General features: G+C 69.7%; 48 protein-coding genes (2 of these 48 only partly in view). 16 read left to right on the forward strand and 32 right to left on the reverse strand.

The annotated features are described in order from the left end of the window. Positions 1-288: the start of a M16 family metallopeptidase gene (locus FK267_RS03455; RefSeq protein WP_141406362.1), read on the reverse strand. The gene continues 1,119 nt to the left of window position 1, outside the view; the window shows 288 of its 1,407 coding nt (coding positions 1-288); its start codon is at positions 286-288; its stop codon lies off the left edge, out of view. Positions 289-472: 184 nt separating this feature from the next. Continuing rightward, positions 473-2,830 carry a polyribonucleotide nucleotidyltransferase gene (locus FK267_RS03460; RefSeq protein WP_141406318.1) on the reverse strand — a complete coding sequence of 786 codons (2,358 nt, stop codon included), beginning with the start codon at positions 2,828-2,830 and terminating at the stop codon, positions 473-475. Positions 2,831-3,258: 428 nt separating this feature from the next. Here FK267_RS03460 and fucO point away from each other — a divergent pair, with 428 nt between their 5' ends. Beyond that, entirely contained in the window at positions 3,259-4,410 is a 1,152-nt protein-coding gene (fucO, locus tag FK267_RS03465) for a lactaldehyde reductase (protein WP_141406319.1), read from the forward strand. A gap of 85 nt (positions 4,411-4,495) precedes the next feature. Here fucO and rpsO read toward each other — a convergent pair whose 3' ends face one another. Beyond that, complete coding sequence (rpsO, locus tag FK267_RS03470; protein ID WP_003786006.1) at positions 4,496-4,765, reverse strand: 30S ribosomal protein S15; 270 nt, start codon at positions 4,763-4,765, stop codon at positions 4,496-4,498. A 220-nt stretch (positions 4,766-4,985) separates the two neighbouring features. Then, the gene (locus FK267_RS03475; protein ID WP_141406363.1) at positions 4,986-6,011 is read right to left on the reverse strand and encodes a bifunctional riboflavin kinase/FAD synthetase; all 1,026 of its coding nucleotides are present in this window, start codon (positions 6,009-6,011) and stop codon (positions 4,986-4,988) included. Between the two features lie 302 nt (positions 6,012-6,313). On the opposite strand from FK267_RS03475, the gene FK267_RS03480 reads away from it, so the two are divergent. Both FK267_RS03480 and FK267_RS03485 read left to right on the forward strand, forming a co-directional pair. After that, a complete protein-coding gene (locus tag FK267_RS03480) occupies positions 6,314-8,644 on the forward strand; it encodes an FtsX-like permease family protein (protein WP_141406320.1) in 2,331 nt (776 codons plus the stop codon). Between the two features lie 11 nt (positions 8,645-8,655). Then, positions 8,656-9,477, forward strand: coding sequence for an ABC transporter ATP-binding protein (locus tag FK267_RS03485; protein WP_141406321.1), 822 nt, complete (start codon positions 8,656-8,658; stop codon positions 9,475-9,477). A 10-nt stretch (positions 9,478-9,487) separates the two neighbouring features. Here FK267_RS03485 and FK267_RS03490 read toward each other — a convergent pair whose 3' ends face one another. The 3 genes from FK267_RS03490 to rbfA form a co-directional block, all read right to left on the reverse strand. Continuing rightward, positions 9,488-9,784: a hypothetical protein gene (locus FK267_RS03490; RefSeq protein ID WP_075378338.1), complete on the reverse strand. Its 297-nt coding sequence runs from the start codon at positions 9,782-9,784 to the stop codon at positions 9,488-9,490. Between the two features lie 71 nt (positions 9,785-9,855). After that, positions 9,856-10,950 carry a tRNA pseudouridine(55) synthase TruB gene (truB, locus tag FK267_RS03495; RefSeq protein ID WP_075378339.1) on the reverse strand — a complete coding sequence of 365 codons (1,095 nt, stop codon included), beginning with the start codon at positions 10,948-10,950 and terminating at the stop codon, positions 9,856-9,858. Continuing rightward, positions 10,947-11,444, reverse strand: a complete 498-nt coding sequence (gene rbfA / locus FK267_RS03500) for a 30S ribosome-binding factor RbfA (protein ID WP_075378340.1) — start codon at positions 11,442-11,444, stop codon at positions 10,947-10,949. Before rbfA ends, truB begins: the two co-directional genes overlap by 4 nt. Positions 11,445-11,641: 197 nt before the next feature. Between rbfA and rarD the strand changes: the two genes are divergently transcribed. Further along, positions 11,642-12,634 (forward strand): EamA family transporter RarD, encoded by a 993-nt coding sequence (rarD, locus tag FK267_RS03505; RefSeq protein ID WP_141406322.1) that lies wholly within the window; start codon positions 11,642-11,644, stop codon positions 12,632-12,634. Here rarD and FK267_RS03510 read toward each other — a convergent pair. From FK267_RS03510 to FK267_RS03520, 3 genes are read right to left on the reverse strand one after another with little or no spacing between them, the layout of a single operon-like run. Continuing rightward, positions 12,585-13,409 carry a slipin family protein gene (locus tag FK267_RS03510; protein WP_141406323.1) on the reverse strand — a complete coding sequence of 275 codons (825 nt, stop codon included), beginning with the start codon at positions 13,407-13,409 and terminating at the stop codon, positions 12,585-12,587. The genes rarD and FK267_RS03510 overlap by 50 nt on opposite strands. A gap of 50 nt (positions 13,410-13,459) precedes the next feature. Further along, positions 13,460-14,389, reverse strand: coding sequence for a hypothetical protein (locus tag FK267_RS03515; RefSeq protein ID WP_075374511.1), 930 nt, complete (start codon positions 14,387-14,389; stop codon positions 13,460-13,462). Beyond that, entirely contained in the window at positions 14,389-16,731 is a 2,343-nt protein-coding gene (locus FK267_RS03520) for a nitric-oxide reductase large subunit (RefSeq protein ID WP_141406324.1), read from the reverse strand. Before FK267_RS03520 ends, FK267_RS03515 begins: the two co-directional genes overlap by 1 nt. A gap of 364 nt (positions 16,732-17,095) precedes the next feature. Here FK267_RS03520 and FK267_RS03525 point away from each other — a divergent pair, with 364 nt between their 5' ends. Beyond that, on the forward strand, positions 17,096-18,667 hold the full coding sequence (locus FK267_RS03525; RefSeq protein ID WP_141406325.1) for a molybdopterin-dependent oxidoreductase: 1,572 nt from the start codon (positions 17,096-17,098) through the stop codon (positions 18,665-18,667). Positions 18,668-18,786: 119 nt separating this feature from the next. Here FK267_RS03525 and infB read toward each other — a convergent pair whose 3' ends face one another. From infB to FK267_RS03545, 4 genes are all read right to left on the reverse strand, one after another. Further along, the gene (infB, locus tag FK267_RS03530) at positions 18,787-21,783 is read right to left on the reverse strand and encodes a translation initiation factor IF-2 (protein WP_141406326.1); all 2,997 of its coding nucleotides are present in this window, start codon (positions 21,781-21,783) and stop codon (positions 18,787-18,789) included. Between the two features lie 91 nt (positions 21,784-21,874). Continuing rightward, on the reverse strand, positions 21,875-22,207 hold the full coding sequence (locus FK267_RS03535; RefSeq protein ID WP_141406327.1) for a YlxR family protein: 333 nt from the start codon (positions 22,205-22,207) through the stop codon (positions 21,875-21,877). A 118-nt stretch (positions 22,208-22,325) separates the two neighbouring features. Continuing rightward, positions 22,326-23,366: a transcription termination factor NusA gene (nusA, locus tag FK267_RS03540; protein WP_141406328.1), complete on the reverse strand. Its 1,041-nt coding sequence runs from the start codon at positions 23,364-23,366 to the stop codon at positions 22,326-22,328. A 193-nt stretch (positions 23,367-23,559) separates the two neighbouring features. Beyond that, positions 23,560-24,078: a ribosome maturation factor RimP gene (locus tag FK267_RS03545; RefSeq protein ID WP_075378347.1), complete on the reverse strand. Its 519-nt coding sequence runs from the start codon at positions 24,076-24,078 to the stop codon at positions 23,560-23,562. Between the two features lie 124 nt (positions 24,079-24,202). Here FK267_RS03545 and FK267_RS03550 point away from each other — a divergent pair, with 124 nt between their 5' ends. The 3 genes from FK267_RS03550 to FK267_RS03560 are packed head-to-tail and all read left to right on the forward strand — an operon-like array spanning position 24,203 to position 28,520. Beyond that, a complete protein-coding gene (locus FK267_RS03550; RefSeq protein ID WP_141406329.1) occupies positions 24,203-25,252 on the forward strand; it encodes a Tat pathway signal protein in 1,050 nt (349 codons plus the stop codon). Position 25,253: 1 nt separating this feature from the next. Further along, positions 25,254-25,490 carry a hypothetical protein gene (locus FK267_RS03555; protein WP_141406330.1) on the forward strand — a complete coding sequence of 79 codons (237 nt, stop codon included), beginning with the start codon at positions 25,254-25,256 and terminating at the stop codon, positions 25,488-25,490. Between the two features lie 3 nt (positions 25,491-25,493). Further along, entirely contained in the window at positions 25,494-28,520 is a 3,027-nt protein-coding gene (locus FK267_RS03560; protein ID WP_141406331.1) for a DEAD/DEAH box helicase family protein, read from the forward strand. Between the two features lie 13 nt (positions 28,521-28,533). Here the strand turns inward: FK267_RS03560 and FK267_RS03565 are convergent, their stop codons facing one another. Next, complete coding sequence (locus FK267_RS03565; RefSeq protein ID WP_075378351.1) at positions 28,534-30,366, reverse strand: proline--tRNA ligase; 1,833 nt, start codon at positions 30,364-30,366, stop codon at positions 28,534-28,536. Positions 30,367-30,624: 258 nt separating this feature from the next. Between FK267_RS03565 and mvk the strand changes: the two genes are divergently transcribed. Genes mvk through fni form a run of 4 tightly spaced genes read left to right on the forward strand, consistent with a single transcriptional unit; the run spans position 30,625 to position 34,875 of the window. Further along, on the forward strand, positions 30,625-31,587 hold the full coding sequence (mvk, locus tag FK267_RS03570; protein ID WP_141406332.1) for a mevalonate kinase: 963 nt from the start codon (positions 30,625-30,627) through the stop codon (positions 31,585-31,587). Then, entirely contained in the window at positions 31,584-32,612 is a 1,029-nt protein-coding gene (gene mvaD / locus FK267_RS03575; RefSeq protein WP_141406333.1) for a diphosphomevalonate decarboxylase, read from the forward strand. Before mvk ends, mvaD begins: the two co-directional genes overlap by 4 nt. Next, positions 32,603-33,790: a phosphomevalonate kinase gene (locus FK267_RS03580; RefSeq protein WP_141406334.1), complete on the forward strand. Its 1,188-nt coding sequence runs from the start codon at positions 32,603-32,605 to the stop codon at positions 33,788-33,790. Before mvaD ends, FK267_RS03580 begins: the two co-directional genes overlap by 10 nt. Then, a complete protein-coding gene (fni, locus tag FK267_RS03585; RefSeq protein WP_141406335.1) occupies positions 33,787-34,875 on the forward strand; it encodes a type 2 isopentenyl-diphosphate Delta-isomerase in 1,089 nt (362 codons plus the stop codon). The genes FK267_RS03580 and fni overlap by 4 nt, the downstream gene beginning before the upstream one ends. Positions 34,876-35,044: 169 nt before the next feature. Here fni and FK267_RS03590 read toward each other — a convergent pair whose 3' ends face one another. The 13 genes from FK267_RS03590 to rpsB form a co-directional block, all read right to left on the reverse strand. Further along, positions 35,045-36,421: a tripartite tricarboxylate transporter permease gene (locus tag FK267_RS03590; RefSeq protein WP_070511125.1), complete on the reverse strand. Its 1,377-nt coding sequence runs from the start codon at positions 36,419-36,421 to the stop codon at positions 35,045-35,047. Then, a complete protein-coding gene (locus FK267_RS03595) occupies positions 36,418-36,708 on the reverse strand; it encodes a hypothetical protein (protein WP_141406336.1) in 291 nt (96 codons plus the stop codon). Before FK267_RS03595 ends, FK267_RS03590 begins: the two co-directional genes overlap by 4 nt. A 110-nt stretch (positions 36,709-36,818) precedes the next feature. Beyond that, positions 36,819-37,808, reverse strand: a complete 990-nt coding sequence (locus FK267_RS03600) for a GNAT family N-acetyltransferase (protein ID WP_141406337.1) — start codon at positions 37,806-37,808, stop codon at positions 36,819-36,821. Positions 37,809-37,857: 49 nt separating this feature from the next. Beyond that, positions 37,858-39,039 (reverse strand): flavodoxin-dependent (E)-4-hydroxy-3-methylbut-2-enyl-diphosphate synthase, encoded by a 1,182-nt coding sequence (gene ispG, locus FK267_RS03605; protein WP_003786387.1) that lies wholly within the window; start codon positions 39,037-39,039, stop codon positions 37,858-37,860. Between the two features lie 102 nt (positions 39,040-39,141). Then, positions 39,142-40,476: a M50 family metallopeptidase gene (locus FK267_RS03610; protein WP_141406338.1), complete on the reverse strand. Its 1,335-nt coding sequence runs from the start codon at positions 40,474-40,476 to the stop codon at positions 39,142-39,144. Then, positions 40,473-41,765: a 1-deoxy-D-xylulose-5-phosphate reductoisomerase gene (gene dxr, locus FK267_RS03615; RefSeq protein ID WP_141406339.1), complete on the reverse strand. Its 1,293-nt coding sequence runs from the start codon at positions 41,763-41,765 to the stop codon at positions 40,473-40,475. Before dxr ends, FK267_RS03610 begins: the two co-directional genes overlap by 4 nt. Before the next feature lie 41 nt (positions 41,766-41,806). Next, complete coding sequence (locus FK267_RS03620; protein ID WP_003786395.1) at positions 41,807-42,352, reverse strand: DivIVA domain-containing protein; 546 nt, start codon at positions 42,350-42,352, stop codon at positions 41,807-41,809. Next, positions 42,349-43,611 carry a dual-specificity RNA methyltransferase RlmN gene (gene rlmN / locus FK267_RS03625; protein ID WP_141406340.1) on the reverse strand — a complete coding sequence of 421 codons (1,263 nt, stop codon included), beginning with the start codon at positions 43,609-43,611 and terminating at the stop codon, positions 42,349-42,351. The genes FK267_RS03620 and rlmN overlap by 4 nt, the downstream gene beginning before the upstream one ends. 71 nt (positions 43,612-43,682) lie before the next feature. Next, complete coding sequence (locus tag FK267_RS03630; RefSeq protein WP_009407305.1) at positions 43,683-44,612, reverse strand: phosphatidate cytidylyltransferase; 930 nt, start codon at positions 44,610-44,612, stop codon at positions 43,683-43,685. A gap of 72 nt (positions 44,613-44,684) precedes the next feature. Then, a complete protein-coding gene (gene frr / locus FK267_RS03635) occupies positions 44,685-45,242 on the reverse strand; it encodes a ribosome recycling factor (protein WP_003786400.1) in 558 nt (185 codons plus the stop codon). Positions 45,243-45,397: 155 nt separating this feature from the next. Then, complete coding sequence (gene pyrH / locus FK267_RS03640; protein WP_003786403.1) at positions 45,398-46,150, reverse strand: UMP kinase; 753 nt, start codon at positions 46,148-46,150, stop codon at positions 45,398-45,400. Positions 46,151-46,421: 271 nt separating this feature from the next. Continuing rightward, positions 46,422-47,261 carry a translation elongation factor Ts gene (tsf, locus tag FK267_RS03645; RefSeq protein WP_003786404.1) on the reverse strand — a complete coding sequence of 280 codons (840 nt, stop codon included), beginning with the start codon at positions 47,259-47,261 and terminating at the stop codon, positions 46,422-46,424. 115 nt (positions 47,262-47,376) lie between these two features. Further along, positions 47,377-48,234 (reverse strand): 30S ribosomal protein S2, encoded by an 858-nt coding sequence (rpsB, locus tag FK267_RS03650; RefSeq protein WP_003786406.1) that lies wholly within the window; start codon positions 48,232-48,234, stop codon positions 47,377-47,379. Between the two features lie 804 nt (positions 48,235-49,038). Between rpsB and FK267_RS03655 the strand changes: the two genes are divergently transcribed. Beyond that, on the forward strand, positions 49,039-49,545 hold the full coding sequence (locus FK267_RS03655; protein ID WP_232211290.1) for a M23 family metallopeptidase: 507 nt from the start codon (positions 49,039-49,041) through the stop codon (positions 49,543-49,545). 25 nt (positions 49,546-49,570) lie between these two features. Here FK267_RS03655 and FK267_RS03660 read toward each other — a convergent pair whose 3' ends face one another. Next, positions 49,571-50,494 (reverse strand): tyrosine recombinase XerC, encoded by a 924-nt coding sequence (locus tag FK267_RS03660; protein WP_141406341.1) that lies wholly within the window; start codon positions 50,492-50,494, stop codon positions 49,571-49,573. Positions 50,495-50,949: 455 nt separating this feature from the next. Between FK267_RS03660 and FK267_RS03665 the strand changes: the two genes are divergently transcribed. The 3 genes from FK267_RS03665 to FK267_RS03675 are packed head-to-tail and all read left to right on the forward strand — an operon-like array spanning position 50,950 to position 54,205. Continuing rightward, positions 50,950-51,315, forward strand: a complete 366-nt coding sequence (locus FK267_RS03665; RefSeq protein WP_003786411.1) for a hypothetical protein — start codon at positions 50,950-50,952, stop codon at positions 51,313-51,315. After that, positions 51,312-52,940, forward strand: a complete 1,629-nt coding sequence (locus FK267_RS03670) for an FHA domain-containing protein (protein WP_141406342.1) — start codon at positions 51,312-51,314, stop codon at positions 52,938-52,940. Before FK267_RS03665 ends, FK267_RS03670 begins: the two co-directional genes overlap by 4 nt. Next, a complete protein-coding gene (locus FK267_RS03675) occupies positions 52,940-54,205 on the forward strand; it encodes a serine/threonine-protein kinase (RefSeq protein WP_232622560.1) in 1,266 nt (421 codons plus the stop codon). The genes FK267_RS03670 and FK267_RS03675 overlap by 1 nt, the downstream gene beginning before the upstream one ends. Positions 54,206-54,341: 136 nt before the next feature. On the opposite strand, the gene FK267_RS03680 is transcribed toward FK267_RS03675, so the two are convergent. The 3 genes in view from FK267_RS03680 to FK267_RS03690 are tightly spaced (each overlapping or abutting the next) and all read right to left on the reverse strand, a layout consistent with a single transcriptional unit that may run on beyond the window. Then, a complete protein-coding gene (locus FK267_RS03680) occupies positions 54,342-55,721 on the reverse strand; it encodes a DNA-processing protein DprA (protein ID WP_232622559.1) in 1,380 nt (459 codons plus the stop codon). Then, positions 55,718-57,289, reverse strand: a complete 1,572-nt coding sequence (locus FK267_RS03685; RefSeq protein ID WP_075378368.1) for a YifB family Mg chelatase-like AAA ATPase — start codon at positions 57,287-57,289, stop codon at positions 55,718-55,720. The genes FK267_RS03680 and FK267_RS03685 overlap by 4 nt, the downstream gene beginning before the upstream one ends. Next, positions 57,280-57,671: the 3' portion of a YraN family protein gene (locus FK267_RS03690; RefSeq protein ID WP_075378443.1), read on the reverse strand. 169 nt of this gene lie beyond the right edge of the window; 392 of the gene's 561 nt are visible here — the last part of the coding sequence; the start codon falls outside the window, past its right edge; its stop codon occupies positions 57,280-57,282. The genes FK267_RS03685 and FK267_RS03690 overlap by 10 nt, the downstream gene beginning before the upstream one ends.

A 57,671-nucleotide genomic window follows, 5' to 3' on the forward strand; every position in this document is an offset into this window, starting at 1 on the left:
GGAGCCCTCCTGGCCGGGCACCTCGTCGCGGCTGCCGACGCCGAACCACATGCCGATCGAGGCCGAGCGCAGCCCTGGCACGGACTCGGTGATGACGCGCACCCCACCGGGCAGGACCGAGCGGCGGGTGAGAGCCCCATCGTCGTGCAGGGTCAGCTCGGTGCCGTCACGGCCGGGCCGCCCACGCCCGAGCTCCACCTCGGCGTAGTCAGTCGGGCTCGAGGACTGCCCGGTCGCGGGGGTCGTGGAGGGCTGAGAGGCCGCCGGCCGGGCTAATCCGGCGCGCATGTCTGGGTTGGTCACCCGCGAAGACTAGCGGGCTGGCGGGCCCGGTGTCGTTCCCGCACCCGGCCGCGTGCTGCCGCGGGCAGCGAACACACTGCCCGATGACGGCGGTGTCCCCGCCCGGCCCAGAGGACCGGACGGGGACACCGGAGAGATACGTCAGTCGGCTAGGGCCGCTGAACGGGCCTCACTCCTCCTCGGAGGACTCGGCGCTGCGCATGCGGCGACGGCGCGGACGGCGCTCGCGGCGCGGCTGCTCGCCGTCCTCGTCCTTGGTCTCGCGGCGCGAGCCGCCCTCACGGGAGGCCTTGCGGGAGGCCTCACCCTCGGCCTCGGCGGCGAGCTGCTCGTCGGTGAGGACCGCGTGCAGGCTCAGCTTGCCGCGCTGGTCGATCTCGGCCAGCTCGACCTGGACCTTGTCCCCGACGTTGAGGACGTCCTCGACGTTCTCCACTCGCTTGCCGCCGACGAGCCGGCGGATCTGGGAGATGTGGAGCAGGCCGTCCTTGCCGGGGGTCAGCGAGACGAAGGCGCCGAAGGTGGTGGTCTTGACCACGGTGCCCACGAAGCGCTCACCGATCTCAGGCATCTGCGGGTTGGCGATGGCGTTGACGGCGTCGCGGGCCGCCTCGGCCGAGGGGCCGTCGGAGGCGCCGATGTAGACGGTGCCGTCGTCCTCGACCGTCAGGTCCGCGCCGGTGTCCTCCTGGATCTGGTTAATCATCTTGCCCTTGGGGCCGATGACCTCACCGATCTTGTCCACCGGGATGCGCACGGCCAGGACACGCGGGGCCGTGGGAGCCATCTCGTCGGGGGCGTCGATGGCCTGGGCCAGGACGTCGAGGATGAACAGGCGGGCGTCACGGGCCTGGCCGAGCGCGCCGGCCAGCACCTCGGAGGGCAGGCCGTCGAGCTTGGTGTCCAGCTGGAGGGCCGTGATGAAGTCACGGGTTCCGGCGACCTTGAAGTCCATGTCCCCGAAGGCGTCCTCGGAGCCGAGGATGTCGGTGAGGGTGGCCCACTTGGTCTCGCCGTCGATGACCTCGTGCATGAGGCCCATGGCGATACCGGCCACGGGCGCGCGCAGCGGCACACCGGCGTTGAGCAGCGACAGGGTGGAGGCGCACACCGAGCCCATGGAGGTCGAGCCGTTGGAGCCCAGGGCCTCGGAGACCTGGCGGATCGCGTAGGGGAAGTCCTCGCGGGTGGGCAGGACCGGCACCAGGGCCCGCTCGGCCAGGTTGCCGTGGCCGATCTCGCGGCGCTTGGGGGCGCCCACGCGACCGGTCTCACCGGTGGAGAAGGGCGGGAAGTTGTAGTTGTGCATGTAGCGCTTGTGGGTGACCGGGGAGAGGTCGTCCACCTGCTGCTCCATGCGCAGCATGTTGAGGGTGGTCACGCCCAGGATCTGGGTCTCGCCGCGCTCGAAGATGGCCGAGCCGTGCACGCGGGGCAGGACCTCGACCTCGGCGGCCAGGGTGCGGATGTCCTTCAGGCCGCGCCCGTCCATGCGCACGCCCTCGGTGAGGGTGCGGTGGCGCACGATCTTCTTGGTCACGGAGCGGAAGGCCGCCTTGAGGGCCTTGGTGTCCTCCTCGGTGGGGAAAGACTCGGCGAGCTCGGCCAGGACCTCGTCACGCACGGCGTCGGTGGCCAGGTCGCGGGCCTGCTTGCCCTCGGTGGCGATGGCGGCGGCCAGGCCGTGGGCCTCGGCGGCCTTCTCCACGGCGTCGTACTGCTCGTCGGAGTAGTCCAGGTAGAGGGGGAACTCGGCGGTGGGCTTCGAGGCGTGCTGGGCGACCTCGAGCTGGGCCTCGCACAGGGCCTTGATGTGGGGCTTGGCGGCCTCCAGGCCCTCGGCGACGACGGCCTCGGTGGGGGCGACGGCCCCGGCGTTGATGAGCTCCCAGGCGTGCTCGGTGGCGCCGGCCTCGACCATCATGATGGCGACGTCGCCGGACTCCAGGACGCGGCCGGCCACCACCATCTGGAAGGTGGCGCGCTGCTGCTCGGAGTAGCGGGGGAAGGCCACCCAGTGCCCGTCGATGAGAGCCAGGCGGGTACCGGCCACGGGCCCGGAGAAGGGCAGGCCGGCGATCTGGGTGGACATCGAGGCGGCGTTGATGGCCAGGACGTCGTAGTCGTCGTCGGGGTGGATGGCCAGGACGGTCTCAACGACCTGGACCTCGTTGCGCAGGCCCTTGACGAAGGAGGGGCGCAGCGGACGGTCGATGAGGCGGCAGGCCAGGATGGCGGCGGTTCCGGCGCGGCCCTCGCGGCGGAAGAAGGAGCCGGGGATGCGGCCGGCGGCGTACTGGCGCTCCTCGACGTCCACGGTCAGGGGGAAGAAGTCGAACTGGTCCTTGGGGTGCTTGCCCACGGTGGTGGCGGACAGGACGGCGGTCTCACCGTCGAGGTAGGCCATGGCGCTTCCAGCGGCCTGCTTGGCCAGGCGGCCCGTCTCGAAGCGCACCACGCGCTTGCCGAAGGAGCCGTTGTCGATCACTGCCTCGGCGGCGGTGACCTCGGGGTCGTCAATGAACATGAAGTCTCTTTCTCGTGATCGTCGTGCCGGGTCCGTGGCCTTCGATCGAGGCCCACGGAGCCAAGTGCTGCCACACGCGGATATCCTTGATCCGACGGCGCGAGCACGGTTCCGGAGGCCACCACCGAAAACCGACGGGGCCGGCCGCTCCCCGGGTCTCTTCCCGAGGGCGGACTGCGACTCCTCCTTACTCCTGGCCGGCTCGCACGCTGGGAGAGCATCGATGAGCCGGCGAGTACACGAGGGTACAGCCGCGCAGATTCTATCGTGCGCGGCCACATGATGCCGATCAGCGCCACCGGATGCCACGTGAGATGGGACGCGCGGAACCGATGACTTCCTGGACTGAGCTCGCCTGATCGCGACAAAGTGGTGACCAACGTCAGGACAAAGCAGTCCTGTCCCCTCTCATCTCAGAAGCGTCAACGATGACCCACCGCATGATCTTCAACCAGACCGGCTACTTCGGCAGAGGCGCGATTGCCCATATCGCCCCCGAGATCGCCCGCCGGGGCCTGACCAAGGCATTCATCATCACCGACCCGGTCCTGGCCGACAACGGCACCGCCGCCCGCATCACCGACCTGCTCGACGAGGCCGGCATCGGCTGGGAGATCTTCTCCGACGTCGTCCCCAACCCGCCGATCGAGAAGGTCCAGGCCGGCCTGGCCGCCTTCCGGGCCTCGGGCGCCGACGTGCTCATCGGCCTGGGCGGGGGCTCGCCCCAGGACACGTGCAAGGCGATCTCGGTGATCGCCACCAACCCCGACTTCGAGGACGTGCTGAGCCTGGAGGGCCTGTCCCCCACGACCCGCCCGGGCGTGCCGATCATCGGCGTGCCCACCACCGCGGGCACGGCCAGCGAGACCACCATCAACTACGTCATCACCGACACCTCCAAGCAGCGCAAGTTCGTGTGCGTCGACCCCCACGACATCCCGGTCCTGGCCATCGTGGACCCCGACCTCATGGACGGCATGCCCCGCTCCCTGAAGGTCGCCACCGGCCTGGACGCCCTGACCCACGCCATCGAGGGCTACATCACGCCGGGCGCTTGGGATCTCTCCGACGCCCTGTGCCTGCGCTCCATCCAGATGATCGCGGCGAACCTGCGCGCCGCTGCTGACGGGGACGCCGACGCCGTGGAGCAGATGGGACTGGCCGCCTACATCAACGGCATGGCCTACTCCAACGTCGGGCTCGGCCTGGTCCACGGCATGGCCCACCCGCTGGGCGGGCGCTACAACGCCCCGCACGGGGTCGCCAACGGGATCCTCCTGGCCCCGGTCATGGCCTTCAACGCCGAGCACACCGGGGAGAAGTACCGCGACATCGCCGAGGCCTTCGGGGTTGAGGAAGCCCGGACCATGCCGCTGGAGGAGGCGCGCGCCGCAGCCGTGGAGGCCGTGGCCCAGCTGACGCGGGACCTGGGCAACCCCACCCGAATCTCCGAGGTCGGGGTGGAGGCCGACGGCATCGAGGCCCTGGCCGATGACGCCTTCGCCGACGTGTGCACGCCGGGCAACCCGCGCCCCGCGACCCGTGAGGACATCAAGGCGCTCTACACCTCACTGCTCTGACGACGGGCGAAGCGCCCCCTTGAACGCGATGCGGCCCGGCTCCCCTCCAGGGGCCGGGCCGCACGGCTCGAGGCTGTCAGCTCGCTCAGCGGCGGATGCCGAGGCGGGCGATAAGAGCACGGTAGCGCTCGATGTCCTCCTTCATGAGGTAGTCGAGCAGGCGACGGCGCTTACCGATGAGCAGGTAGAGGCCGCGACGCGAGTGGTGGTCGTGGGTGTGGCCCTTGAAGTGCTCGGTGAGGTTGGAGATGCGCTCGGTGAGGATGGCGACCTGGACCTCCGGGGAGCCCGTGTCACCCTCGTGGGTGGCGTACTCGGCGATGATCTCTTGCTTGCGCTCTGCGGTAACCGACATGCGGACTCCTTCGGGTCTCGTTGCACGGAGCGCCGGGGCAGGTTCTCCCGGGCATGAGGTATCCGTGGCCGATCGACGGCCCGCCAACCTTACCAGCGCCGCTTCCCTCCGATCACGCCAGAGGCTGTGCGAACCGGCACAGTTCCGGGGCGGAAGCGGGATGCGACGGTCAGGCTCCGACGGCGACGACCCCCGCGATGGCCTTGCCCCGCCACCGGAGCTACTGCGCAGTGACATCCTCGGGACGGATCGGCTCGGGGACCGGGACTCCCAGAATCCGGGCGGTGTCCTCGATATCGGCGCGCATCTGCACCAGGAGCGCATCGAGCCCATCGAAGGCGAGCATGGGGCGCAGGCGCTCGACGAGCTCGACCCCCACCTCCTCGCCATAGAGATTGAGGTCGGCTCGCCCCAGGACATGAGCCTCGACCGTGCGCTGGGGGACGTCGTCGAAGGTGGGATTGGTGCCGATCGAGATGGCGGCGGGCAGCCGCTGGACATCGCCTTCGTCTGCGCAGCCGCGAATCAGCCAGCCGGCGTAGACCCCGTCGGGCGGCACGACACCGGCGGTGGCGGCCTCCAGGTTGGCGGTGGGGAACCCGAGCTCGCGGCCGCGGCGCAGACCTCGCACGACGACGCCGCGCAGCCGGTGGGGACGGCCCAGGACCCGGCTGACCTGCCGCATGTTCCCATCCTTAAGGCACTGGCGGATCCACGTCGAGGACCAGCGACGCCCCTCGTCGGAGCAGATGGTGGAGACGATCTCCACCTCGAAGCCGTCCTGGCGACCGATCTGCTCCAGGGTGGCGGCGTCCCCGGAGTTGCGCCAACCGAAGCGGACGTCGTCGCCGACGACGACCGCGCGGGCCCCGAGCAGCTCCTCCAGCCAGGTGCGCACGAAGTCCTGCGGGCTCTGGGCAGCGAAGTTGAGGGTGTAGGTGATGACCAGGACCGCGTCGAGACCGAGGTCCCCCAGGGAGGCCAGGCGGTCGGTCAGGGAGGCGATGAGGGGCAGGTCGGCCTCGGGCTGGTGGACGCTACGGGGGTGGGGGTCGAAGGTGACCGCGACAGCCAGGGGCCGCCGGTCGTCGTGGGCGAGCTCATGGGAGAGCTCGACGACGCGTCCCAGGACCGCCTGATGCCCGCGGTGGACGCCGTCGAAGATGCCCATCGTGACCACGGCGCCCGGCCCTCCCGGAGCGCTCAGGCTCGCTGGCACCTGCTCGGCGCCGTACCAGACCTCCACTGTCGCTGTTCCTGCTCTCATCGGCCCGTGGGCGCACCGCGCCCCTGTCTTCATCCGCATCCGCACGCCCCCGCCCACCCCACCGGGTCGGGAGAGGTGCGTACGCGGGACAACCCTGCCACGGGGGCGCAGCCAGATGCGAACCAGCCGCCCTCGACACGCCTTGACGCGTTTCGACCGTCAGTCTATTCTCGATATCGACTGTCAGTCGATTAGTGTCGAGAACCGTTCCCTCACCTGGGAATCCCTCATCCGGGAAAGAGCCCGCAAGACCGAGGACAGACTCCAAGGAGGCTGCTGTCATGCTGATGCGACTTCTCAAGGCGGACCTGGCGCGCGGCGCCGTCGTGGCCGCCACCCTGACCGCCCTCATCGCCCTGGCGGCCACACTGATGTCGGCCGGGACGTCCCTGGTGGTGGACAGCCTGTCGGCCACGCACCGGCTCTCGCAGCGGGCCAAGCTGCCGGACCTGGTGCAGATGCACTCCGGCCGTATTGACGACCGCGACCGGCAGGCGATCGAGACGTGGGTGCAGGCGCGCAGCGACGTCACCGACCACGAGGTCATCAAGACCCTTCCGGTAGCGCACCAGGAGCTGTCCATCAACGGCGTCAACCAGTCCGAGTCCTACAACGAGCCCGCCTTCGTCACCTCTCCCAAGCACCTCGACCTCCTGCTCGACGACGACGGCGAACCCGCCAGCCCGGGGCCGGGAGAGGTGGTGCTGCCGATCCACTACCGGGCGATCAACAGCGCCGATGTCGGCGACACCGTGACCGTCAGCAGCGCCGGCAGGACCACGACCCTGACCGTCGTGGGATTCGCCCGCGACGCTCAGATGAATGCCGCCATGATCCCCTCCAAGCGCCTGGTGGTCTCGCCCGAGGACTTCTCCGCCCTGGAGCAGCAGATCACCGAGCCCGAGTACCTCATTGAGATGAGCCTGACCGACTCCGCCCGCCCCGACGGCGTCATCGACGCCTACAAGGAGGCGGGTCTGCCCAGTAACGGCATCAACGTCAGCGCCTCGATGATCCAGCTCATGAACTCACTCAACGCCATGCTCATCGTGGCAGTGGCCCTGGTGGTGGCTGTCATTCTGGCGGTTGTCGCCGTCCTCGCCCTGCGCTACACCGTGCTGGCGGCCGTCGAGACGGACCTGGCCCAGATCGCCGTGCTCAAGGCCATCGGGGCGCCACTGAGGCGGATACGCCGCCTTTACGTGGCCAAGTACCTGGCTCTGTCAGCGCTGGGGGCGGCCCTGGGCTACGTGGCCGGCCAGCCCCTGGCCACCGCCCTGGAGGCCCCGACGACCCTCTACCTGGGCCGGCCCGCGACCACCCTGTGGAGCGTGGGGCTGCCGATCCTCACGGTTCTGGTTCTGGCGCTCGGAGTCATCGGCTTCACCTGGTTGGCTCTGCGGCGCATCGGCCGCATCTCGGCCATCGAGGCTCTGCGCAGCGGCACCAGCGCCTCCCTGCGCCCACGCCGGCAGCGCTGGAGACTGACCACCCTTCGCCGCCTTCCGGTTCAGGTGTGGCTCGGGGCGCGCGAGGCACTGCGCCCCTCCAACGCCCTGATGCTCGGTGTTCTGGCGCTGTGCACCTTCACCATGGTGCTGCCGACGAATGTCTCCTCGACTCTGAGCGACCCACGTGTGGCCACCTACCTGGGGGCCGGTCGGGCCGACCTGCGTATCGACGTACGCACCGGGGTCCAGAACCTGGCCGCCGTGGAGAAGGCCGTCGACTCCGACCCCCGCGTCACCCGGCACACCACGATGCTGCGCCGCAGCTACAAGATGTCCACTGCCGCCGGCGGCTGGCAGACGGCGCTCATTGATATCGGGGACCATGAGGCCTTCCCCATGGAGTACCTCTCCGGGCGTGCCCCCACCACCGACGACGAGATCGCCCTGTCCTTCAGCCAGGCCCAGGACACGGGGGCCAAGGAGGGCGCCACGGTCACCGTCCGGACCGCCGACGGTGACAAGGACCTGACGGTCACGGGTGTCTACCAGGACATCACCAACAACGGGCATACCGCCAAGGCCACCTTCGACGACGGTGCCCCCGCACTGTGGCAGATCGTCTACGTCGACGCCGGCTCCACTCAGCAGGCCAGCGCCCTCGCCAAGCAGCTGAGCGGCGAGTACCCGGGGATCCAGGCGGTCAGCATGAATCAGTATGCCGCCCAGTTCTTCGGGGCCACCGGCTCCCAGGTCCGCGTCGTCACCACGCTGGCCTGCGCCATCGCGCTGGGGCTGTCCTTCCTCATCACGGTGCTGTTCACCGTCCTCATCGTCTCGCGGGAGCGACCTCAGATCGGCGTCCTGATGGCGCTGGGGTGCACCAGACGAGCAGTTGCGGGGCAGTACCTCATCCGTTTCGGCCTCCTGGCGCTGCTGGGGACTGCCCTAGGGCTCCTGGGGGCCTCCACTCTGGGCAGCCCCGCGATCGGGGCGGTCATGGCCTCGCGCGGAGCCCCCGACCTTCAGCTCCTCCCCAACTGGTGGCTGGTGGGGCTCGTCCTACCAGGGGCACTGCTGGCCACCGTCGTCGGTGCTGTCGCCCTGGCACTCAGACGCCTACGCACCATGCCCCTGACCATGACCCTGAGCACCGGCGAGTAAGGAGAGACAGAATGCGTGCCTCCACCCCATCGCGTTCCCCGTGGCGCACCGGATCAGCAGCCGCGGGACCGGCTGTCCCCGTGGGAGCCGGGCAACCGGTTCTGCGGGCCCAGCACCTGTCCAAGAGTTACCACTCCCCCGTCCTGCGAGACCTCGACCTGGATGTCGAGCAGGGGCAGTTCGTCGCCATCATGGGGCCCTCCGGGTCCGGGAAGTCCACCCTTCTGCACTGCCTGAGCGGTATGGACCGGCCCGACGCCGGCTCGGTACTCCTGGGCGGCCAGGAGATCACGAGCCTGAGTGAGAAGGAGCTGGCGGCGCTGCGACTGACGCGTTTCGGATTCGTCTTCCAACAGGCGCACCTCATGACCACCCTGTGCCTGCTGGACAACATCGTCCTGCCCGGGTTCCTGGCGGGTCTGCGTCCGCGCTCCGAGGTCACGGCGCGTGGAGAGGAGCTCATGGAGCGCATGGGGATCGCCGAGCTGGCCACCAGCGGCGTCACCGAGGTCTCCGGCGGCCAGCTGCAGCGCGCAGGCATCTGCCGGGCCCTCATCAACGACCCCGGGATCGTCTTCGCCGACGAACCCACAGGAGCGCTCAACTCCGCTACCGCGCTGCAGATTCTCGACCTGCTCGGGGAGATTCACGCCTCGGGGACGACTCTGGTCATGGTCACCCACGACTCCAAGGTGGCGGCCCGGGCCGACCGTGTCCTGGTGCTCGTGGACGGGCAGATCACGGAGGACCTGCTCCTGGGACGATACGAGGAGGCTGACGGCCCCGCACGCCTGACGACGGTCACCGAGGCCCTCCAGCGCCACAGCGTGTGACGGGGCCGGGTCAGTGGCCTCCGCAGCCGCAACCGCCACCGCCCGAGGCAGAGACATCACGCAGGCCCAGCAGGTTACCGGCCTTGTGCCCGGGGGTGACGCCCTGCGGCGCTCCCGCTCCCAGGGCCGTCGTCACCGCTGAGGCGATGGCGACGGCGTCGACGACCTCCGGGGAGGTCTGCGCGGGCTCGGGCCGGTATCCCTCACCCACCGGCTGGGCGACTGCGGGCGCGGCGGCCCGCTCGTCCTGCTCGTTGCGCTTGCCGTGCCCGCCGCATCCGCAGCGGCATCCTCCGGTCTGGCTCATCATGTCTCCTCACGCAAAGGTGCTCATCGGGTGTGCTTTCGCCGGACGGGCCGGCGGCCCGGGTGCGCGTCTCAGGCCGGGTCCAGGACCAGTACCGGGCGCGCACGTGGGCCCTGGTGCCTCAACAGTGCCACGAGGCGCCCACCGGGGGCGAATCCGGCGACGACGCACTGCTCGGCCGTCTTCGCAGAGGCCTGCAGCCGCCGGCCCTCGGGTGCCTCGCCCCTCTCCAGGACCTCGGCGTCAAGGGGCTGGCCGTAGCGCAGTGCGCGCGCCTCGTCCTCGGTCAGGCTCAGGCGCTCGAAGCAGCGCCGGGCGACCTCCTCCAGCGGTAGCGTGGTGACCCCGTGAGGCTCTGGGTTGGAGGCATCGGTCTCGACCTGGGCGGACAGGTCCGCCAGGGTGTGGGCCTCGTCGATGTCGAAGGGGCCCACTGCGGTGCGCCGCAGCGCGGTCAGATGAGCCCCGCAGCCCAGCGCCCGGCCCAGGTCCCGGGCCAGGGCGCGCACGTAGGTGCCCGACGAGCAGGAGACGAGGATGTCGATGTCGACGGCCTCCGCTGCGTCCGGGCCGTCGCTGAAGGCGCCGTCGGCTTCGACGATCGCCTTCCGGGGCTCTGCGGTCAGGCGCAGCTCGTGGATGGTGACGGGCCTGGCCTGCAGGTCGACGTCCTGCCCGTCACGGACGCGTTGGTAGGCTCGCACGCCGTCGACCTTGATGGCGGAGACCGCACTGGGCACCTGCTGGATCGGTCCGGTCAGGGCTGTGAGCGCCTCCTGGAGGCGGCCCTCGGGCAGGTCCGAGGGCCGGCAGCCGCGGGCTGCGACGATCTGCCCGTCAGCGTCCTCCGTCGTGGTCTCCACCCCGAGGCGAACGGTGGCCTCGTAGGTCTTGTCGGCTCCCACCAGGTAGGTAAGGAAGCGGGTGGCGCGCCCGATGCCCAGCAGCAGCAGGCCGGTGGCCATGGGGTCGAGGGTGCCGGCGTGCCCCACCTTGCGGGTAGCGGCCAGGCGGCGGGTGGCGCCGACGACGTCGTGGCTGGTCAGCCTTTGGGGCTTGTCCACCAGGAGGATCCCGTCGGCCGCCGTGACCGCGCCGCGGGGGACGTCGGGGCGACGACGTGCGCCGGTCCGCTCCACGGGCTCGGCCCGCTCAGAGGCCTTCACAGGTCCTCGGCATCCGTTGCAGGCTCGTGGTCGCTCTCCTCAGCCTCCGGCTCGCCGTCCTCGGCCTCCTCATCCTCCTCATCGTGGCGGTAGGGGTCGGCGTCACCGGCGTAGGTGGCTCCCTCGGCGACCTTGGCGATCTGGGCGTCACGCACCCTGGCCTGGGCCAGGGCGTCCTCGAGGGTCTTAGCGGTGGTGGGCAGGGCATCGAGCTGGAAGGACAGTGAAGGAGTCAGGCGGATGCCGAGGGCCTTACCAACCTCGGAGCGGATGAGTCCCTTGGCTGAGCGCAGCGCCTTGGCCGTCTCCTCCCGCTCCTCATCGCTGCCGTAGACGGTGTAGAACACGGTGGCCTGCTGGAGGTCGCCGGTGACACGGACGTCGGTGACGGTGACGAAGCCCAGGCGCGGGTCCTTGATTCGCCCTTGAAGGAGGCGGGCGACGGTCTCATGAATGCGGTCGGCGACCTTGCGGGCGCGGGCGGCGTCGGCCATGGCGGGGCTCCTTCACGTGCGGGGTCCGGGCCTGTCAGGCCCGGGGCTGAGCGATCGGGACCGATCGGCGCGCCGTCCTCACCCGCGAAAGAGCGGAGCCTTCCGAGGCGGTCCAGTGCGCCTCACTATGCTACGCGGAGCGGCGACACGGTCACCGCAGCCATCCCCGAGCGCGAACGGATCAGGAACAGATCACAATGAGCTCCTCCCCCGGTGCATCCTCCTCGAAAGACGGCCCCACCGCTACGCCACCGGCCCTTCCTGAGGCCGCGGCGACCTCGGCGTCAGGGACGCTCGATAGCACTGGGATGGCTCTGGTCATCGGCTGCTACACCCTGTGGGGCGTCTTCCCCTTCTACTTCCACCTCCTCTCGGCCGCCGGCAGTGTGGAGATCATCGGTCACCGGATCCTCTGGACGCTCGTCTCCTGCCTGATGCTCATCGCCCTGCGGCGCCGCTGGGCGCAGCTGGTTCACGTGGTGCGCTCACCGCGCCTGCTGGGGATGCTGGCCGTCTGCGGGCTGCTGGTCTCAGTCAACTGGCTCGTCTACGTCTACGGCGTCAACAGCGCGCGCACGGCCGACGCCGCCCTGGGCTACTTCATCAACCCGCTGGTGACGGTGGCCCTGGCCTCGCTGGTGCTGCATGAGCAGTTGCGCCCCGCTCACCGGGTCTCGATCGCGCTGGCGAGCGCTGGAGTGGCCCTCCTCGTGGTGCTGCAGGGCTCGCTGCCGTGGATCTCCCTGGCGCTGGCCTTCTCCTTCGCCTTGTACGGGCTGGTCAAGAAGCAGCTCGGGCCCGACGTGGACGCGCTGACCGGGCTGACGGTGGAGAGCGCCGTCGTGACTCCCGTCGCGCTCGCCTACCTGGGCCACCTGGCCTGGCAGGGGCAATCGGCCTGGCAGGCCCCCGATCAAGGGTGGTGGATCCTGGCACTGCTCGTGGTGGCCGGCCCGGTCACGGCCGTGCCCCTGTTGCTCTTCGCCGCCGGGACCAGGCGCGTGCCGTTGTCCGTGGTCGGGATGGGACAGTACATCGCCCCAACCATCCAGTTCCTGCTGGCCTGGGGCGCCTTCCACGAGCGGATCCCGACGGCCCGATGGGCGGCCATGATCCTGGTGTGGGCGGCGGTCGCAGTCTTCATCGGTGACGCGGTGCGCCAGCTCCTTCGCCGCCCTTGCCCTCGTTAGCCTCCGGCAGGCCACCCTGGGGACCGAAGCGCTCCAGGAGCGGTCCGATGATGTCCATCGGCAGGGGGAAGACGACCGTGGAGTTCTGGTCGGCGCCGAGCTCCAGGAGGGTCTGCAGGTAGCGCAGCTGGAGGGAGGCCGGTGACTTCGAGAGTGTGTCGGCCGCCTGACGCAGCTCCTCGGAGGCCTGGAGCTCACCACGGGCGTTGATGATCTTGGCGCGGCGCTCACGCTCGGCCTCAGCCCCACGAGCCATGGCCCGCTGCATCTGCTCGGGAATCTCAACGTCCTTGATCTCGACGACACTGACCTCCACGCCCCAGGGCTCGGTGAGCTTCTCGATGATGTCGCGCAGGTCGGCGTTCAAGGCGCTTCGGTGGGCGAGCACGGTGTCCAGGTCAACCCGGCCGAGGACGGACCTCAACGTGGTCTGCGCGATCTGGGAGGTGGCGATCGCGTAGTTCTCCACCGCCATGACGGCCTTGACCGGGTCGGTGACGTTGAACAGGACGACGGCGTTGACGCGCGCCGGCACGTTGTCCTCCGTGATGACCTCCTGGGGCGGGATGGTCAGGGTGACCACGCGGGTGTCGACCCGCACCAGGCGCTCGAGGAAGGGGACGACCAGGTGCAGGCCGGGGTCGTAGACAGGTCGCAGGCGCCCCAACCTGAACACGATGCCCCGCTCGTACTGGGTGATGATCTTGAGCGAGAGGGTCAGGACGAGCAGGACGAGGACGGCCAGGGCCGCAATGGCGGTGGTGGTGGTAGTCATGAAGGGTCCTTCGGGAAGGTAAGTCGACGTGGCTCAGGGCTGGGCCCGAATCATCTGCGTGTGGTGTCGGTGGCCTCGTTCCACGCCGAGGACCATGAGCGCCGGGCCCCGCCGCGGGTTCCATCCGCCTCGTTCTCGGCGCCAGTGGTCGGGACGCGCTTGCGGGTGCGCAGGGCGGTGACGCGACGCAGCTCGGGCTCCACGGAGGCAGCGGAGGCGACAGTCCCGCCGTCCGCCTTCCCGGTGCCGTCAGCCCCGGAGAGGAAGGAGACATGCACGGTGCGCCCCGTTGCGGCCGCACGGGCCTGAGCGGTGGCGATCGCCTCGGCCGCCTCACGCACTGAGCGGTATCCCGAGGGGCGTGCACTGATCGACACCGGGACGGGCCCGGTGCCCGATGAGCGACGAGCCTCCTCCGCCTCCTGGTACTCCTGCGAGCCGACGTGGGGCAGGTGGGCCGGCGCGTTGTCGGGGGTGCTCCACAGGTGACGGGCCAGCGGCAGGACTCCGGCCACGATGACGACGACGGTCGTCGTGCCCAGGACGATGAGGTCGCCGGCGGCGTGAAAGGCCACCATGAGCAGCACCGGGATGAAGACACCGACGCAGGCGATGACCAGACCCACACCGCGGTGGAAGCGTCCGGCGTCGGAGTAGGGCCACGGGTCGACGGGCCGGGTGATCTCCCGTGGGCCGGGGGTGGGCGAGCAGCTGTCCTTGGATGGGCAGCGCCCGCAGATCGCATGGGCGCCTTCATAGCGGATGACGCGCTTGTCCGGGTCGAAGGCGGTGGGCCACAGCCACTGGTCCTCGTGGCACCTCCAGCCGTCGACGTCGTCGTGGTACATGAAGTCCGAGTGCCGCCAGGACATGGAGTGCCGGGCGCTGCGTGAGCCGAGGACGTCCACGGCCCACGCAGCGGCCAGCATGATGAGCGCGTAGGCGGCGATGAGCCACACGCTCAGGTCGGGTGAGTCCATCAGTCGTTCAGCTCCGCGCGCTCACCGCGCCAGGCCTTGCGCCCACCCTGGATCTCCTCGTAGAGGGCGTCCTCGGCGAAGGTGTCCACCGTCCGCCCTCGACGCCAGTTCCTCAGTCCCAGGTAGGCGATGTAGAGGTAGGGCAGGACTCCGCCGAGGATGAAGATGAGGTCTCCGGGCATCCGCCCCCACTCAATGATCGTGTTGACCGAGTTGGTGACGTAGGTGAGCTGGCGGGCCTCGAAGTAGCCCGTGCTCACCGAGTAGCGCAGCTGGAGGATGCCCAGCGGCAGCAGGGTGGCGAAGCACATCCAGGCCAGACCGATGTTGAGGCTCCAGAAGGAGGTCTTGGCGAGCTTCTCGGGCCACTTGTCGGCCGGCACCAGGTAGCGCAGGGCGAACATCCCCAGCGCCAGCGCCATGAAGCCGTACACGCCCATCATGGAGGCGTGAGCGTGGTTGGCCGTCAGCGCGGTCCCGATCTCGTAGTAGGACACGATGGGCAGGTTGACCAGGAAGCCGAAGACACCGGCCCCCAGGAAGTTCCAGAAGCCGACAGCCATGAGGAACATAACGGCCCAGCGGTGCGGGAAGGGACCGGCCTCCTTGCCGTGGCGGTTGGCTCCCAGCTGCATGAAGGCCCAGGCCTCCACCGTCAGGAAGGTCAGGGGGATCACCTCGGCGGCTGAGAAGAAGGCGCCCAGGGCCATGTGCTCCACCGGCGTGCCGGAGAAGTACAGGTGGTGCATGGTGCCGATGACGCCGCCGGCGGAGTACAGGATGATGTCCATGAAGATGATGCCCAGTGCGATCCTCTCGCGGACAACGCCCAGCAGGACGAAGACGTAGGCGACCATGACGGTGGTGAACAGCTCGAGGAAGTCCTCGACCCACAGGTGCACCACCCAGAAGCGCCAGAACTCGGCGACGGTCACGTGGGTTCCGGTGCGCGCCATCATCCCCACGGCGTAGAAGGCGGGGATCGCCAGGGCCGCGAACATGAACAGCCAGGGCATGTTGGCCACGTGCTCGTTGCTCAGGCGCGAGCGCATGGCGCGCCAGATGATGAACACCCAGACGAACAGGGCCAGGGTCAACAGCACCTGGAAGACGAAGGGCAGGTCGAGGTACTCCCACTGCTGGGCGAACAGCGGTCCCTTGGCCCAGCTCAGGCCGTGCTGGCTGGCCCCCTCCGCCAGGCAGGACAGGACGACGACCACCGTGGCGGCGATGAACAGGGTCCACACCAGCACGTGCTGCTTCTTCGGCTCGCGCCTGGCGATGAACGGGGTCAGGAACAGGCCGGCCGCGAGCAGCCCGATGGCGGTCCAGAACAAGGAGAGCTGGACGTGCCAGGTGCGGGCCAGGGAGAAGGGCAGGAGCCGGCCCAGGTCGAAGCCGAAGAAGGACAGCACGTCGGCCCGGTAGTGCTCGGCCAGGGCTCCCAGGAGCGTCTGGACGAGGAAGAGGGCGGCGATGGTGAAGACGTACCAGGCCACCACCCGCTGCGACTTGGTCAGTCCGACCTCCTCGGGCTGCCGGAAGGACAGGGCCGGGGCCTCCTCGGAGTGCCAGCCGATCTTCTGGCTCCAGCGGCCGTAGATGGCGAACATGACGCCGGTTCCACCGATGAGGACGATCAGCGACAGGACCGACCAGATCATGAGGTCACCGGTGGGCGCGTTGCCGACCAAGGACTCGGCGGGCCAGTTGTTCGTGTACGAGTAGTCATGACCGGGGCGCTGCGCTGACGAGCCCCAGGCGGTCCAGCCGAAGAAGGCCGTCACCTGCTTGACCTGGACGGGGTCGGTGATGAGATCCGGCTTGAGGCCGTGGCTGTGGGCGTCGGGCCCGAACATCGTGGTGTAGTGGCTGACGGCCTCGTTGTAGGCCTTGACCTGCTCATCGGTCCACACCAGGGTTCCCGTGGAGGGGTCGTAGCGGTTGGTCCGCATCATCTCCTTGGTGGCGGCCGCCGGGTCGGCGACCCCCTGGGCGGCGAGCTGCTTCTTGACGCTCGTGGCCTCCATGCGAAGGTACTCGGCGGTGAAGTCCGGACCGAGGTAGCCGCCGTGCCCCAGGATGGAGCCGTACTCCATGAGCCCCCTGGCCTGGAAGAGCTTCTGCCCCTCGGTGATGTCCTGCGTCGTGAAGAGGGTCTCACCGCTCTCGGTGACCACCTTCTGCGGCTGAGGCATGGAATTGGTGTAGGTGCGGTAGGCCAGCAGGCCCATGACAGTGAATCCGAAGAGCATGACCAGGGCGACCCCCTGGATCCACCCCTTGCCGATGAGGCGAGCGCGTCGGGAGGACGCCCCCTCAGTCGTGGCAGCGGATGACATGAGATTACCTCCGTGTATCTCAGGAGACGGCGGATGTCTTCCGCATCGTCACAGCCACCGTACAAGCCTTGCAGAGCATTGTGGGGGAACGATCCGGGAGTTCTCCGTCGATATAACGTCTAATCGCTCCTATTTCCTCAGATTCTCTCCGTCGATATTCAACACGTGGAACGACACCACGACCAGAACCCCACCCATTTTAGCTAGCCTCATGTTCCTTATTTAAGAAAGGGTGACTTAACTTTCTCTCGGACGCATCGACACCTGATCGCGACACCTTGTCATCACCCCCTGTATAGAACCGACACACAGCAGTACAATGATCTATACGGAATGTTTGTCACCCCGTTTGTAAGGCACGATGATGTCCCTTTTGCCCCTAGCCGCACAGACCGCCAACGACGTCGCCCAGCAGTGCGCGGACACTGAGATCTTCCCGCTCTGGCTGCGCGTCACCCATTTCATCAACTTCCTCCTCATGGGCGTGCTCATCCGCTCCGGGATTGAGGTCATCGCCTCGCACCCGCGCTTCTACTTCAAGGACCAGTGCGAGCCCGGCTCCGAGTGGATCCGGTTCACCAAGGACAAGGTGCCCCTCGAGGAGGGGGCTTTCACCGCCAGAGACGATCAGCGCGACCTCTCTCCCCTCCTGTCCCTGCCCGGCCGGGCCAAGATCGGGCTGGGGCGCGCCTGGCACGGGGTGGCCACCAGCTTCTGGCTGCTCAACGGCGTCATCTACGTCGCCTTCCTCGTGGGCACCGGGGCGTGGCACCGCCTGGTTCCCACCACGTGGCAGATCCTGCCCGACGCCTGGGACTCCCTGCTGACCTACGCGCACCTGCGCACCCCGTCCTTGTGCGACTTCACCCCCTACGACAGCCTCCAGCAGCTGGGGTACTTCTTCATCGTCTTCATCGCCGCTCCTCTGATGATCGTCACGGGACCGGTCATGTCCCCCGCCGTCGTGGGACGCTTCCCCTGGTACGCCAAGATGTTCGGCGGACGCCAGGCCGCCCGCTCCCTGCACCTGATCGGCATGTTCATCTACCTGGGCTTCGCCATCGTTCACGTGGGCCTGGTGTTCATCGTGCACGCTCCCCACAACCTCACCCACATCGTCTTCGGCTACTACGACCCGAATCGGGTGGGTCAGGCCTACGTCACCGTGATCGGGACGATCCTCGTCGTGGTGGCGTTGTGGATCGCCATGTCCTACTGGACGCTGACGGACACCCGTCGCAGCCAGCGGATCCTGTGGGACGCCACGCGGGGGATCCGCCACCTCACGGTGGACCGCTTCAGCTCGCAGCAGGCCACTAAGAAGCCGTGGACGGAGAAGGACATCTCCAAGTTCCACTGGGTCAACACCCGCACCCCCTCACGGGAGGAGTCCCCGGAGTACCAGGAGCTGGCGGCGAACGACTTCGCCGACTTCCGCCTCGAGGTGGGTGGCATGGTCTCGGCGCCGGCGTCCTTCTCCCTGGCGGAGCTCAAGGCGATCTCCAGCCAGTCCCAGATCACCATGCACACCTGCATGCAGGGCTGGACGGGGATCGCCAAGTGGACGGGGATCCGTGTACGGGACCTGCTCGCGCAGGTCGGTCAGATCGATCCCGAGGCCGGCTGGGTGATGTTCGAGTCCTTCGGCATGGCCCAGAGCATGCACGATGGGCGTCCGGTTGAGCCGTACTACACGTGCCTGCCTCTGGACATGGCCCTCGAGGATGACACGATCCTGGCCTGGGGTCGCAATGACGCGCCGCTGTCGGGCATGTTCGGTGCTCCGCTGCGCCTGCGTTGCGAGACGAGCCACGGCTACAAGATGATTAAGTGGGTGCGGTCGGTGACGTTGATCCGTCACTACAGCGAGGTCGGTGACGGCATGGGCGGGACCCGCGAGGACTCCGGGTACCAGGACGTCAACGCGCGCATCTGACGCTCATCGCCCCACCCGCACTTTCTCTCTCGCGGGCGAGGCGATGCGGGTCCGTCTGACACGGTGGCCGGCCACCCCAGTGCGGGGTGGCCGGCCACCGTTGATGGACGTGGTCGTTCTCAGTCGCGAGGCTTCTCGCGCATCTCCCAGGTCTCGATGACATCGCCCTCGGCGAGGTCCTTGAAGCCCAGGTTGATACCGCACTCGTAGCCCTCGCGGACCTCGGTGACGTCGTCCTTCTCGCGGCGCAGCGTCTCGATGGACAGGTCGCCGTTGATGACGACGCCGTCGCGCACCAGGCGGGCCTTGGTGCCCCGCTTGATGATGCCCGAGCGGACGATGGAGCCGGCGATGGAGCCGAACTTCGAGGAGCGGAAGATCTGCCGGATCTCGGCGGTACCGAGCTCGACCTCCTCGTAGACGGGCTTGAGCATGCCCTTCATGGCGGCCTCGACGTCCTCGATCGCGTTGTAGATGACCGAGTAGAACTTCATGTCGACGCCCTCGCGGTCGGCGATCTCCGAGACTCGCTCGGCGGGCCGGACGTTGAAGCCGATGATGACGGCGGAGTCCACCGTGGCCAGGTTGACGTCGTTCTGCGTGATGGCACCCACGCCGCGGTGGATGACGCGCAGCGCGACCTCCTCGCCGACGTCGATCTTGAGCAGGGAGTCCTCGAGGGCCTCGACCGCACCCGAGCTGTCGCCCTTGAGGATGAGGTTGAGGGTGTCGACCTTGCCCTCCTTGAGGACATCGGTGAGGTTCTCCAGAGAGACCCGCTTGCGGCGCTTGGCCAGCAGGGCGGCGCGCTCGGCGGCCTCACGCTTGTCGGCGATCTGGCGGGCCGTGCGGTCATCGGGGGCGACGATGAAGGAGTCACCGGCGCTGGGCACGTTCGTCAGACCCAGGACCAGGGCCGGGCGGGCGGGGCCGGCCTCGGTGAGGTTCTCCCCGTGCTCGTTGAACATGGCGCGCACACGCCCGTAGGCGCTTCCGGCCACGATCGGGTCACCGACCCGCAGCGTGCCGCGCTCGACCAGGATGGTGCTCACGGCGCCGCGGCCCTTGTCGAGCTTGGCCTCGATGGTCACGCCGCGAGCCTCGGTGTCCGGGTTGGCCCGCAGGTCCAGGGCGGCGTCCGCGGTCAGCAGGACGGCCTCGAGGAGCTCGTCGATGTGAAGACGCTGCTTGGCGGAGATGTTCACGAACATCGTGTCGCCGCCGTACTCCTCGGGGACCAGACCGTACTCGGTGAGCTGGCCACGGATCTTGTCCGGGTTGGCGCCCTCCTTGTCGATCTTGTTGACCGCCACGACGATCGGCACGTTGGCCGCCTGGGCGTGGTTGAGGGCCTCGACGGTCTGAGGCATGACGCCGTCGTCGGCGGCCACGACGAGGATGGCGATGTCGGTCACCTCGGCGCCGCGGGCACGCATGGCCGTGAAGGCCTCGTGACCGGGGGTGTCGATGAAGGTGATCGGACGCTCCTCGTCGTTCAGGTTGACGCGCACCTGGTAGGCACCGATGGACTGGGTGATGCCCCCGGCCTCACCGGCGACGACGTCGGTGGAGCGGATGGCGTCCAGCAGCTTGGTCTTACCGTGGTCGACGTGACCCATGACCGTGACCACCGGGGGCCGGGGCACGAGGTTGGCGTCGTCCTCGTCGGGCTCGAGGTCGATGTCGAAGGACTCCAGGAGCTCGCGGTCCTCGTCCTCGGGCGAGACGATCTGGACGTTGTAGCCCAGCTCGGCGCCCAGGAGGGCGAAGGTGTCCTCGTCGAGGGACTGGGTGGCCGTGGCCATCTCGCCGAGGTGGAACAGGACGGTCACCAGCGCCGCGGGGTTGGCGTTGATCTTCTCGGCCAGGTCCGTGAGCGTGGCCCCCTGGCGCACGCGCACCGGGGTGGAGCCGTCACCGCGCGGGACGATGACACCGCCGATCGACGGCGCGCTCTGCTGCTCGAACTCCTGGCGCTTGGCCCGCTTGGACTTGCGTCCCCGCGGGGCGCCGCCGCCGCGCCCGAAGGCGCCCTGGGTGGAACCGCGACCGCCGCGGCCACCGCGGGGTCCGCCGAAGCCGCCGCCCGGACGACCGCCGCCACCGGGACGACCGCCGCCACCGGGACGACCGCCGCCACCGGGACGCGAGCCGCGGCCACCGCCGCCAGCGCCGCCACGCGCCGGAGCGCCGGGACGGCCGATGGAGGACTGGCCGGGCATCATGCCCGGGTTGGGACGCGGACCGCCCGGACGCGGGGCACCGGAGCGTCCGGCTCCCTGCGGCCGTGCACCGCCCTGCGGCCGTGCGCCGCCCTGAGGACGGGGGCCACCGGGGCGCGGACCGCCCTGGGGACGGGGGCCACCGGAGCCACCCGGTCGGGGCATGCCCTGGGAGGTGGCGAAGGGGTTGTTGCCAGGGCGCGGCGCGCCAGAGCGCGGCGCGCCAGAGCGCGACTGGCCTGAGCGCTGGCCTCCTCGGCCTGTCTGACCACCCTGGCGGGGCATGCCCTGGGAGGTGGCGAAGGGGTTGTTGCCGGGGCGCGGCGCGCTGGGGCGGGGCCCCGGGGTCGGGGCGTTGCGGCGCGCGCCGGGCGTCGGGGCGCCAGAGGCGGCCGCAGGCTTGGGTGCGCCGGCTCCGGGCTTGGGGGCCTTGGGTGCCTCAGCAGCAGCACTCGGCTGGGGCGCCGGCTTGGCGGTGGTCACCGGGGCCGGGGTGGGGTCACTCGGCTTGGCGGCCTGAGCCCCTGGCTTGGGTGCGCCGGCTCCCGGCTTGGGGGCGGCCGGCTTGGCGGCGGGGCTCGGAGCCTGGTCCTGAGCACCGGCGGCTCCCGGCTTGGCGCCCTGTGTGCCCGGCTTGGGGGCGCTCTTGGAGGGCTTGGGGGCCTGAGAGTCGGTCTTGGCCGGCTTGTCGGCCTGGGTGTCCGCCGGTGCTTCCTGCACCTGGGCGGCGAAGTGCTCGCGAACCCGGCGAGCGACGGGGGGCTCAACGGCTGAGGAGGCCGCCTTGACGAACTCTCCCTGGTCCTTGAGCCAGGCCAGGATCACCTTCGAGGTGACCTTCTTGCCAGTGGGGTCGAGCTCCTTGGCGAGCTCATGAACGCGTGGTTTAGCCACTTTTCTCCTGTCCGGTTTCCCACCCCGGACAGGGGTGGGTGCTTCTAGAGGCAGCTCATCGCTGGGTACTCATCGGGTGCCCATCGGCTTCCTACCCGCCTTCGCTATCGGTGGTCCGCTCACCCGGTCGGGCAGCGGGGACCTCGCGGTCGTTGACCATCCTCCGCTCCAGGAACCCGCGCACCCGGGCCACATCCAGTGGTCCGCCGGTGCGCAGAGCGCGTGGAGCGGCGCGTCGTCGCTCAGCGAGGTCGAGGCACGCCGGATCCGGGTGGATCCAGGCGCCGCGCCCGGGTCTGACGGCCCGGGCATCGACGTCGAGCTCACCGCTCGGCGTCAGGACGAGACGCAGCAGCTGCGTCCGCGGGGCCTTTTGTCGACAGCCGATACAGGTGCGCTCGGGCACGTGGGGGATGGTGACCACCGTCCGTCGGCGTCCTTCCGCTGCTCTGCAACCGCTGACGCGGGTACCGCAACCGGGGAATCCCGGCGCAGGACCCGCAAAGGTCCGCCGGAAAGTCTACATCGCCCCGCAGGGCGGTTCAGTCGCCCAGCTCTGAGGGACCTGTCACGTCGTCGGACTGGGAGCCCTGGCCGGGCGTGATCTCACCGGACTCGGCGTCGGCGTGGATGTCGATCTTCCACCCGGTCAGACGCGCGGCCAGACGGGCGTTCTGCCCCTCCTTACCGATGGCCAGGGAGAGCTGGAAGTCGGGGACGATGGCGCGTGCGGTGCGTTCCTCGGCGTCGATGACGCCCACGGCGGCCACGCGGGCCGGGGACAGGGCGTTGGCGATGAAGCGCGCCGGATCCTCGGAGTAGTCCACGATATCGATCTTCTCTCCACCGAGCTCGGTCATGACCGCGCGCACCCGCTGTCCCATGGGGCCGATGCAGGCTCCCTTGGCGTTGACGCCGCGTACCTTGGAGCGCACGGCCATCTTGGTGCGGTGGCCGGCCTCCCGGGCGACGGAGACGATCTCGACGTCGCCCGAGGAGAGCTCGGGAACCTCGCGCTCGAAGAGCTTGCGGACGAGACCGGGGTGGGTGCGCGACAGGATGATCTGAGCTCCTCGGGTGCCGCGCGAGACGTCGGTAACGTAGGCGCGCACGCGGTCTCCGTGGCGGTAGCGCTCACCGGGCACCTGCTCATGGGGCGGCATGATGCCCTCGTGCTCCTCATCCAGGCGCACGTAGACGATACGGGGGTCGCGCCCCTGCTCCACGGTGCCGGAGATCAGCTCGCCGGTCTTGTCCTTGAAGGCGCCCAGGACCTCGAAGTCGCGGCGGTCCTGGATGCGCTGGACGATGACGCTACGGGCCGTGGCCTGGGCGATGCGGCCGAAGTCGTCGGGGGTGTCATCGAAGTACTCCCCCGTGGGCTGGTCCTCCTCGTCGACCTCCGGGGCCAGGATGCTCATGTGCCCGGTGCGACGGTCGATCTCGACGTGGGCGCCACGGATGGCCCCGGGAACCTTGGAGTAGGCCCCCAGGATGGCGTCCTCGATAGCGGGCAGCAGGTTGTCCAGGTCAATACCGAGCTCGTCGGCAGCGCCTCGCAGCTCCGGCATATTGATGTCCATGGGTCCTTGGGTCCTCTCTGCTCCGCTGAGCGGGTGTGCACTGGGTTCCCGTCGACGGTAGCCCGTGACGGGTCGGATGGTCCATCACGTCTGTCCGGGCCGGTCCGTCAACCTATCAGTTATCAGGGCACACATTATTCCCGGTCACTATCCGCGGGGAGCATCTTATGAATCTTCGGCCTGTTGCCCGGCTCTAGAGCCCGGCCACCACCATCCGCGCCTCGGTGATGTCCCCCAGCGCGATGCGGTGCTCGACGCCGTCGACCTCAATCCCGACCATGCCGCCGTTGTGCTCGTCGGCCTCGTCGTCCGCATCGGCCGCGGTGACGACGCCGGTGAGCTCGTCATCGGCCGTGCGCACCCGGGCACTATGACCAACGGCACGTCGGAAGTGACGCAGGGTGGTCAGCTCCCGCTCGGCTCCGGGGGTGGAGACCTCGAGGGTGTACTGACCCTTGACGGGGTCGGCCTCGTCAAGGGCCTGGGAGATGGCCGCGGTCACGGGCCCCAGGGCGTCGAGATCGAGGTCTCCGGGACCATCGACCAGATCCACGAAGACGCGCACGACCGAGTACTTGCCCGCCCGAGTAGTCTCCACGCTCTCGAGATGGAGCCCGGCGTCGTTGACGATCGGAACGAGCAGATCGGTGAGACTGCGGGCCAGAGCGTCAGCGCGCTGGCGCGGATCCTTGCGCGGCTCATGGGCTGCCATGGTCGTTCTTCCTCCCGTACTTGCCCGAGCCGAGGGCTCGGACGGACGCGGTCAACATAGTCAACATGGTCGAGGTGGTCGAGGTCGGGATCATGCTACCTGCCGTCTGTGGGAGGATTCCCCGGTGAACACTCGCCGCGCTCCCCTCCCCGCCCAGTCGAACGGCTCTCAGCCGCCCTCCAGTGACCGGGTCGGCGCCAGGCCCCGCAGCAGTGGCGACACCGGTGCGGCGGGCCACGGCTTGACGCGCCGCGCCATGGTGCTCGCGGTAGGAACGGCTGTGACCGCGGCGCTGAGCGGTTGCGGGCTGCGCCTGGGGAAGGGCTCCCCGGCGTCTCTGCCGTCGGCCTCGGCGGCAGAGACTGCTCGTGATGGACTGGCCAGGCAGGCTGCGCTCATCTCCTCCACCGCCGGCGTGGTCGCGCAGGCCGGCGGCGGGGGTACCACGACGACGGGCCTGGCCGAGGGGGTCAAGCAGACGGCCGATGCCCAGCTCGAGACCCTGGGCGGGGTGTGGCAGCCCTGGCCCTCTCAGGTGCCCTCCGCCTACCCCACGGTGGCTCCCGTGCCATCGGCCTCAACGGGTGCCTCCGCACAGGACCTGGCCACGGCCCTGGCCGATGGATCGACGCTGGCTCGCCGCGCGGCGATCGCCGCCACCTCGGAGCAGGATGCCCGGCTCTTCACCTCGCTGACGGTGGCCTGGAGTCTCCAGCATGATCTCTTCCAGCCGCCGAGCTCGGCGGACAAGCCGCGGGTGGAGGTGGCGCAGGGCTCCAAGATCAGCTCCGGTCTGCTGACCTCCTATGACGCGGCCCGCTACGCCATGGAGGAGCTTGCCGCGCGCAGCGACGACTCCCAGCGCACTCGGGCGATCGCCGACGCCAAGGCCGCCACCTCCGTGGTCAACGCCGCGGTGGCCGCGGGCTCTGAGGACAAGCGGATGAGCGCCTACGCCCCTCCGAGTGAGTCGACCGATCCCAATGTGAGCACCCAGGTGCTCTGGGCCCGGCAGGTGTGGTCCGCCATCGTGTCGTCGGAGGTGCAGGAGGCCGGTTCCGCCAAGGCCTCCAGCCCGGCCCGCGAGGCGGCCGTCACCGGTGCGGTCGACGCCGCCCGGCGCGCCACCGCCTGGGGTGCGGACTTCTCCTCCCTGCCCGGCTACGCCGCCTGACATGCGTCTTCTCGTGACGGCTGTAGCCGCCATCGCCGCCCTGGCGGCCGTGGACCAGCTCTTCTTGTGGATGGAGCGCCGTGGCTGGATCTACTGGCGGCGCCGCAAGCGCGATCCACGTGGCGCCCTGCTGGGTCCCATCGACAATGTCTTCAACCCGGCCCACGAGCAGGTGGTTGAGCAGCAGGAGACCCAGGAGCGCCTGGCCGATATCCAGGGCGAGGCAGCCCCGAGGTGAGACATGACGAGCGCAGCCGCCCCCACCACGCAACGCCCGCTGCGCCGGTGGACACGTCGAGTGCCGTTACGCGACTACCAGCAGAGTCTCCTTGACCGGTGCCATCCCGACGACGGATCCACGCTTCACCTGCTCGCACCACCCGGAGCGGGGAAGACCCTCATGGGGCTGGAGCTGGCCGTGCGCAACGGCCGTCGTGCGCTCGTCCTCGTACCCACCACGGTCATCGGGGCCCAGTGGATCCATCAAGCGCGAAAGCTCTTCATCTCTCCCGCCGTCGGTTCCCCGTCGGTCACTGGTTCCGTCGGCACCGACCTGCCGAGCGCACGTCCAGATCAGGCTGCAGAAGCCGCGGACCTGACGGTGCTGACCTATCAGTCCCTGGCCGCCGTCGACTCCTCTCCTGCCTGGAGCGACGCAGCCCGCTCGCACTGGCTCACTGAGCTCACGGCCGACGGACGAGACGCCGGGAGCGCCGAGGCGTGGCTGAAGCGCCTGGAGGCCGATAATCCCCGGGCATACAACCGTGGACTCCGTGCACGCGCTACCACCATCCGCCGTCAGGTCGATGAGCTCGACGACGATGCCATCGACTCGATTCTGGGTCTCGGCGCCCGGGCACGCCTGGACGCACTCGTCACCGCGGGAGTCGCCACCATCGTCCTCGATGAGTGCCATCACCTGAAGGCCCACTGGGCCATCGTCGTCCACTACCTCGTACGGCGTCTGAAACGAGCGGGCCTGTCCCCCACGCTCATCGGTCTGACGGCCACTGAACCCTCGGGTGAGGACCGGTCAGCCCGACGTTATCGGGCGCTCCTGGGCGACGTCGACGCTGAGGTACCGGTTCCGGCCGTCATCCGCTCCGGTCACCTCGCACCCTGCCGTCAACTGGCCTGGTTCACGCTCCCGTCCCCGGAGGAGACAACGTTCCTGGCCACCGCCGGAGAGGAGCTCCATCACCGGGTGGGCGAGCTGCTGCTGAGTCCCGACGGCATCGACTACCTGCTTGAGGTTGTCGCCCCGCCCATGTCGTCCACGGCTCCCGGTGGCGGGAGCGGGTCGGGGCCGTTGCCTAGCACTGGTGGGGCGGATGACGACCATGCCCCTACGACAGCGAGGCCTCACGAGGAGGACGAGCTGGTGCGTCGGATCGTTGCGGGTTTCGACGCCGACCCGCTGCTGGCCGCGTCCGCAGCAGCACTGCTGTGCAAAACAGGCAGCTACCGGGGCACGGCTCTGAGTACTCGAGTTGTTCCGCTCCTGCCCGAGCTCGACCTGCTTGATCTTGACGATGAGCTCCGACTCCTGGGGCGGTACGCTCATGACCGGCTTCTGGCGGCGCCGGAGCGCCGGCGGGACTGGGAGTCCACACGCGAGCTGCTGAGAGGTTTCGGGCTGTACCTGACCGATTCCGGTATCCGGGCGGGACGATCCCCGGTGGATACCATCACTGCCGTCTCCAGGGCCAAGGACACGGCCGTCGTCGACATCCTGCGTCACGAGCTCGACTCCATTGGCGAACGGCTGCGGGCAGTGGTTGTCACCGATGCGGCCGAGCACTCAGCTCCTCACCGAGCGCTCGAGGTCCTGGGCCCGGCGTCACGCCCCGGCCCTGCGGGAGGCGCGGCGCGCTGCATGAGTACGCTGCTCAGTGATGCGGATCTGCGCTCCTTGCACCCGGTGCTGCTGACCAGTTCCCGCCTGAGCCTGGCCAGTGGTGACACCTCACTGCTGGATCGGCTGCGTCGGAGCACCGGTCTCGCACTCCCCGCCACCGATGACGGCTGGATGCTCTCAGTCACCGGGCAGGGAGTTGGCAGTGCCGGGCTCGTCCTGGCCGTCAGTGAGCTGGTCACTGCCGGGGAGGTACGGCTCGTCGTGGGCACCCGGGGGCTTCTCGGAGAGGGCTGGGACTGCCCTGCCGTCAACACGCTCATCGATCTCACGGCGGCGACGACCTCGGCCTCAACGCAGCAGCTGCGCGGTCGCACGATGCGTCTGGACCCTGGCTGGGTCGACAAGGTCGCTCACAACTGGTCCGTCACCTGCCTCCTGCCAAGCCATCCCCGACTGCGCTCCAACCCGGACCTGAACCGGCTGCGTCGCAAGGCCGAGCACCTGTGGTCACTGGTGCGGATCGATGATCCCGCGAGCGCCCCGGTGTCGGCCTCCGGCGAGCCTGGTGGCGCTCCTGTTGTCGAGACAGGGCTCGACGCCATGCTGCCACCGGTCCAGCGCCGCCTTCTCGACAAACTGGGCGACGGCGCCGCCCCAGAGGATATTGATGCCCTCAACTCCGCCACCCTGGCAGGCCTCGATCGTCAGGTCGAGTCGCGGCGATGGCTCGCTCAAGCACCCGCGGCGGACCGGGTGTCACGACGCGGCCGTGGCCGCGTGCTGGAGGCGGTCGAGATCACGAGTGCCCCGGCCCTGCTGCGCCGGGGATCGCCCACGGCCTTCTGGAGTGCAGCGGCTCGCGCCGTTCTCGATGTTGCCCTGTCGCGATACGACCTCACTGCGGACGGGGACTCCGCTGACGGGCCCCGCCCCGACCTCGTGGTTCGCGAGAGTCCCACCGATTCGGTCGGCGAATCTCGTCCGCGGGTGCTGATCGGCCTGGACGGGGTGGGGACCCGTCAGAGCGCTCAGTTCGCCGACATCCTCACCGAGCTCCTGAGCTCCCCGGGGCGCCGTCCCCGTTTCATCCTCGAGGCCGCTACCGCAACATTGGCGCAGGGCACGGCCGAGCAGCCCCTGAACGGGCTGCGGCGTCTCCTGGGAAGGCTGCTGGCGTTGGGGGCATGGAACCACGATGACAGTGTTCACCTTGCGGTTCCGACGGCCCTGGCCCGCTCCCGAGCCGATATGGAGGCCTTCGTCCGTTCCTGGTCCACACGAGTGGGTCCGTGCCGGCTTCACCTGGTTGCCGATGCCGATGACGCGGCAGCGCTCCTGTCCTGCCTCGGCAGCGGTGGTCCCACCGGGCGAGTCGAGCTGCGTCGTACCAGGCGCTGGCTGGAGGACTGAGCGGCCGTGCCGTTCAGTGACGGGCGGCCCCCAGGGCGGCGCGGACGGTGGTGCTGAGCTCGGCCGCTGCGGCGTCGGCGGGCACGGAGCGGCGCTCGCCGGTGCGGCGGTCACGGATCTCCACGGTTCCCTCCTTGGCCAGGTCCCGGCCGACGACCAGCGTGTAGGGCAGGCCGAGGAGCTCGGCGTCGGCGAACTTCACGCCGGCGGAGACCTTGCGGCGGTCGTCGTAGAGGACCTCGACGCCGTCGGCGTCCAGGGATGAGGCGATCTGCTCGGCGACGTCGAAGACGGCCTGGTCCTTGCCGGTGGCCAGGACCTGCACGTGGTAGGGGGCGATCTGGGCGGGCCAGGTCAGTCCCTTGTCGTCGTGGTTGGCCTCGGCCAGGGCGGCCATGACGCGGCTGACGCCGATGCCGTAGGAGCCCATGGTGACCACGCGGGCCTTGCCGTTCTCGTCCAGGACGGTCAGTCCCAGGGCCTGGGAGTACTTGCGTCCCAGCTCGAAGATGTGGCCGATCTCGATGCCGCGGGCCAGGTGGAGGGGACCGGAGCCGTCGGGGGCGGGGTCGCCCTCACGGACCTCGGCGGCCTCGATGGTGCCGTCGGCGGTGAAGTCGCGGCCCATGACCAGGTCCAGGACGTGCTTCTTGTCGCTGTTGGCACCGGTGACCCAGCTGGTTCCCTCCACGATCCGGGGGTCGACGAGGTAGCGCACGGAGCCGGTGAGGACCTCGGTGCCGTCCTCGCGCTTCTCCACGCGCCGCAGCGGGGAGTTGGGGCCGATGGCGCTGGGGCCGATGTAGCCGCGCACGAGCTCGGGGTGGGTCTCGAAGTCGGTGTCGCCGGCCATCTCGACCTCGGCGGGGGCAACGGCGGCCTCCAGGCGCTTCATGTCGACGTCGCGGTCCCCGGGCACGCCGACGACCAGCAGCTCGCGCTCGCCGCCGGGGTGGATGAGGGTGACGACGACGTTCTTGAGGGTGTCGGCGGCCGTCCAGGCCCGCCCGTCGGAGCGCGGGTAGGCCCGGTTGCACAGCTCGACCAGGGAGTCGATGGTGGGGGTGTCGGGAGTGTCGACCACGCGCGCCGGGCCGATCCCGGAGGCGTCCACGGCCTCCGGGACCACGGTGGTGACGGCCTCGGCGTTGGCCGCGTAGCCGCTTGAGGAGCGCACGAAGGTGTCCTCACCGATCTCGCAGGGGTGGAGGAACTCCTCGGAGTGGGATCCGCCCATGGCGCCGGCCATGGCGTTGACGATGACGTAGTCCAGGCCCAGGCGGGTGAAGATCCGCTCATAGGTGTCGCGGTGGGCCTGGTAGGCGGCGGCCAGGCCGGCGTCGTCGATGTCGAAGGAGTAGGAGTCCTTCATGACGAACTCGCGGCCGCGGATGATGCCGGCGCGGGGGCGGGCCTCGTCGCGGTACTTGGTCTGGATCTGGTAGATGACGGCCGGCAGGTCCTTGTAGGAGGAGTAGAGGTCCTTGACCGCGAGGGTGAACATCTCCTCGTGGGTGGGGGCCAGCAGGTAGTCCCCGTCCTTGCGGTCACGGAGCTTAAACAGGGTGGGGCCGTAGTCGTCCCAGCGTCCGGTGGCCTGGTAGGGCTCGGCCGGCAGGAGGGCCGGGAAGTGGACCTCCTGGCCGCCCATGGCGTCCATCTCCTGGCGCACGATGTCCTCGATCTTGCGCAGCGTCCGCAGCCCCAGCGGCAGCCAGGTGTAGACCCCGGGGGCGGCCCGGCGGACGTAGCAGGCGCGCACGAGCAGGCGGTGGCTGGCGACCTCGGCGTCGGCCGGGTCCTCGCGCAGGGTTCGGATGAAGGAGGTGGAGAGTCTGTGCAGCACAGGGCGATCCTACGGGGTCTGACACCATGGCCCCAACGGGGCCCGCTCGGCCCTGCGAAATCACGGGAGCAAAGGGTCACAGCGCATCTGTGTCCACGGCTGCGCGCGAACCGTCTCGATGCTGGTCAGGTAGGACTTGCAGCCCTCGAGAAGCGCCCGATACGCTCGATCCCATCAAAGGGTTCGTCAAGCCCTCTTATCCCTGAACCCGGCCCGCATCACGGTTTCCCGACGCGTGGGCCACAGGCAAGGAAACATATGGACAGGCACTCCTCCATCCGTGAGGGACACGGCCAGACGTGGGCGAAGGCCATTCTCCTGGGTGAGCACTCGGTCGTCTACGGGCACCCCGCTGTGGCCGTACCGTTGCAGGACCTGCGGATGCGAGCCACGGCGAGCCCGACCTCGGGTCCCTCCACGCTGAGCAGCCTGGACTACTCGGGGCCCCTGGACCAGGCCGGGTCCCGGTTCGCCAGTGTCGCACGGGCCTTCGAGGTGGCCCGCGAGTTCTCCGGGGGCCTGGTCCAGGCCTTCGATATCACCACCGTGAGCGACTTCCCCCATGAGCGCGGGCTCGGCTCGTCGGCGGCGGCGGCCGGCGCGATCATTCGCGCTGTCCTAGACGCCTGCGGGCGCGAGGCCAGCTCCGATGAGCTGTTCGCGCTGACGCAGATGGCTGAGCAGATCGCGCACGGCAAGCCCTCGGGGCTGGACGCCGCCGCCACCTGCTCCCCATGCCCCATCCGGTTCCAGGGAGGACAGATGCGGCCCCTGAGCCAGCGCATCGACAACGCCTTCCTGGTCATCGCCGACTCCGGGATCCACGGCTCCACCCGAGAGGCCGTCAGTGGCCTGCGCCGGCGCTACGAGAACGATCCGGAAAACATCGGGCCGCGCATCAACCACCTGGGGACGCTCACCCAGATCGCGATCATGGCCCTGGACCAGGCCGACGCCCCGACCCTCGGGGCCGTCATGAATGAGGCGCACACGCTGCTCACCGAGCTCAGCCTGAGTCTGCCGATCCTCGACGACCTCGCCGACGCCGCCCGAAGAGCCGGGGCTCTGGGCGCCAAGCTCACCGGCGGGGGGCTTGGTGGCTGCGTCATCGCCCTGGTGGCCGGACAGCCGGCCACGCGCCGGGTTCGCGCCGCTCTGGAGAGGGCCGGCGCCACGGCGACGTGGAGCTACCGGATGCGTCTGAGCCAGGTGGGCGAGTGAGCACCGCCTCCCCAGCCACCGCGGGCTTCTCCCCGGCCGCTGCCCCGACGGCGACAGCCAGCGCCAACACCAACATCGCGCTCATCAAGTACTGGGGCAAGGTCGATGAGGCACAGGCGATCCCCGCCACGTCGAGCCTGTCCCTCACCCTAGGCGGCACCCGGACGACGACGACGGTCTCCTTCGACGGCGGGGACGGCGCCGCAGACTCGGTGACGATCAACGGGGCCTCCCCCAGCGCCGTGGAGCTGGGGCGAGTGACCCGGTTCCTCGACCTGGTGCGCGCCCACTCAGGCGTCACCGCCCCGGCAACCATCACCTCCCGGGCCTCAGTCCCGCTGGCGGCCGGCCTAGCGAGCTCAGCGGCGGGCTTCGCGGCGCTTGCGGCAGCCGCCTCCCGGGCCGCCGGTATGGATCTCGATGGCCGGGAGCTCTCCAGACTGGCCCGACGCGGCTCGGGCTCGGCGACCCGCTCCGTCTTCGGCGGGCTGGTCCTGTGGAACGCGGGCCACGACGACGCCTCCTCCTACGCTGAGCCGGTCGCCTGCGAGATGGACCTGGCAATGGTCGTCGTCGTGCTCTCGCAGCGTTACAAACCCATCAGCTCGACCCGGGCCATGCGGGCCACCATGTCGTCCTCCCCTCTCTTCCCCGCCTGGGTCGAGGCCAGCGGGAGGGACCTTCAGGTGGCGCTGGAAGCGGTCCGGGCGGGCAACCTGGCACGGCTCGGGGAGATCGTCGAGGGCAACGCCCTGGGCATGCACGCCACGATGATCGCAGCCCGCCCGGGCATCATCTACTGGCTACCGCAGACCGTGGCGGCACTGCACGCGATCCGCGCCATGCGCGAGGAGGGGCTGCCCGTCTGGGCAACGATCGATGCCGGACCCAACGTCAAGGTCCTCACCGAGGGCGCCCGCGCCGAGGAGGTCGCCGCCGCGCTGCGGGACCGTCTGACCGGCACCACCGTCTCGGTCAGGCGTCCCGGCGGCGGGGTGCGTATCGAGGAGGGCCCATGCCCCTGACCTCTCACGGCGGCGATATCGTCTCCAGGGCGCCGGGCAAGCTCTACATCGCCGGAGAGTACGCCGTCGTCGAGCCCGGCCACCGAGCAGTCCTGGTCGCCGTCGACCGATTCATCACCGTACGCATCACGCCCTGCTCCCCCGCCGGCGAGTACGCGGGCACGATCAGCTCACGGCTCTACGCCAACGGCTCCAGGTCCTGGCGCCGCCGACCGCAGGACGGCCAGGCCGAGGCAGTCGGAGGAGAGGACGACTACATCATCTCGGCGATCCGAGTCGTTGAGGCGCTGGTGACCCAGGGTGGCGGCCGGCCACGCTCCTTCGACCTGAGCGTCTCCAGCGAGCTGGAGGAGAACGACGGACGCAAGCTGGGACTGGGCTCATCATCAGCGGTGACCGTGGCGACGGTGCGTGCCGTCGCGACGTTCTACGGCATGGCCGCCGACGATCTGACCGTCTACAAGCTGGCGATGCTGGCCAGTGACACGGTCCAGCCGATCGGCTCAGGAGGAGACATCGCCGCGAGCGCCATGACCGGGTGGGTGGCCTACACCTCCCCCGACCGCTCATGGCTGCGCCGGGCCCGGCAGCGAGCCGGGGCCGGTGGCATGAGCGATCTCGCGGAGGCGGACTGGCCAGGTCTGAGCATCCGCCGCCTGCCGTCTCCCTCATTGCGGCTTCAGGTGGGCTGGACCGGTACGCCCGCCTCCACCCCGGCCCTGGTCGCCGACGTCCAGACCCGATCCCACGGGGCCGATGACTACACCGTCTTCCTGCGCGACAGCCAGGACTGCCTGGCTCGTCTCATCACCGCGATCGAGGATGATAACGTTGCCCGGATCATGCGCCAGATCGCGCGCAACAGGGCTCTTCTGGCCGGGCTCAGCCGGATCGGCGGCCGGACCATCGAGACCACTGAGCTGTCGAGACTGGTCGAGATCGCGCTCGACCACGGGGCCACGGCTAAGAGCTCGGGCGCCGGGGGCGGGGACTGCGGAATCGCCCTGTGCCCACCGGCCACGGACCTGGTTGCACTGCGAACCGCGTGGGAGACGGCCGGGATACGCCCTCTGGACCTGTCGGTCTACAGCCGGGACTCATCCGCTGTCTGCGCAGCCGACCCCGCTGAGGCACGTGCTGATTCCTCGACCGCCTCCCCCGATAAGGTCACCCCATGAGCCACGAGCCCATCACCTCGCAACGGGCCTCCCGTAAGGACGAGCACCTGGAGCTGGCGATGCGTCTGCACGGTCAGGACCGCGCCGGCGCCTTCGACGACGTCTCCTTCATCCATCACAGCCTGCCGAGGGTCAGCACCGAGCAGGTCGATATCGGCACCACCGTCCTGGGCTGCCGCTGGGAGGTCCCGTTCTACATCAACGCCATGACCGGCGGAACGCAGACAACAGCGGCTATCAATGCCGGTCTGGCCGAGGCGGCCGCTGAGGCGGGAGTCGCGATCGCCTGCGGTTCCCAGCACGTGGCCCTGCGTGACCCCGAGCGAGCGGACGGCTTCCACGTCATCCGACACCGGGCCCCGGGCGCCTTCGTCCTGGCCAATGTCGGACCGACCGTCAGCCCTCAGGAGGCACTGCAGGCCGTGGAGATGCTGGAGGCCAACGCCCTGCAGATCCACCTCAACGCGGCCCAGGAGCTGGTCATGCCCGAGGGCGACCGCGACTTCACCAGCTGGAGCGAAGCGATCGCCGGCATCGTTGCGACCGTGCCCGTCCCGGTGGTGGTCAAGGAGGTGGGATTCGGGCTCTCACGCCGAACGATCGAGGCCCTGGCGCGCACCGGCGTCGCAGCCGTCGACGTGGCTGGGGCCGGAGGCACGGACTTCATCGCCATTGAGAACGAGCGCCGACCGCAGCGCGACCTGTCCTACCTGGTCGGCTGGGGCCAGTCGACAGCGCTGTGCCTGCTGGAGTCGCTGAGCGGCTCGGAGCCGGTCAACCTGCCGGTACTGGCCTCCGGCGGCGTGCGCAACCCACTCGACGTCGTCCGGTCGCTGGCCCTGGGAGCCTGTGCCGTCGGCGCCTCCGGGCACATCCTGCGCACCCTGGTCAAGGAGGGCCCCGAGGCCCTGCACCAAGAGCTGCACACCTGGAGCGAGCACGTACGCACGCTCATGACCCTGCTGGGAGCGGCCGACGTCTCTCAGCTGCGTCGCACCGATGTTCTCGTCACCGGGAGCACCGCTGAGCGGGCCCGTCTGCTCGGCGTCGATCTGACCGGTCTGGCACACCGCAGCGATAGCTGACCGTCACCAGGTGCTTCCGTCAACGGAGATCGTCCCCTCTGCCCCAAACTCCGACTGACTCATCGAGTGCTGGTATGAGGACTCAGCATCGGAGTCTTGCGTGGCCGATCGCAACAGACGTGCGGCGGAGGCCGGTCCCCAACCTCCGCCGCATCCCGCGAGAAGGAGATCAGGCCAGAGCGGCCAGGGCCTTGACGATGCCGGGGGCCGCGTAGAGGGACATGAACTGGACGCCGTAGGAGACCCCCAGTCGATTGAGCGACCCGCACGCAATGCCCACAAGCAGGACCCCGAAGACATTGGCCAGGCCTGCCTTCTGGTCGGCGTCGATGTATGCCAGCAGGAGGACGAAGGCGACGAACAGCGCCAGCACCGCCTCGTGGGGAATGCGACGCATGACGAAGTAGGTGATCTGCGAGGACCAGCGCACGGCGATGACGTACGTGATCGTAACCGCGGCAAGAGCCCCGATGGTCACGGTGATGATGAATCCGGGCAGGTCCAGCAGGTGGTGCAGGTTGTGCTGCTTGGTGTAGACCGAGCCCGCATTGAACAGCGGACCGGCGGGGCCGACGGACACACCGGAGATCGGGACCCCGAGTGCCACCAGTGGAATGATGACGCCGGCCAGGTAGGTCGAGTGGGTCAGGGCGCTCATGACAGTCACTGCACGTTGCGCGCGGGGCACCCGGTCCTCCTTCTGGCGGGCCACGGAGGCCTCGCCCAGCAGGAAGGTCAGGCCCACCGGGCTGAGAATGAACAGCGGGGTGGAGACGGCGGCCATGGCGGCACTCCACCAGCCCTCGGACCTCGTGATGAGCCGCCCCGGCCACAACGCCTGTCGCTCGAAACCGGATCGCAGCAGCTCGGCCTTGGTGCGATTGCCGTGCGGCAGTGCCTCCCGGCGCTTGGCATTGAGCAGCTCCAGGAGGGTCAGGAGCATGGGCCCCACGGTGATACCGAGGAAGAAGGAGGTATTGACACTGGCCTTCTCAGGGATAATTCCCGCCCCTCGGTAGAGCGCCGGAAGCGCCTGGAACAGAAGTGCCATGGGAAGAATCGATACCAGGGAGAGAATTCGGTTCTTTCCGAGCAGTGCCAGAATCACGGCTCCGACAGCCAGGACGATATCGGAGTTGGACTTGATCCAGTCGGCCATGGGCAGCAGCAGACCGGCGAGGAGGAAGCTCAGGGGAATGGAGATAAGGGTTCCGATAGCCGACCCCACCGCCATCTTCCGGATCGTGTCTGAGGCCAGGCCCTTGTTGCGCAGCACCATGGCGTGATCCATGAGCGGAGCGGACATGACTCCGCCGGGCAGTCCCACCAGCGCCGTCGGGATCCCGTTCATGAGGTTGAGCGTGACCACGGCGGAGATGAAGAAGGCGAGCACTACGTGCGGTGGTGCCCCAGCCAGGATGATCGCCAGAGTGACGGGGGCCAGCACCCCGGTCTCATCGGTCCCGGGGATAAAACCGATGAAGGTGTAGAGGACCACGGCAGCCAGGATGGCAGCCGCCATCATGAGGAGAAGGCTCACAGTCACTGGTCTCCCCTTTCACTCGCCCCGACGTTCAGCTCATCGACAATGGTGACCTCACGTTTAGGAGTCACAAGGAAGCAGCAGGCGATAAAACCGATAGTGGAGGCCCCCAGCCCCCAGAACAGCGGCTTGCCTCCGAGATAAACGGAGAACAGCACCGCCGCGACGACGCATGTCACCGATATCAGGAGACAGACAATCAAGTCTGTGGGTGATACGAGGTCATTCCATACCTCGATGTTGTTCTGACGCTCCGTGTTCTCGGAGTCGACGTCATCCGTACTGCGCACGATTGGTGATCGTAGGCGAGCCGCCCAAGACGCTCCATATGTTGTTCACCATGACTTTGCAGGCGCCGTGTAACAAAACCGCATCGTCCTTGCGGTCCCACCGGGAACACTCACAGGAGCACGGTGGCGAACAGACTCACCTGCTCAAAGCCCAGGGAGCGGTAGAGCGCCAGAGCGGGGGCGTTGTAGTCGTTGACGTAGAGGCTCACGACGCCGTCGGCGCCGACATGGTCCCGGCGCACGGCGTCCACCACCCCGGCCAGTGCCGCCGCCCCGACTCCCCGCCCACGCAGGTCGGGGCGGGTCCACACGCCGGTCAGTTGGGCGACGCCGCCTGTCGGGGAGTGCCACAGGGCCCCGACGTCGGCCTTGAAGGCCACCGCCCGGGGCGTTCCGGGCTGGACAGGACCTCCTGCGCCGTCGTCGAGGACGACGTAGCTGCGCCCCTGCTCGATGAGCCAGCCGACGTGACGTCGGTATCCGGAACCATCGGTGGTGGGGTCGTAACCGAGCTCACCGATGAACATGTCCACCGAGGCCGGAAGGACCATCTCCGTCTCACTTGGCTGCGCCCGGCGGACCGCCTGCCCCACCCAGGACAGGGAGGGGTGACGGGGCCGGTGCCCGACGCTCAGCCCCGCGGCCGGGCGAGGTGCGGCCAGGACCGGCTGCTTCCAGCGCTCCTGGCGGGAACGCACTCCCTGCTCGCTGAGCGCTCCCCAGATCGCCGCAACGTCCCGGGCCGGCCCGCAGACCGAGCCGTGCCTGGACAGGCGGGGTCGGCAGTGCTCGGCCAGTGCCCGGATCTCGCCGGCATCGGCCGCCCGCAGACCGTGCTCGGGGCGTCCGGCCAGGCCGAAGGGCATGAGGGAGCCGACCGACCAGGCGGCGGCGACGGGCTGTGCCAGTCCACCCAGGGCGACGACGTCTCCGCGTCCCCAACGGGTCCAGCGCTGCATCTGCTGGACCAGGCTCACGGCACAGACCGGATCCAGAGCACACAGCGACATGACTCCCGACACCTGATCGGAGGGAACCGGTGTCAGGCGGTCGGCGTGACGCTGAGCGCGTCTCGTGTCGCGGTGCCGCAGGAAGCTCATACCCGTCAGGCCCGGGCCGGCGCTGGAGGCGCCCGGCCCTCACCGGTCCTCAGCCGGCTGCCGAGACCATGGGGCTGGTGCCGGCCAGGGCCTCCTCCCCGAGCTCCTCGGCCATCTCTGCGGCCATGGCCTCGGCGTGCTTGAGGAGGGTCTCGACGACCTGATCCTCCGGGACGGTCTCAACGACCTGGCCGCGCACGAAGATCTGGCCCTTACCATTGCCCGAGGCGCAGCCCAGATCCGCCTCGCGGGCCTCGCCGGGGCCGTTGACGACGCAGCCCATGACGGCCACGCGCAGCGGAGCGGTGACCTTCTTGAGTCCCGCCTCCACCTCCTCGGCAAGGGTCCACACGTCCACCTGGGCCCGACCGCAGGAGGGACAGGAGACGATCTCGAGCTGGCGCTCGCGCAGCCCCATGAACTCCAGCAGCTTGGTGCCCACCTTGACCTCCTCGACCGGAGGGGCGGACAGCGAGACCCGGATGGTGTCGCCGATGCCCTCGGCCAGCAGGGTGCCGAAGGCGGCGCAGGACTTGATCGTGCCCTGGAACGCCGGGCCGGCCTCGGTCACGCCCAGGTGCAGGGGCCACTGGCCGGCCTCCGACAGGAGCCGGTAGGCCTGCACCATGGTGACGACGTCGTGGTGCTTGACGGAGATCTTGAAGTCGTGGAAGTCGTTCTCCTCGAAGAGCCCGGCCTCCCAGGTGGCCGACTCCACGAGCGCCTCGGGGGTGGCCTTCCCGTACTTCTTGAGCAGGCGCTTGTCCAGGGAACCGGCGTTGACGCCGATGCGCAGGGAGACGCCGGCGTCGGAGGCGGCTTTGCAGATGTCGGCGACCTGGTCGTCGAACTTGCGGATGTTGCCGGGATTGACGCGCACCGCGCCGCAGCCCGCCTCGATGGCGGCGAAGACGTACTTGGGGTTGAAGTGGATGTCCGCGATGACGGGGATGCGGGACTGCTTGGCGATGATCGGCAGTGCCTCGGCGTCCTTGTCGGTGGGGCAGGCCACGCGCACAATGTCGCAGCCCGCGGCCGTCAGCTCAGCGATCTGCTGCAGAGTGGCACCGATGTCGTGGGTCTTCGTGGTGGTCATCGACTGCACGGTGATGGGTGCGTCTCCACCGACGTTGAGGCTGCCGACCCGGATCTTGCGGGTGGGTCGGCGCGCTGCCAGGACCGGGGCCTGGGCACGCATCGTAGGGATGCCAAGAGCGATCGCTTCAGTCACCCGTCCAGTATGTCACCCGCCCTGCCAGGCCCTGCACCTCAGGTGTGTGGCATCGCTCCCGCCGGTACCGATTTGCTCACGCCCTGCCAGACCCTGCGGGCCTCACAGCGGCGCGGCGATATCCACCCACACCAGGACCAGGGCCATGGCGATCAGCAGACCGAAGACGACCTGACCGACGGGCAGCATCCTGGCCGTGTCCACCGGGCCCGGATCGGGCTTACCCTGCGCCTTGGCGATCGAGCGCCGGATGCCCTCCCAGCAGGCTCCGAGCACGTGCCCGCCGTCCAGTGGCAGCAGGGGCACCAGGTTGAAGGCGAACAGCGCCAGGTTGAGGCTGCCCAGCAGCATGAGCATGGTGCTCACCCGCATCGACAGGGGGACTGCGCCGCCTCCGGCCACACCGCCGCTGGTGGCGTTTCCGGCCATGCGTCCCATGCCCACCAGGCCCACAACGCCGCTGTCAGCGCTGCGCTGCTCAACGCCCAGCGCCGCCTGGACGGCGTGATAGAGGCCCACCGGCAGGGTGGCGATGGCCTTGACCGTCCCACCGATGGCCTGCCCGATGATGCCGGGGATCTTGGTGGGGCTCAGGGGAATGGTTCCCAGCGACGGGGAGATGCCGACATAGGGGCGGGCCTGGGTGCGCACGGCTCCGGAGGCGTCCTTGACCGGGGCGCCCTGCGCGTCGCGAACGGTGCGCTGGGCCTCGACCGCAGTGACTCTCACGGTGCGCTCGACTCCGTCGCGCTCGATGACGACCTCGGTGGGGCTGGTGCCTTGGGCGGCGATCCGGGCCTGCAGCTCCTCCCAGGTGGAGACCTTCACCCCGCCCCAGGAGACGATCCTGTCGCCGACCCGTATGCCGGCGGCGCTGGCGGGGCCGACTGGGTCGGAGTCCTGGCAGGGGGCGCCCGCGTCGATGTTCGACGACACGCAGGGCGCCACGGTCGACAGCGTCGTCGTGCGTCCGGGGATGCCGACCACGCCGACGGCCACGGCCAGCAGCACGATCCCCAGGACCAGGTTGGTGAGGATTCCCCCGGCCATGACGATGAGCTTCTTGGGGACGCTGAGGTGGTAGAAGGCCCGGTGCTCCTCGCCGGGCTGGATCTCCTCCAGGGCCTCGGCGCGTGCCTCGCCCACCATGCCCAGGCTTCCGTCCTTGCGTCGGCGGTCCGGCCTGCCGGGCCTGGCCGGTGGCAGCATGCCGACGAGCTTGACGTAGCCGCCCAGCCAGATGGCCTTGACGCCGTACTCGGTCTCCCCGCGCTTGAACGACCAGATCTTCGGGCCGAAGCCGATGAAGTACTCGGGTACCTTCACGCCGAACTTCTTGGCGGGGATCATGTGCCCGAGCTCGTGAAGGGCCACTGAGACACCGATCCCGATGACGAGGATGACGATGCCCAGGATGTAGGCCAGGGTGGTGCTCACGAGTGCGTTCCTCCGTTTCGTGCCGCGATGAGCTCGTCGGCGCGGGCGCGTGCCCAGGTCTCCACGGCCAGGACGTCGTCGAGGCCCGGGCCGGTCAGGCCCTCGTGCTCGCCGACGACGGCCGCATCGATCTCGACGATGTCGAGCCACTCCAGGCCGCCGGCGAGGAAGGCGGCGACGGCCTGCTCGTTGGCCGCGTTGAGGACGGCCGGGTGGGTGTCGGAGGCCGCCACGGCGCTGCGGGCCAGGTCGACGGCGGGGAAGGCGGCACCGTCCAGCGGCTCGAAGGTCCAGCTGACCGGTTCGCGCCAGTCGTTGGGAGTCACCAGGCCCGACAGGTCGGGGCGCTCGGGCCAGGTCAGGCCCAGGGCGATGGGCAGGCGCATGTCGGGTGGGGAGGCCTGGGCGATGGTGGCGCCGTCGGTGAACTCCACCATGGAGTGGATGACGGACTGGGGGTGAACGACGACGTCGATCCGCTCGGGTGCCACGTCGAACAGGAGGTGGGCCTCGATGAGCTCGAGCCCCTTGTTGATGAGGGTCGAGGAGTTGATGGTCACCACCGGCCCCATGTCCCAGGTGGGGTGCTTGAGGGCGGCGGCGGCACTGATCCCGGTGAGCTCGGCGCGGCTGCGCCCGCGGAAGGGGCCGCCGGAGGCGGTCAGGACCAGCCGCCGCACCTCGCTGCGTCCGCTGAGGACGGGACTGGTCAGTCCTTTCTCGTGGCAGCCGCTGGCCAGGGCCTGGGCGATGGCGGAGTGCTCGGAGTCCACGGGGACGATCTGGCCAGGTCGCGTGAGCGCCTGGCGGACCAGGGCGCCCCCGACGACGAGGGACTCCTTGTTGGCCAGGGCCAGGCGGGCGCCACTGGCCAGGGCGGCCAGCGTGGGCAGCAGTCCCACCGAGCCGGTGATGCCGTTGACGACCGTGTCGCCGGCCCCGAGCTCGGCGGCCTGGACCGCCGTGGTGGCGGCGTCGGGGCCGGTGAGAATGGTGGTGACCGGGTCGGGGCGGCCGGCCTGGGCGGCTGCGGCTCTCAGGGCCTGGCGCAGGCGCTCGGCGAGATCCTCTCCCCCGCCGGTGACGGCCACGACGGGAACCTCCCAGGTGATGGCCTGGCGGGCCAGGAGCTCCAGGCGCGATCCGCCGGCGGCCAGGGCGACCACTCGCGGGGCGTGCTCCCCCAGGCGGGAGAGGACCTCGAGGGTCTGGGTGCCGATCGACCCGGTGGATCCCAGGAGGACCAGTCGCTGTGGGTTGTGGGAGGGCGCTGGTGCGTGGCTGGTCATGGGGTGGCGGGTTTCCTCAGGACGGGCTCGACGGGCGTGACTCACTCGACGGACAGCAGGACCTCGACGACGCGCGCCAGGTAACGGTCGACGCTGGGCTCCCCGTAGGCCTTGTTCCCCCGGGCTCGACGGAAGACCGCTCCGCGCACCTCGCTGGAGGTCAGGGTGGTGTCGGAGTCGAAGTAGCCGGCGATACGGTCCATGAGGGCATCGACGTCGGTCTTGTCGTACCCCTGCCCGGAGGCCGGGGCGAAGCGCTCGCCGGCCGGGCGCAGCAGACGCGGGTAAAGGGTGGTGGCGAGCTGAGTGACCTGGTCCATCCAGGCCTGGCGACCGTTCTTGGCCACGAAGGCCGCGCGCCGACGCTGGAGGAAGGCGGCCTCGAGCCGGTCGAGGGCGGCGTCCACGGCCTGGGGCTGGTAGCCGCGCAGGACGACGTCGAAGGCGACGGTGCGCACGCCCTCGGAGTCCATCTCGTCGAGCTCACCGGCGTCGTAGATCTCGTGAGCCGTCTCGAAGTAGCGGTCCACCTGCTCGGGGCGGTAGCCCGGTCGCAGGAGCGCTGACTTGGGGAACATGTCGCTCATGTCGTCTTGACCCTCTCCTGGTTGAGTACCTCGGTCGCGAGTTGACCGCAGGCACCGTCGATGTCGCTGCCTCGAGTGTCTCGCACTGTCGTGGTAATTCCGGCACGCCGGAGCGTGTCGACGAACATATCCTGAACCGCAACCTCCGAGCAGGTCCAGATGGAGCCCGGAGTGGGGTTGAGCGGGATGGGGTTGACATGGGCCCATCCGGTGTCCCTGCGGTTGAGCTCGTCAGCGAGCAGCTGGGCGCGCCAGGCGTGGTCGTTCATGTCCTTGATGAGCGCGTACTCGATGGACACGCGCCGGCCGGTGGCCAGGAAGTAGTCGTGGGCGGCGTCGAGCAGCTCGCCGACCTTCCACTTGGAGTTGACGGGGATGAGCTCGTCGCGCAGCTCGTCGTCGGGGGCGTGCAGGGAGACGGCCAGGGTCACCGGCAGCCCCTCGCCGGCGAGTCGGCGGATGAGGGGGACGAGTCCCACGGTGGAGACGGTGATGCCACGCGCCGACAGGCCGAAGCCCTCCGGGGCCGGGTCGATGAGCCGGTGGAGGGCGCCGACGACGTTCTTGTAGTTGACCATCGGCTCGCCCATGCCCATGAAGACCACGTTGGACAGGCGGGCCGGTCCCCCGGTCAGCTCCCCAGCGGCCGAGGCCTGGGCGGCGTGGCGCACCTGCTCCACGATCTCCCCGGTGGACAGGTTGCGGGTCAGGCCCATCTGACCGGTGGCGCAGAAGGGGCAGGCCATGCCGCAGCCGGCCTGGGAGGAGACGCACAGGGTGGTGCGCTCCTTGTAGCGCATGAGGACGCTCTCGACGCGCACGCCGTCGTGCAGCTCCCACAGGTGCTTGATGGTGCGCCCGCCGTCGGCGCGCAGGGCGCGTACCGGGGTGATGAGCTCGGGCAGCAGCTCGGCGCACAGCTGCTCGCGCTGGGCGGCGGGCAGGTCGGTCATGTCCGCACTGTCGCGGGTGAAGTGCGTGAAGTAGTGCCGTGAGAGCTGGTCGGCCCGGAAGGAGGGCAGGCCCGAGTCCTTGCAGGCGGCCTTGCGCCCGGACAGGTCGAGGTCGGCCAGGTGGCGGGGGGCCTTGCCGCGCGCGGCGGGCACCGCGAAGGACAGGCGCGGTTTGGCGTCGGGGCTGGTGGCGCCCTCCGGGGGCTGGTCGGTGGGCATGACCTGGACCCGGCCGTCATGCGGCCGCCCGGTGATGCTGACGGGCTGCGAGCGCCGGGGGCGCTGCTGTGCTCGCGATGGACTCACGCTCGTGCTCCTCGTGTCCCGGGGCTGGGGAGGGCCGGGCTGGTCGATAGGGGTGGGTGCGGCATGCGTCCCTATTTCACCAGGAGGGTGAAGGCGTAGACAAGTGGAGCGGCCACGAGGATCGAGTCGAGCCGGTCCATGATTCCGCCGTGCCCGGGCAGGAGCGTGCCCATGTCCTTGAGTCCCAGGTCACGCTTGAGCAGGGACTCCCCCAGGTCTCCCAGGGTGGAGACGATCACGGTGCAGGCGCCCAGTGCGGCTCCGGTCCACCAGGGGCCGCCGATGGCCCAGACGCAGCCGGCACCGGTGGCGACGGCTGCGATGAGGGAGCCCATGAGCCCCTCCCAGGACTTCTTCGGTGAGACCGAGGGCGCCAGGGGGTGACGGCCGAAGGTGATGCCGGCCATCCACCCGCCGGTGTCGTTGGCGGCCGCCAGGGCGATGAGCATCATGACTTTTCCCACTCCGTGCTCCTGCACCAGGAGCAGGACCGCGAAGCCGGCCAGGAAGGGCAGGTAGGTGGCGGCGAAGACCGAGGCGGCCGCGGCGCTGGAGCGCGAGCGGCGGACCTCGTCGTGGGCCTCGGTGCGGGGGATGTCGTGGCCGGCCTGCTCCAGGACGGTGCCGACCTCCGCCTCGGCCTGGTCCATGAAGCTCCACAGGACGCAGGCGCCGACGGTGGCGACGTAGGCCCCGAAGGCCGCCTCTGCTCCCACCTCCCAGGCGCACACGGAGATTCCCAGGGTCCCCAACCACAGCGGCGCCAGGGGCAGGCGGATGCGCTTGCGGGCGAAGGCCGCCGCCAGCTCCCACAGCGCCCCGCACACGGCCAGGACGACGACGCCCACGAAGATGACCTTGTAGAAGGCCAGGGACCCCAGGACCACGGCGATGAGCACGACCGCCACCCCGATGGCGGCGGGCAGGTTGCGTCCCGCCCGCCCGGTGGCGGGCAGGGGGTCGTGGTTGCGCGTGGGGCGCGGGTTCAGCAGAGGCGACACGGGGCTCACAGGGGTTGACGGGACAGGGCGGGAGGCCGGACGGTGGCGCGGCCGCTCCCGGGAGAAGGCGGCTCAGACCTCGAGCAGCTCGGCCTCCTTGGCGCTCAGGGCGGCGTCGATCTGCTCGACGAAGCGCTTGGTGAGGCCGTCGAGCTCGTGCTCGGCGCGCTTGACGTCGTCCTCGCCGGCCTCGCCGTCCTTCTTGATGGCCTCGAGCTCCTTCTTGGCCTTGCCGCGGATACCGCGCACCTGGACGCGGGAGTCCTCGGCGCGGGAGCGGGCGAGCTTGACGTAGTCCTTGCGGCGCTCCTCGGTCAGTGCCGGCAGGGTGACGCGGATGACGGTGCCGTCATCGGTGGGGTTGACGCCGAGGTCGGACTCGCGGATGGCGGTGACGATGTCCTTCATGGCGGAGCGGTCGAAGGGGCTGACCAGGACGGTGCGGGCCTCGGGGATCGTCAGGGAGGCGAGCTGCTGGAGCGGGGTGGGGGCGCCGTAGTAGTCCACGACGATCCCGTTGAACATCGAGGGGTTGGCGCGGCCGGTGCGGATGGTGGCCAGCTCGCTCTTGGCGGCCTGGAGGGCCTTGTCCATCTTGTCCTCGGCCTCGAGCATGACGTCGTCGATCATGGTGCTTCCTTTACTGGGCGGTCGTGGGTTCGTCAGGTAGTGATCGGCCATCGCGGGGATGGCTGCGGGTTGGGAGGGTGTGCCGGCCGTCTGCGCTGCATGCGGTCACGGAGCTCGAAGGGGCCCTCGGCGGCCCGTCTGAGCTCGCAGCCGGGTCAGTCGCAGCTGACGAGTGTCCCGATTCTCTCACCCAGCAGGGCTCGGGTGATGTTGCCGGGCTCCCCCATGCCGAAGACGCGCATGGTCAGGCCGTTGTCGCGGCACAGGGCGAAGGCGGAGGCGTCGACCACCTGGAGGCCGTCGGCCAGGGCGCGCTCGTAGGTGAGCTGGTCCAGGCGCCGGGCATCGGGGTTCTTGCGGGGGTCGGCGGTGTAGACGCCGTCGACCCCGTTCTTGCCCACGAGCAGCTCGTCGCAGTGGGTCTCCAGGGCGCGTTGGGCCGAGACGGTGTCCGTGGAGAAGTAGGGCAGGCCGGCACCGGCGCCGAAGACGACGACGCGGTTCTTCTCCATGTGGCGGATGGCGCGCAGGGGGATGTAGGACTCGGCGACCTGTCCCATGGCGATGGCGGTCTGGACACGGGCGGGCACCCCCGCCTTCTCAATGAAGTCCTGCAGGGCCAGAGCGTTCATGACGGTTCCCAGCATGCCCATGTAGTCGGCGCGGGCGCGGTCCATGCCGCGCGAGGAGAGCTCGGCGCCGCGGAAGAAGTTCCCGCCTCCGACGACGACGGAGACCTGGACTCCGGCGCGTACGGCCTCGGCGATCTGGCGGGCGGCGTCGGAGACGACGTCGGGGTCCAGGCCTATGGCTCCGCCGCCGAAGACCTCACCGGAGAGCTTGAGTAGAACACGTCTGGGGTGCGTGCCGTGGGCGACGCGGTCGTCACGAGCCGGTTCATGACTCATTGCGCTATGTCTCCTGGGTTCGGTGGGCAGGCTTGGCACAGCCTACCCCGTCCGGGTGGGCACCGGGCCACGATGAGCGTCAACCCCGGCGGTCAGACACACCATGGGGCCGTGCCATGGGACCGTGCCAGGGACCAGGCCCACGCAGAAGACGTGCTCGCGGAGGGCGCCCCGGGGAGCAGACGGTGAGGGATGTCGATGAGTGAGAGGGGAAGAACGGGGCGGGGGCGCGAGCATGATGCTCGCGCCCCCGCCCCGATCAGTGAGCGGATCAGGCGCCGACGCGGAAGCGCACGAAGCCGGTCAGCTCGCCACCGGTGGCCTCGACGACCTTGCCGACCGTGGTCTTGGGGTCCTTGGCGAAGGCCTGGTCGACCAGGACGTTCTCCTTGAAGAAGCCGTTGAGACGACCCTCGACGATCTTGGGGATGGCCTTCTCGGGCTTGCCCTCGGCGCGGGTGGTCTCCTCGGCGATGGCGCGCTCCTTGTCCACGACCTCGGCCGGGACGTCCTCACGGGTGGCGTAGGCCGGGGAGTAGGCGGCGATGTGCATGGCGACGTCGTGAGCCACCTCGGCGGCCTTGGCGTCGGTGCCCACCAGGACGCCGACCTGCGCGGGCAGGTCGGGGTTGGTGCGGTGCAGGTAGAGCTCGATCTTGTCGGCCTCGAGGCGGCCGACACGGCGCACGACGATCTTCTCGCCGATGACGGCCTGCATGCCGTCGGTGAGCTCCTTGACGGTGGAGCCGTCGACCTCGACCTCGGCCAGGGCCTCGGCGTCGGTGGCGCCGGAGTCCAGGGCGGCGGTGAGGACCTGCTCGGCGTAGTCGAGGAACTTCTGGTTCTTGGCCACGAAGTCGGTCTCGGCGTTGATCTCGACGAGGACGCCGACCTGGCCGTTGCCGGAGTCGACGACCTTGGCGGCGATGAGGCCGGCGGAGGCGGCGCGGCCCTCGCGCTTGGCGATGCCCTTGAGGCCCTTGACGCGAATGATCTCGATGGCCTTCTCGGCGTCGCCGTTGGCCTCGTCGAGGGCCTTCTTGACGTCGAGCATGCCGGCGCCGGTCTTCTCGCGCAGCGCCTTGATGTCAGCGGTGGTGTAGTTCGCCATGAATGTCTCCTGGTCAGTCAGTGACTAATAGACGTGTGAAAAAGGACGAGTGAGAGGTGCTCACAGCGCGGGGACGCCGCGCTGTGAGCGAGGAGCTGAGGTGGTGAGCCCGAGCTCAGGCCTGCTCGGCGGCGGGGGCCTCGGCGACAGCCTCGGTCACCTCAGCGGCGACCTCGGCGGCCTCGGCCTCGGCTCCGGCGAGGAGCTGGGCCTCCCACTCGGGCAACGGCTCGGCGTCGGCGGGGGCGACCTCGGCCTCCTCACCGGTGCGGGCGCGTCCGCCGGAGCGGGCCAGCAGGCCCTCGGCGGTGGCGTCGGCGACGACACGGGTGAGCAGGGTGACGGCGCGGATGGCGTCGTCGTTGCCGGGGATGCCGTAGGTGGCCTCGTCCGGGTCGCAGTTGGTGTCCAGGATGGCGATGACCGGGATCCCGAGCTTCTGGGCCTCGGAGATGGCCAGGTGCTCCTTCTTGGTGTCCACGACCCACACGGCCGCGGGGAGCTTGCTCATGTCGCGGATACCGCCCAGGGTGCGCTGGAGCTTGTCCTTCTCGCGGCGCATCATGAGCAGCTCCTTCTTGGTGCGGCCGGAGCCGGCCACGTCGTCGAAGTCGATCTGCTCGAGCTCCTTCATGCGGTCCAGGCGGGCGCGCACGGTGGAGAAGTTGGTGAGCATGCCGCCCAGCCAGCGCTGGTTGACGTAGGGCATGCCGACACGCTGGGCCTGCTCGGCCACGGCGGCCTGGGCCTGCTTCTTGGTTCCGACGAACAGGATGTTGCCGCCGCGAGCGACGATCTCCTTGACGAAGTCGTAGGCGGTGTTGATGCCCTCAATGGACTGCTGGAGGTCGATGATGTAGATGCCGTTGCGCTCGGTGAGGATGAAGCGCTTCATCTTGGGGTTCCAGCGACGAGTCTGGTGCCCGAAGTGGACACCGCTGTCAAGGAGCTGGCGCATGGTAACGACGGCCATGACGGTCCTTCCGTGTGTGCCGAGAGGTTGCTCGACGCACGATCATTCGGGGGACGGCCGAGCTGCGCCCGGACGCGTCCCAGGGTTCTTCTTCTGGGTTCTTCCCCGTGGTTCCGCACGCTTGCGAACGCGCACCGGAGCCGGTGACCGGCTGGGAGCCGGCGCGGATGGGGCCTGGTGCCTGCGACGCACGGCCACCCGTTCACCGTGGCGAACCGTGATGACCGGGACCGCGACCGTGTCGCCCGGAGGGACGTCCCGAGATGCTCGGGTGCAGGCACGCGAAGTCAGCATTCCGGGCCCGTTTCCCACTGACGCCGGAGCGATCCGCAGAATGCTGCGGAGGCGAGGCTACCACAGGACTGGACCAGCCGCCGAGGCCGAATCAGCGGTATTCGGAGTCATTCCGGTCACCACAGGCAGCCTTCCTCACGGGGCTTTCCACAGGGCCGACGACGCCCCCGGCGCCGAGGGCCGCTCGGCGCGCACTCTGAGGGCATGCAGCCACAGCAGCCTCGACAAAGCCGCCACCTCCGAGATCCTCGCACGTCGTCCTCTCCTGCCCACCACTCGTCCCGCCGCCTTGCGGCGCTGGCAACGGCCCTGATCGCCTGCGGCTCACTGGCCGCGCTGCCCGGTGCTCCACCGGCTCAGGGCATGAGCACTCTCCCCGGCCCAGCCACTAGCACTGCCGTGACCAGGGTTCGGGCTCCGTGGGCGCAGGGCCCGTTGCCTCTCGAGCGGGCGGGCAGCGCGTCTGGGCCGACCGGGGCGGCCCACTGGTTGAGCTCGTCAACCTCGCTCGTGACACGCCTGAGCCCCTCCTCCCCGCTCATTAATGGCACGGGGACGGCCGGCCTGGCGCCGACGGACCGGTCTGCGGGTCCCCGGCGCCCGCGGGGCCGCTATCAGTGGCCGACCGGCGCGCCAGCCACCGTGGTGGAGGACTTCGACCCGCCCGCCGTCGTGTGGGGACGCGGACACCGGGGAGTGGATCTTGCGGCCGCTGAGGGCACGCAGATCCGCAGCGCCGCCGCGGGGACGGTCGCCTTCGCCGGCATGGTGGCCGGGCGCCCCGTAGTATCCATCGACCACGCCGACGGGATCCGCACCACCTATGAGCCGGTCGAACCGGCCGTCAGCGCCGGTGACACGGTGGCTGCGGGGCAGATCATCGGCACCCTGCTGGCGGGGCACCGCTCGGACGGGGTCTGCGCCCTGCACTGGGGGGCGCGCACCGGCCCCAAGACGTACATCAACCCGCTGCGCCTGCTGCAACCTGCCGTCATCCGTCTCAAGCCCCTTCACTGAGAACGCAGCCCCACGAGGGCTCCGCTCAGGCGCGGGGGAAGGCCTGCTCGTAGACGCTGCGCAGGCGCTCAGCCGAGACGTGGGTGTAGCGCTGGGTGGTGGCCAGGGAGGAGTGGCCGAGGAACTCTTGGACGCTGCGCAGGTCCGCTCCCCCGCCCAGGACGTGGGTGGCGGTGCTGTGCCGCAGTCCGTGCGGGCCCAGGTCGGGCACTTGGGCGGCCGCGCACAGGCGGTGGACGACGTCGCGCACCGCCCGGGGATCGATACGTCGCCCCCGCGCCCCGAGGAAGAGGGCGCCTCCCGCATCGACGGCGCAGATCTCACCGCGCCGATGCAGCCATGTCTCCAGCGCCTTGGCGGCGGGCAGCCCGTAGGGGACGGTCCGTTCCTTACGGCCCTTCCCCAGGACTCGCAGGGTCCGTTGGGAGTGGTCGAGGTCGGCGACATCCAGGCCGACGAGCTCGGAGACCCGCACTCCGGTCGCGTAGAGCGTCTCGATGATGGCCAGGTCACGCACGGCCAGGACGTGCCCGTCAGAGGCGAGGTCCGAGGCGGTCTTGAGCAGCTGCGAGGCTTGCTGGGTCGTCAGCACCCCGGGCAGGCGGTTGTCGACGCGGGGCGCGCGCAGACGCGCGGCGACGTCGGAGGTGAGCAGTCCCGTCTCGAAGGCCCAGGAGGAGAAGGTCCTCACCGAGGCCGAGCGGCGGGCCAGGGTGGCGCGCGAGTGACCGCTCGCGGCCATCGCGGCGAGCCAGTCCCGCAGATCCGCCAGGTCAAGGTTGGCCAGGGCGGCGTCGACTGGCTCCGCGTCACCCTCACCGACACCGAGGAAGCTCAGCAGGTCGTTGATGTCGACGAGATAGGCGCGCACGGTGTGCCCGGACAGGTCCCGTTGCAGGGCCAGGTAGCTGCGGTAGGAGTCGAGCAGATCGGCGCGCGTCCTCGGCATGTGCTCCCTCCTCCCTGCTGGCGACAAGAACACCTGAAGACTACGGCGCCGGGACGGGCCCTCCACGGAATACGCGCCGTAGGCATCGGCAGCGCACGGCCCGGTGACGCCGCTCTGACGCGCCCCGGCTCTGCCCGAGCACGGGGGTCTCGGCGACGCCCTCGCCACTAACCACCTCCGCCTCAGATCACTATCTCCGCCGGACAGACAATCGCCACCTTGATTCAACGCACAATCTCACCATTCGAATCACAAGTTCATAACAACCATCCAGGCGGCACTACGGATACCAACCTCCCCTTCTCCTTGATCCCAACGAAAAATCCACTCTTCCTCTGTATTTCCCCACATTCGGGACATTTGTTGCCGTCCAACGAGGAAGTTAAAATCTTGGTCGTTCTGACGAACTCCATCCCTTCCTGGCTCATCCCTATTTCCTGCTGGAGCGCAGCACTGTGAAACGGTTCTCCAGGCGCGGCGTCCACGTCGGCGTCATCGCGGTCCTGACCGCTGCCGCTCTGGTCGCCGTCGTCCTGCACCCGGGGATGGTCACCCATGTTGTCGATCTTCATGACGGTGGAGTGCGGGCGACCAACGGGAGGATGGCGATGGTCGCCCACCTCAGCTACCGCTCGCAGACGCTCAACAGGGGCCTGCGCACCTCCTCGACGAGCTTCGGCGTCGACCAGTCCGGCTCCCAGGTCGTCATGTCCGACGCCTCCTCGGACACCTATACGCAGATCGACGACATCACGCCGCCCCGGGCCACCGGCTCCGGCTCCACCGTCCCCACCCTCGTCTCCAGGAGGTTTCGTCCATGAACATGCTGACACGCTGGGTACCCGGCGACATCCTGGTCGCCGTCGGGGACGGCGGCGTTCTCGCCCTCGACGGGAGCGCGCAGGCGTTGGAGGCGATGTGGACCGAGCTCGGTGAGCACCGCTGCCTCGGCGACCTGCTCAAAAGCCTGAGCCGGCTGCACGACAACGAGGTCTTCACCCTCCCCGACTTCCTCATGATGGCCATCGACGGCCAGGAGCTGCGAGTGGCCGCCCGAGGCCGCTTCTGCCTCCACCTGGACACTGCCGACGGCGAGCGCAGCTTCAGCGCCTCCGAGGTCGTCGTGTGGGAGGAGTCCCGCTATGAGCGGGTCAACCAGTGTATCCTCGAGCTCACCCCGGCCACCAGACACCCAGCCGGTCCCGAAGGGCTCGACGAGTTCCTCCCCCTGCGCTCGGGGATCGTCCGAGCCTCGCAGCTGCACATCGGCTTCGGAGACCACCAGCTCCCACTGTCCTCACCGGCTCAGACCGGCGCTCACGGGGGTCAGGGGGCACCGCAACCATCGGCGGCCCAGGAGATCCTCCAACAGGCTCAGGCCGACGGCGCCCCCGAGCGGGACGACCCACCGCCGTCGTCATCGCTACCTGCGAGGCAGGAGCAGGGCAAGGCCGCCTACCAGTCCCGCCCCGATCCCGGACAGACGCTGGAACCGCAGTCCATGGGCCCGATGGACAGTGCGGGCTCCCCGCAGGGGACCGGGGCGGGGGATCCGGCCGCGGTGCTGGGACCCGACGACGTTCCGGCGGCCGAGGCCGCAGCCCCGCAGGCGCATGGACAGCAGGCCCAGGACGACAAGACCGGTCGTCTTGTTGAGCGCACGATGATGCAGGGGGCCGAGGCGGTCGTCGGCCCGGCCTCCTCTCAGGACATGGATCCGTTGGCCCAGCTCGCCGCAGGGCCCGGACGTCACCGGGCCTCCCCTCTGGGCGAGAGCGCCTCCGGCCGACACTCGTCACAGGCCGCTGAGCCGCTCCCGGCTCAGCGGCAGGCCCCGGACGGCGGCGCAGATGCAGCGTCCTCGAATGGCTCAGCGCCCTCGGGCGCGCAGGGCAAGCACGACGGGCGCACCGTCTCGGCTGCAGGACTTCATGCCGCCAGGAACGCACTAGGCGGGCAGACCGGGCTCGACGAGCCCTCCGGCACCGGCCCCAGCGTGATGGCCGTCTTCTGCGAGGCGGGGCACCCCAATCCGGTGCACGCCTCCTCGTGCCGCGAGTGCGACAGCACCATCACCTCCAGGACCGGCCAGGTCGAGCGACCGGTCCTGGGCGTTCTGCGTGTCTCCTCAGGCGCCACGGCGATCCTGGACACTGATGTCATCATCGGCCGACTGCCCCAGGGCACGAGCAGCACCGCCGCTCAGCGCCCCCGCCTGCTGACCGTCCCCAGCCCGGGCAAGGCGATCTCGAAGACTCACTGCGCCGTGAGGGTCGAAGGCTGGGACATGCGCGTGGAGGACCTGGGCTCCACCAACGGGACCTTCCTGCTGCGCGCCGGGGAGGAGCCCCGCCGCGTGCCCGAGCACCAGCAGCTTCTCCTGCGCGCCGGCGACATCATCGACATCGGTGATGGCACCACCCTGACAGTGGAGCGTGAGGCGTGATGTCCTCCCCGAGCTCCGCCCCGCAGGGACCGCCGATCCCCGGAGCCAGCCCCAAGCGCCTCCTGGGCGCCGGGGGCTTCGCCGATGTCTTCCTGTATGAGCAGCGGGTGCCGCGCCGCGACGTGGCGGTGAAGATCCTGCGGCCAGGAGGCAGCCAGCGAGACCACCACCGGTTCACCACCGAGGCGGACCTCATGGCCCGTCTGTCATCGCACCCCTCCATCGTGTCGGTCTACGGGGCCGGGACGGTGGAGGAAGAGCGCAGCTACCTCATCATGGAGTACTGTCCCCCTCCCCACCTGGGCAAGCTGGCCGCCTCGCAGCCCTTGTCCCTCACACGCGCCCTGGAGATCGGTATCCAGCTGGCGGGCGCGGTGGAGACCATTCACCGGGTCGGCTACCTCCACCGCGACATCAAGCCTGCCAGCATCCTGCTCACCCCCTTCGGGCGTCCGGTGCTCGGCGACTTCGGGATCGCCGCGCCCATCGGGCTCAGCATCGAGAAGGACGAGTTCGGAGGGGCGTCCCCGCCGTGGGCCTCACCCGAGCAGCAGCTCGACCGGGAGAGCCTGACTCCGGCCTCGGATGTCTACGCCCTGGCCGCGACCATCTACACGCTGCTGGCGGGACGCTCACCCCACGTCGATGTTTCAGGAGCCGACCGCAACGACCAGCTCTCGATGATCGACCGAGTGCTCCACCGACAAATCCCCCCGATCGGGCGACACGACATACCCGAGCAGCTCGAGCGGATCCTGGCCATGGCGATGGCCAAGTCTCCTCGCGGACGGTATGCCAGCGCCATCGCCCTGGCTCGGGCGCTGCAACAGGTACAGACCGACCTGTGCCTGGCCATCACCCAGCTCGATGTCATGGAGGAAGCGTCCGGACGACACACGAGCGGGAACCGGAACCAGGACTCCACGATGCTGCGGCCGGCCGTCATAGTGGACCCGGACGGGCCGACCAGAGCCGTGCCCGCCGCACACCGGCACGACGACGCCGCCACGACCTTCGCGCCTCGTCGTGTCAAGGCCCAGCCCACCGGCTCCGCCTCGCTGTGCGACCGTCCCCGGCCCGGTTCCGCTCTCCCGCCCCAGGGCGATGAGGCCGAGGTCGCGAGAGACGACCCGGGCTCGCAGGAGGCCGAGGCGGGCCTGCAGCGGCGGCGCAGCCGCCCGTCGGGGCGAGCCGTGGCCGTCACCGTGGTGGGCGCCGCCGTCATGGTCTGCCTGAGCGCGATCGGAGTGTGGTCGGTGATGTGAATGGAAGAAGGAGCGATCATGACGAGTTCACCCGCCGAGCCCTGGCTCAGGCGCACCGGAGCATGTCGCTCGCATGCCTCACAAGGGTGGGGCAGGACCTGTCCATCATGGTCCCGCCGTCGTGGCAGGGCGCTCTTCAGTCCCGACCACCTGTGCCCTTCCGGGTGCGTCGCCTCCAGCCGGAGGCGGTGCGTTCCACCTTCCCTGAGAGCTCCAGGATCCCCAGTGCCGAGGTGGTCTCCTTCGGGGACAGCCCGGCGGAGCGGACGATGGACTCGGTACTCGCCGCGGCCCGGGCCGGCATGGCGTCCAGGACCAGCGAGGCGGCCGGGTCCAGGCCGTCGAGGAGCCCACCACCGGCCAGCTCGGGGTCCTGCTCCTTGGCGGCGTCCGCGTCGACGGTGCCCAGGGGCGTCAGCAGTTCCAGGGCATCGTCGGTATCGGTGATGCACACCGCCCCTTTGCGCAGGAGCCGGTGGCATCCGACCGAGGACATGGAGGTCACGGGGCCGGGAACGGCTCCCAGCTGCCTGCCCAGCTCGAGGGCGCGGTGGGCAGTGGACAGGGCGCCCGATCTCCAGGCCGCCTCCACCACGATCGTCGCCTGCGAGATCGCCGCGATGACGCGGTTGCGTGAGACGAACCGGTGGCGGCCGGGCTGACAGCCCGGCGGTACCTCCGCCACCAGGGCCCCGGAGGCGATGACTGCCTCCAGCACCCCGGTGTTTCCCAGCGGGTAGAGGCGGTCCACTCCCCCGGCTGAGATTGACACCGTTGGTCCCTCGCCCAGTGCCCCGCGGTGAGCGCAGGCATCGATGCCGAAGGCTCCCCCGGAGACGATGAGGCCACCTTTGGCCGTCACCCCCGCGGCCAGGGAGGTGGCGACCGCCTCCCCGTAGCGGGTGGAGGCCCGGGCCCCCACCAGTGCCAGGCACAGTCCGCTGGCCGGTCCCACCGGCATCCGCTGCTCACGTACAGGATGACCAGCACCCGCGACACGTGGAGCCTCGTCGTCTCCGACGGCCCCGGGCTCGCCTCCCTCAAGGCCCTTGTCCTTCAGGTCCCCGGCGTTGACCAGCAGCGAGGGGTCGCCGCGCACCCACAGACAGAAAGGCGGGTGCTCAAGCTGGTCGAGTCCCGGCGGCCACCAGGGCTCCCCCGGGAGGATGAGGCTGCCACCCAGGCGGTCAAGCACATCGAGCTCACGGCGGATATCGAGTCCCTCCAGGCGCGGCGCCCACCGGGCGGCGACCTGGGCCCAGCAGGCGCTGATATCGGCGGAGCCGGACATCCCCGGGGGCGGCTGCGGCACCGGTGGCCGCGGGGAGTCGCGCACCTGTCCGGAGGGGTCGATGGCCTCCTCCAAAAGCCACCTCAGGGCGGGACTCGGCCCGAGCCGGCCCACCACCATGGCTGCGGTGGCGTTGTCGGGCTCAGCCAGGCGGGACCAGGTCGCGCGTGCCAACGCCGGATCGTCGATGTCGTAGGGCAGTGTCATGGGCGTCATGGGCTTCATGGCCGCACTCCTGAGGTTCTCAGGGCCAGGGCGGTCCCGATGTGTGCGAGGGAGAGGGTGTCGAGCCCCTCGAGGTCGGCGAGGGTCCAGGCCAGTCTGAGGACCCGGTCCACCCCGCGCAGGGAGAGGTCGCCGCGTTCGAGGGCGGTCATGAGCCGGCGGCTGAGTGGAGCGCTGAGTCCGCCGTCGGGTCCTCTGAGGTAGGAGCCGGGGACCTCGGCGTTGAGGCGCCACGGGGTGCCGGCCAGCCTGCGCTCCGCGGCCCGGCGGGCACGCAGGACGCGCCGCGCCACCTCGGCGCTGGACTCTCCATGGCCGGCGGAAGCGAGGTCGGCGGCGCTGACGGCACCGACCTCGACCTGGATGTCGACCCGGTCCAACAGTGGACCGGACAGTCGTGAGAAGTAGCGCCGCCGCTGCAGGGAGGTGCAGGTGCACTCCAGGCCCCGACCGCCGGCCTTGCCGCAGGGGCAGGGGTTGGCGGCCAGGACGAGCTGGAAGGCGGCCGGGTAGCTGGCACGCCCGCCCACCCGGTCGATGGTGACCGCTCCCGACTCCAGCGGCTGGCGCAGGCAGTCCAGGACGCCGGCGCTGAACTCGGGGGCCTCGTCGAGGAAGAGCACCCCGCGGTGAGCCAGGGAGACGTCCCCGGGGCGGGGTAGGCCTGAGCCTCCCCCGACGACGGCGGCCCGGGTCGCCGTGTGGTGCGGCGCGCGCAACGGCGGCCGGGTGATGAGTCCGCGGGCGGGGTCGAAGATGCCGGCCACGGAGTGCAGGGAGGTGACGGTGACGGCGTCGGCCTGCTCCAAGGGCGGCAAGATGGAGGGGAGCCTCTCAGCGAGCATGGTCTTGCCCGTCCCCGGGGGCCCCACCATGATGAGGTGATGTCCCCCGGCGGCGGCGACCTCGAGGGCCTGGCGGGCCTCGGACTGCCCGACGACGTCGGCCAGGTCCGGCTGCTCGGCATCCCGCGGCGGGGTCGTGGGGGCATCGTCTGTGGCGGCCTCGGTGATCTGCTCCAGCGCGGTGGCCACGGCCGCGCTCAGGCGCCCTCCATAACGCTCGACGAGCTGGCCGACGTGCCTGACGGCGGTGACGCGGGCGCCGGGGACGAGCTCGGCCTCGGCCGCGGCCTCCTGGGCGACGACGATCTCCTCGACCCCAGCGGCCACCGCGGCCTGGACGCTGGGCAGGACACCGCGCACCGAGTGCACGGAGCCGTCCAGCCCGAGCTCGCCGATGTAGACGGTCCGTCCCAGGAGCCCGGCCGTGCTCCGTCCGAGCCGACCGCGGGCCCCCAGGACGGCCAGGGCGAGCGCCAGGTCCAGCCCGGTCCCGGTCTTGCGCAGGTCCGCTGGGGAGAGGTTGACGGTCAGGCGCTGCTCACCCCAGGTGACGCCGCAGGTGCTCAACGCGGCCCGGACGCGCTCGCGCGACTCACGCACGGCGGCGTCGGGCAGGCCCACGAGGGTGAATCCGGGCAGGCCCTGGGCGGCATGAGCCTCGACCTCAACGATGTGTCCGGCCAGCCCGGTCAGCGTCACAGCGAGTGTGCGAGCTAGCCCCATGACGCATCCACCGCCCGGTGGTGGCGCAGCAGCGCAGGACGCGCGTCGCGCATAAGGATGGAGACGACGTCCAGGCGCATGCCGGCGTGCGGCGGGGTCTCGTGGGTACTCGCCCAGGCGGCAGCCAGGGCCCGCAGTCGGGCGAACTTGCGGGCGTCGACGGCGGCGGCCGGCGGCCCCTGGCGCAGGGAGCTGCGGGTCTTGACCTCGACGATGACGAGCCTTGCTCCTGCCCACCCCTGAGCTGGGTCGGTGACGGACTCACTGCCCGGCTCACGGTGCACATGACCGGGTTCCAGGGCGATGATGTCGAGCTCTCCGCGCAGGCCGTGGTCCGGACGCCAGTTGCGCTCCAGGACCTGCCAGCCGATGTCCTCCAGGT

The sequence above is a fragment of the Actinomyces oris genome, from assembly GCF_006546825.1.
GTDB lineage: Bacteria > Actinomycetota > Actinomycetes > Actinomycetales > Actinomycetaceae > Actinomyces > Actinomyces oris.

Bases quoted from the DNA above. Each gene is read 5' to 3' on its own strand.
- FK267_RS03460 (WP_141406318.1), bottom strand. From the start codon at position 2,830: ATGTTCATTGACGACCCCGAGGTCACCGCCGCCGAGGCAGTGATCGAC.
- fucO (WP_141406319.1), top strand. From the start codon at position 3,259: ATGACCCACCGCATGATCTTCAACCAGACCGGCTACTTCGGCAGAGGC.
- rpsO (WP_003786006.1), bottom strand. From the start codon at position 4,765: ATGTCGGTTACCGCAGAGCGCAAGCAAGAGATCATCGCCGAGTACGCC.
- FK267_RS03480 (WP_141406320.1), top strand. From the start codon at position 6,314: ATGCTGATGCGACTTCTCAAGGCGGACCTGGCGCGCGGCGCCGTCGTG.
- FK267_RS03485 (WP_141406321.1), top strand. From the start codon at position 8,656: ATGCGTGCCTCCACCCCATCGCGTTCCCCGTGGCGCACCGGATCAGCA.
- FK267_RS03490 (WP_075378338.1), bottom strand. From the start codon at position 9,784: ATGAGCCAGACCGGAGGATGCCGCTGCGGATGCGGCGGGCACGGCAAG.
- rbfA (WP_075378340.1), bottom strand. From the start codon at position 11,444: ATGGCCGACGCCGCCCGCGCCCGCAAGGTCGCCGACCGCATTCATGAG.
- rarD (WP_141406322.1), top strand. From the start codon at position 11,642: ATGAGCTCCTCCCCCGGTGCATCCTCCTCGAAAGACGGCCCCACCGCT.
- FK267_RS03510 (WP_141406323.1), bottom strand. From the start codon at position 13,409: ATGACTACCACCACCACCGCCATTGCGGCCCTGGCCGTCCTCGTCCTG.
- FK267_RS03515 (WP_075374511.1), bottom strand. From the start codon at position 14,389: ATGGACTCACCCGACCTGAGCGTGTGGCTCATCGCCGCCTACGCGCTC.
- FK267_RS03520 (WP_141406324.1), bottom strand. From the start codon at position 16,731: ATGTCATCCGCTGCCACGACTGAGGGGGCGTCCTCCCGACGCGCTCGC.
- FK267_RS03525 (WP_141406325.1), top strand. From the start codon at position 17,096: ATGTCCCTTTTGCCCCTAGCCGCACAGACCGCCAACGACGTCGCCCAG.
- nusA (WP_141406328.1), bottom strand. From the start codon at position 23,366: ATGGACATCAATATGCCGGAGCTGCGAGGCGCTGCCGACGAGCTCGGT.
- FK267_RS03545 (WP_075378347.1), bottom strand. From the start codon at position 24,078: ATGGCAGCCCATGAGCCGCGCAAGGATCCGCGCCAGCGCGCTGACGCT.
- FK267_RS03555 (WP_141406330.1), top strand. From the start codon at position 25,254: ATGCGTCTTCTCGTGACGGCTGTAGCCGCCATCGCCGCCCTGGCGGCC.
- FK267_RS03560 (WP_141406331.1), top strand. From the start codon at position 25,494: ATGACGAGCGCAGCCGCCCCCACCACGCAACGCCCGCTGCGCCGGTGG.
- mvk (WP_141406332.1), top strand. From the start codon at position 30,625: ATGGACAGGCACTCCTCCATCCGTGAGGGACACGGCCAGACGTGGGCG.
- FK267_RS03580 (WP_141406334.1), top strand. From the start codon at position 32,603: ATGCCCCTGACCTCTCACGGCGGCGATATCGTCTCCAGGGCGCCGGGC.
- fni (WP_141406335.1), top strand. From the start codon at position 33,787: ATGAGCCACGAGCCCATCACCTCGCAACGGGCCTCCCGTAAGGACGAG.
- FK267_RS03600 (WP_141406337.1), bottom strand. From the start codon at position 37,808: ATGAGCTTCCTGCGGCACCGCGACACGAGACGCGCTCAGCGTCACGCC.
- dxr (WP_141406339.1), bottom strand. From the start codon at position 41,765: ATGACCAGCCACGCACCAGCGCCCTCCCACAACCCACAGCGACTGGTC.
- FK267_RS03620 (WP_003786395.1), bottom strand. From the start codon at position 42,352: ATGAGCGACATGTTCCCCAAGTCAGCGCTCCTGCGACCGGGCTACCGC.
- frr (WP_003786400.1), bottom strand. From the start codon at position 45,242: ATGATCGACGACGTCATGCTCGAGGCCGAGGACAAGATGGACAAGGCC.
- pyrH (WP_003786403.1), bottom strand. From the start codon at position 46,150: ATGAGTCATGAACCGGCTCGTGACGACCGCGTCGCCCACGGCACGCAC.
- tsf (WP_003786404.1), bottom strand. From the start codon at position 47,261: ATGGCGAACTACACCACCGCTGACATCAAGGCGCTGCGCGAGAAGACC.
- rpsB (WP_003786406.1), bottom strand. From the start codon at position 48,234: ATGGCCGTCGTTACCATGCGCCAGCTCCTTGACAGCGGTGTCCACTTC.
- FK267_RS03660 (WP_141406341.1), bottom strand. From the start codon at position 50,494: ATGCCGAGGACGCGCGCCGATCTGCTCGACTCCTACCGCAGCTACCTG.
- FK267_RS03670 (WP_141406342.1), top strand. From the start codon at position 51,312: ATGAACATGCTGACACGCTGGGTACCCGGCGACATCCTGGTCGCCGTC.
- FK267_RS03675 (WP_232622560.1), top strand. From the start codon at position 52,940: ATGTCCTCCCCGAGCTCCGCCCCGCAGGGACCGCCGATCCCCGGAGCC.
- FK267_RS03680 (WP_232622559.1), bottom strand. From the start codon at position 55,721: ATGAAGCCCATGACGCCCATGACACTGCCCTACGACATCGACGATCCG.
- FK267_RS03685 (WP_075378368.1), bottom strand. From the start codon at position 57,289: ATGGGGCTAGCTCGCACACTCGCTGTGACGCTGACCGGGCTGGCCGGA.